Below are 44,324 nucleotides of genomic sequence, written 5' to 3' on the forward strand. Positions count from 1 at the left end.
AACTGTACTTGTTGTGCCATCTCAGTTCCATATGCTGCAGTTGCGATTAAGCATCCACCGCCTTTGGTTGTCTTTGTATCTAATGTTACCTTACAAACACCGTCTACTAGTTTAGTTCCGGTACCACATAAACCGGATTGGGGTTCAGGTAATCCGACAGCTTCGTAGATAGTCATATCTGGGTAATTAGTTTCAAACCAAGCTTTATAGCTTGGCTCGTTGTTGTATCTATCCACATAGTATTGTGGATCTTTTTTTGGATCAACAAATTTTGCTAATTCTTTTTCAGGTGGAGGATTTGGTAATCCGACAGCTTCGTAGATTGTCATATCTGGGTAATTAGTTTCAAACCAAGCTTTATAGCTTGGCTCGTTGTTGTATCTATCCACATAGTATTGTGGATCTTTTTTTGGATCAACAAATTTTGCTATTCCATCATATTTGGTAGGTGAAGGTTCTGATTTTGGTTCGGATTTGGGCTCTGGTTCTGGCTCCGGTGGCATGGGAATAGATTTTGGTTCGGGAATTCCCGTTGCTTCGTATATTGTAATTCCAGGAAAATATTGGTTAAACCATTCTCTGTAACTAGGACTTGTGTTATACTGTTCTAAGTGATATTGTGCATTTTGAGTAGAAGTAATGTATTGTTGAAAATCTGCAATTGGATCAGGCTCGGGCTCTGGTGGAGGTGGAGGCGGGGGAGTTTGCTGCTCAGTTACTTCCCTGACTTCAATTGTTACAGTGGTTTTATCCTGTTGTAATCCATCAGAGACCACAATGTCAAATGTATATGTTCCAGGACCTTGTGATTCTGTAGGAGTCCAAGAAAATTTTCCGGTTGTGGATTCAATTGTTGCTCCAGTTGGCGGATTGTTTGCTAATTCAAAAGTTACATTACTTATTGGTTTTACAAGTGTGGCAGTAAAGGAGACTAGAGTTTTTTCATCTACAGTTTTTTTACTAATAGAATTTAGTTTTAGTGCTTCCTCAAGAACCGTGATATTTGGATCTTCTCTGTTTAATTTAATGACAAGCGCGTTCTCTTTTCCTTGTGAGTTTAGTTCATAGACGTAAACAGTGTAAATTCCCTCGCCATTTGGATGAATAAGAATGTCAGTAGCTCTAACAGAAAGATCAAAGGAGCCAGAATCATTTGCAGTATTAGTTTTTACAATTATTTTATTATCAACAGGACTGTAGATTTCAAGTACTATAAGATCCCCTCCACTTGCTGTTCCTGAAAAAATTATATCGTTTCCTGCCTGATAGGAGTCATCATCAGTTTCAACCGAAGATACGTCTGCATATGCATTCTGAAATAGAATAATACTAAACGAGAGCATAAAAAGCAAGAGTATTCTGTTGTTCATGATTAGATGAAGGGTATTTTCTAATTAAAAACCGCGTATAATTTCTACTAAGCCATGAGTTAAGATAGTGTGCCCATCAGGTAGGCGATTAAAACTGATCCCAGAGTTAAAAATTTCAGACATTCTTGGTAAAAGACAAATGTAATGATTTGTGGATGAAAAATGCCATATGAAGAAGACAAATTACAAGGATTTGAAGAAGAGGAAAATCTAAACAAATCAAAAAAAAGTTAATTTTTTCCAAAGCAATATTAGATTGAACAAAGATGAATCCTAGATGAAATGGTTATTGTGGACGGGAATAGCCTTTGTTGTTGGTGGTTTTACAAGTTTAGCAATTACATTAGGGGCTACTGGTCAGCTTCACTTTCTTGAGGATCTTACATCATACAGTACTGGATGGATGATTATCGGAGTTGTACTGATAATCTTTGGTTACTTACAAAAATCAAAAAAATCTTTTCAGAGCTGATTTAATCGTTTAAAGTCCAGAAAATCTGATTTTGCCTGTAGATATGCAGAGTATGCTGCGTCTTCAGCGGCATCTGCTGCATCAAGTGCAGCCTTGTTTGTATCAGTTGGATTCTGTTTGTATGTGTCTCTTGCTGAATCCTTTGTATCTTTAGCTGCATCCCAAGCAGATCTAGCTGAAGCTAAAGTTGCCTTTGCTTTATCATATTCTTCTTGAATTTTTTCTGTCTGTTCTTCTGCCTGCTCTCTAGCAGTACTGCCAGCTGCATATGCAAATGGAATCATTTGTGTGAAAAGAATAACACTTGCAAAGATGGCAATTGAATACAGATGAAATTTTCTTCCCAACCTAATGCTATTTTAAAGTGTGAATAGTATAGAAATTTCCAATTTTTGTTTGTATATTATAAACAGAGGAATTCACCCTACGGGTCTAAGGCTTGCTTATCTCTTTTTGAAAATAGACAAACGTTTCATCATCAAAAACACACATTTCAAAAAGATTCAATGGTGAATCATTATTTCCTTTAATGAAATTTTTAATTGCTTCAACAATGATATAGGCACATCTGTCTTTTGGAAAACCGAATATTCCTGAGCTTATGGCAGGAATGGAAATGCTTGAAAAATTCTTTTCAGAAGCTAGTTTTAGTGCACTATGAACAGCCATTCTTAATTTAGAATCTTCATCACCCTCTCCCATCTTTGGGCCCACAGTGTGAATGACTGCATAACATGGAAGATCTCCAGATGTAGTAATGGCAGATGTGCCCACAGGGACAAAACCAATCTTGTTGCTCTCCTCTTGAATTATTTTTCCACCTTTGGCGACAATTGCTTTTGCAACACCTCCACCATGCTTTAGTAAAGAATTTGCAGGGTTTACAATCACGTCAACATTTCTAGTTGTAATATCGTCGTTTATCAAACGAAGGGTTTTTTGAGAAATTATTCGCTCAATCAAGGCTTGTAATTTTATATTTGCATAATTTTACAGTTTTTTTATGGGAAAATGGGCTGACTATCTAATTTCTGCTGTAAAGTATGACACAAAAAATAGAATCATTCAGGTAAGGCAGCATCAGGATTTTGGAGAAAAGATTGATGAGGGGGAGATTATTGATAGAGACACCCTAACTTCAAATCTAAAACATGGAAAAACCTACATGACTGTTTTTAGCTCAAATAACAACTGGAAGCCTGGAGATTATGTTAGAATTGTAAAAATGTCTGGGAGTTATTCGATTAGAACAGATAGCAACAAAGTAGAGCATGATAACCTAAAATTTGTCTTGGAGTTAGAATGAACTTAAAGTGCAAAAAATGCAATGTTGACCTTAGCAAGCAAATCATATGTGCTGGGATGCTTTGTGTAAAATGCTACGATGAAAGCAGTTCAAATTAGACATTACATAATTTTTTGATAATTGGAACTTAAGACCAGCAACGGCAGTAAGCTGGTGAGAGCTCCAATTGTCTTTACTTTGTGATTTTAGTATATAGGGCGTACTGATAATTTCTACGAAAGTACTTTAATTGAATTTTACAATGAAACCTTTACAGATAATCTTTGAGGGAGATTTTATCTGCTTTAGGAATTTTTGCTAACTCAAATCCTTCTGGTCTTTTTGATAATGGTCGTGTAGCATCGATTCCCATCTTTGCAGTCTTCAAATTCTTTTGATCACTAGAGGGGTCAAGGCTAGAGCCTCGTACTTTTTTTATTATAACTAGATCTTTATCGGCTTGAAATCGAGTAGCCATTGCATACTCAACGGCATCTGATGAATTTGGATCAATATCAGAATCAACTATTGTCACCTGTTTTAGAGATCGATGAGCCTCAAAGGTCTTGTGGATAATTTTTTTGGGATTAGATTCTTTTTTCTTTTTGATTTGAACTACTGCGTGAAGCCAATTGCATCCTCCATTTGTCATGGAAACTTTTTGAGTTTCAGGGAATGTTTTCTTAAGAACCCCGTTAAGTTTTGATTCAATTGGCATTCCCATGAGTAGGCGGTGTTCTGCAAATCCTGAAAGAATATCATGGAAAATTGGGTTATCCCTATAATACATTGATTCTAGTTCAAAGACAGGTTGGTTTCTTTTGTGATCATATGTTTGAAGCATCTCAACCATCCATTCAGGATGGGTTTTATCCCTGAGTATTTTGCCTTCCAAAACAATTTCTGCTCCAGATGGAACATTTAGACCAGAGAAAGGACACGTAGCTAAAACAAGCTTTCCTCCAAGGATGGAATTTGCTATGTTCAGTTCATCTTTTCCCCATTCTTCCTGATATGCCCCTGCAATTGAGATTGCTGGATGAACGCCTATAGTTATGGCTACCTTGAGGTCTTCTCCATGTTCTTTTGCATCAGTAAAACATCTGTGAAGGTGTCTTCCTTCAACCATCCTTACAGAAAGATGATTTTTGTCAATTGGCATAAGCCTATGAAATGATGAATTTTGTTTTCCAGTCTCAGGATTTTTGACGTAAATTATTGATGATGTGATAAAAGGTCCGGACTCTTTTTCAAAATGAGTTACAATTGGAAGTGAAGAAATAGTGTTTGATTTGTTTTCCATAAATATACCAAGTTTCGTGATTTTGGGTTTTTTGGAATGGGAAATCGCATGAATGATTTTTTTATGTATGTCGTCCTCTTTTGATCCTACGGATTGTGCAAATCGCTTTCGTGTCCCCACTAAATTCGAGACGAGTCTAAATGGGCTTTCCTTGATATTCTCAAATAACAGGGCATCATTACCGTCTGCTTTTGCAGTAAGTGCCGCAATTTCATATTTTGTAGAAACCTTCTTTTTTATGGTTCTTAGCTCATGATTTTTTTTGATTTGAGAAATATAGGTTCGTAAATCAGACATTTCTTATCATCTCTGTTATCTCACTCATTAGGGTTTTTGCAGAATTGGGATCTAGTTCGCTTTGTAAAAATGCAGAAACTATGGCAATTCCTCTCATTGTGGTACTAATTCTTTCAGCAGTTAATTTAAGAAAAAGAGATTCAGTTTTTGATGGAATAACCGTTGTAGTAACTGGAGTTGGGCCGGTTGCTAATGAAACGACCATTGAACCGAGTTTTTCGGCACCTTCGGTGACGGAAACGAAATTACCATTTTCGAATTTTAGTACTTGCACTAAAAACTGACGCCCATCAACATCAAGGGTTTTTTTACAAAAACCGGATGAGGTTGTCAATAAGGTTGGATCTAATCTTATGCTTTTATTGCTATTGCTTCAGCTTCTTTGGAGTCGGCTTCTACTCTTGCTCGTAGTTTTGCCTTGTACTTCAAATTGCGTGGTTTTGTTCTCAGTCTGTATCCACAGCATGGACACCAGAGTCCCTCCCACTTGATGAAGATTTCACAAATTTGACATCTTCTTTGTCCAGACGCATATCTGCCAGTTCCGACAGGCTTTTGTGCCTTGTATCTTACGCAAATTCCTTTACATGTCATTGTTGCTCACTTTGTATAGATTTCGTTTGTATATAAGGATGGATCGAGAATTTTTACAAAAATATCACAATTTTTTTGAAAATATTTAGTTGATCGATTAGAAAGAAATTATTTGTTTCATGAAAAAGCAATAAAAGATGTATAAATATCTATAGCTCTTTTAAAATTCGTTTTTCTTGAATTTCTAACATTGGGTATTTACTTTGTTTTAAAGATTTTTCATCTTTTCTCAAAGAAAACAAGAAACATTTCGATTTCCATTAACCAGTAATTGAGAGAGGTAAAACAAAATGTCTGTAGCCTTCTCTTTGTGTGATGTATTTTGCTGAAAGCCTATCACGCTTTCCTCTTTGATTGTAATTTTTTATCTTCAAGCTGGTTCTCTGTTCATCAACGAACTCTAGCTCAAAGGAAGAACAAAATTTTAGATTGAGAATTTTGCTAATTTTTTTTGCAATCTCCATGTTTCCATTTCCAATCTTTACAACCTTACGCTTGGCACGTAATCCTGCTAAAATCGAAATAATATGATCAACTAGATTTTCAACTGAAGAGTGTAAAGAGCTCTCAATCTCTTTTCCAAAATAGTACACGGACAGGCCTATTCTACTTCCGGGATCAACTCCAATAATTAATTCCTCGTTTTCAAATCCCGAATCCATAACGCGTAAGATCATTCCACGCATTACAGTAGGAGGTTTGTCTAAGATCTCCTCATGAAAAATTGGTTTTTTAGTAATTTTTGGAGATTCATTTCTTGTAGTCATAATGAGATTACCCTCGTAAGAGTCAATTTCATCTGGCAGGATGGAATCAAATTTCAGATTAAGATTTTGTAATGATTGTACGAATTTGTAATAAGGTCTTCCATACGTTGTAGCAATACCAATTCTAGTATGTTCTAACGGGTCGATAACAATCATGAGAATTTCTTTGATTTAGGTCTATGCCTTCAAAACTGTTGACACGATGTGTTTGACGGCTTGGTCAAAATTTGCATCGATTTGAGCCTGAATTTCTCCAATTTTCTTCTCGCTGTTTTGGGAGATTTTTGCAGATTCTGCATTGGCCTTTTCTTTTGCTTTGTTAATAATAGATTCTGCATCTGTTGTAGCCATTTCTCTAACGCTTATCAATAATTTGTCAATTTCAGTTTGAGATTTTAGATTAAGGTTCTTTTTCATATCGGCTACTTTGGCATTAAGGGAATCAAGGTCATTTTCCAATGAGGATAGTGCTTTAACAATTCCAGTAACTTTGGATTCTGCTACGTTACTCATTTAAGAAAAATCTCCATAATCCATACTTAAATCATTCAATTTGTGGTCAAGAGCAGGATTGCCCTTGCTAGATCGCCATTTGCCTCTGCCAACGCGTTTTTAGCCTTTTCCTCATCAACTCCTGCCTGGGCACAGACTAGCTCAATATCCTCCTCAGAGAAGATTGGGACTTCAAGCTCCTTTTCCTCATAGCCATCTGCAGTAATTGTAAAGATAGAGTTGTCCTTTGCTTTCATTTCTGTAACTTGGGGTTTTGATAAGATAATCTCTTTTTTGTCAGTCTTTATGATAACTTCCTGGACATTTGGGATCTCTTGCATGTCAAGACCCATCTTGTCCATCATTCTTCGCATTTGGCGATTGCCTCCGCGCATCATGGTGTTTTAACTCCAGTTTCATTGTTTTTTAAACTATCTCTAACTTTAACTGCGACTCCCCTTTTCATAAACGGAATAACATCAGAAGATAAAACCGCTTTGCCAACTGCAATGACCTTATTTTTGTAAACAATAGCAGTATCTGACGATATATGCACATTTTTCCCACATCTTGTTACATGTTTACAAAAGACTGATTTTCCATCCTCAATGAAGGGTCTTGATTCTTCATCTACTTCTATACAGTTTTCTGCGAATTTTTTACTCTTCAAAAGAATTTGAGCAAAATACGTAGTTATTGCAAGCCCCCCATCAATTCGTAATGTACACAGTAATTTTTCTTCATGAAATACACTCTTGATTCTTCCATTTTTTTTAGAATAAGTTATCTCAAGTTTCTTTGGTAGTTGTCTAGAGACACCAGTGCCAAATAATGCATCAATGGTACATTTGAGCTTGTAAACGGAATCCATCTGAGAATATTGAAAATTACTCTTAATATTAGTTCAATGGCAGACTATATTCTTTGAATAAAACTATATAGATAGTTGATTTAACCATATTTTGTGGAAGAAAAAGAAGAGACGAGGAAGATACAGTTTACGGGAAAATCATCATACATAGTTTCTTTACCAAAAGAATGGATAGTAGATCTTGGATTAAAACAAGGAGACCAGGTAAGAGTTTCGAGAAATGGCTTATCGACATTGCAAATCTATCCGGTAAACTACAAAGCTCAAAACATCCAAACAGAAGAAGCTACAATCATGATTGATGTAGATGAGGACATATCATCTACCGTCAGAAAATTGATTTCGCTATATTTTTTGGGATTTAAAACAATTAATGTCAAACCAAAAAATGGAAGACTCAAACCAGCTCAGAGAACTGCTGTAAAGACTGCAGGCAAAAGAATGCTAATGGGTTCTGAAATAATTTCAGATTCTAGTGATGGGATTACCATTCAAGTTCTGGTTAATTTATTGGAGTTATCAGTTGATGGTGCCTTTAAGAGAATGATTCATCTTGCAAAATCAATGCTGTTAGATTCTATCTTAGCTGTAAAAGAGGTCAATCTAGATTTGGCCCAAGAAGTTATCAACACCGATGATGAAGTTGACAGATTTGGTTTCTATATTATTAGACAATTAAAGATAGCAATACAAAATGAGCACATGTTAAAGGAAATGGGTTTTAAAAATGCAAGAAATTGTCTTGGATATAGGTTAGTTGTAAAAAATATCGAGCGAACGGGAGATCATGCAGCATTTGTGGCAGAAGATTTGTTAGAATTCAAAAAAGGAATCAAGAAAGAAATTTTGGCAAAAATTCAAGAAATGAGCAATTTTGCAATAAATGTTCTTGATGAAGCATGTCTTTCATTATTCAAAGAAGATTATCTTCAAGCAGAGCAAACAATTCAGAAAACAGCAGAGATTGTAAAATATGAGAAAAAGGTTCTTGATTCCTCTAAATCATTACGTGATGATGAGGAGTTATTTAGAATAAGAAGAATGGTAGAAAACATCAAAAGAATTGCAGAATATGCTAGTGATATTGCAGAAGTGGTTCTAAACAGTAACATCGAAAAAGCACTCAAAAAATAAAATTTAGGCATACCGCAATAGGATTGGTATTCTCATATAATATTCCAATGTACACTATTTCATGAGCCAAACCGTTCTCACATCTGAAGCATTGGAAACCAACAGAGAGAAATCATTAGAGCCAAACGTCCTTTCTAATAGTTCAAAGTCTGTTGTTCTTTCATTTTCAAAGCCCCAAGTTTTCAGACTCTCTGGTTCCAAATGCCCAGATGTGAGACTGTCCTTTTCTAATGGAGAAAAAGTCAATGTGAGCATCTACATTGACGATTCTGGTGAGGTAGACACCAGAATTCAAAAACTAGACGCATCAAGTCCAGATTTTGAAATCCCTACAAAAACAGCACCACTCGGAACAAGAAGACGAGGAAGACCAAAAGGTTCTAAGAATAAACCTAAAGCAATACGAGATGACAATCACAGCATAGTCAAAGAAATGTTTGAAACAAACGAAGAGTTCAAAAGAAGACAAGCAGAAGAACTGAGACTTTTAAAATAGATACAAAGGAATTGTCTTGATTGTCACATTAGTTAATTGGAGTGGTGCAAATAAAAAATAACCACTTGTTTTTTTAATGATAATTTTTCATAGGGGAAATAATTATGTCATGGAAAGATAAGAAGAAATTTAATGCAGTAATCGTACCTATCCTAATTCTAGTTCCAATCATAATAATTGGATTTTTAATCTATGATTATACTGAAGAAAATATACGGAACTCTTTGATTGAAGAGCAGATAAAAATTCAAGAGATCATTGGGAAAGGGCTTGGAAATAATATCAGTTCAGATTTAAAACTAGTAAAGCTTGAAATGAGTTTACTTTCTGAAACTGAGGAATTCGAACAGGGATTGACGAATCCAAATGCCATACAAAAAATTAAGGAAACTTATGAAAAAATTAATTCAATTACTCCAATCACTGACGTAATATTACTAAATAATGAATTTCAAATTATTGGAAATGCCAGGGACGACATATTCAAAATTGCAGGGTATGAATTAGGAGAAAATTCGGTTATTAGGAAAACTATCTCAGATAAAAAATCTGGAATTACTGCAGGGGTTGTAGGAAACGACTCAATCTTGAGAATTACTGTATTGCATTCAATTAATGATGAAACAAGTAATGAATTCAAAGGAATAGTGGCGACAGTACTAGAACCAAGACAGTTATTTGCCAAACATGGAAATGTATACGATGTTGATTCCAGTTTTATCGTAGCTTTAGACAAGGATGAGATGTATATCTCAAATCCTATTCATGACTTGATAGGAAAAAAATACTCAGAATATTTTGCTCAAACGTATTTTGGAAGGAACCAGGTTCAAAATGAACACTATGAAAACGTGTTTTCTGGTGAAATTAACTCAGCCATCTTATTGGATAATAGACTGGGCGAAATCATCAGCACAGGACTTCCGATTTACGTGGATGGTGAATTAGAATATTTTGTATTTGTGATAACGCCTACTGACATTATTCTGTCCAAAACACAGGAGAGCTTGCTGGTAGAAGAAATAAAAAATAATTTGTTACTAATTGCGTTTGCTCTTTTATTCATAGTATTTTTCATAAAACGATCAAAGAAACTGGAAAAAGAAAAGCTAGCTGTAATTGGACAGCTATCATCAAATATTGCACATGATATGAGAAACCCATTAGGAGCTATTAGGAGCTCATCAAGAAGAATAGAGAAACAAAATACACAACAAAATGAAATAATTTCTCAAGAGATTGCTCGTATAAACAGATCTATTAAAAGAATGTCACATCAGGTTGAAGGAGTTCTAAATTATGTAAGAACAACCCCGATTATTGCAAATTCTGCTTCTATACTAAACATGATAAAGTATAGTTTAGAATCTATGGAAATTCCACAAAATGTCAAAGTGGTTTTACCAGAAAATGATGTAGAAATTGAGTGCGACCCAGAGAAATTGGAAATTACATTTGTAAATCTATTACTAAATGCAGTTCAAGCTATAGGAAATGATGAGGGCAAAATTCAAATTTGCATTAAAGAAAAGAAAAATACGGTAGTTGTTGAATTTGAAAATTCAGGGCCCGCGATTTCAGAAATAGACTTGCCAAAAATTTTCGAGCCATTATTTACATCAAAGCTTAAAGGAACAGGTTTAGGATTATCAAGTTGTAAAAACATTATTGAGCAACATGGTGGAAGCATTTCTGTAAATCCAAATCCAGTAGTATTCAAAATTACTTTGCCCAAAAAGCAAAACTATGAAAGTCAGTAATGGATTTAATAATCAACTTGGATGAGAGAATATGAGTAAGGATAAGACTATTTTACTTGCAGATGATGATTCTGATTTTCTTGAAGCAACTCAATTAATGCTGATGGATGAGGGTTACAATGTTATTCCTGCGGTTGATGGGGAAGATGCAGTTGAGAAATATCGTCAAATAAAGCCTGATATCGTATTTTTAGACATTAAAATGCCGGGAATTGATGGATTTGAGACTTTTTTCAGAATTATTAAATCAGATTCTGATGCAAGGGTAGTATTTACTTCCAGTTACGCAATTAATGATGATAAGTTCAAAAAAGCAAAGAGCATGTCATTAAGAGATTTAATTAACAAGCCTATTGAGTTTGAACAGCTTGAAAAAATGATTAAAAAGCATGCAAAATGATTAGGCTATGCCAGAACTAGAAAGAGCGTTTGCTCTTTGAGAATAGTATTTTTGTGCTTCATTGAAGAATTCTAAAAACCATTTCTGAATTTCTTCGTCTCTTTCAAATACCCTATGTAATTTTTGAACTCCTGGATGGATTTTTGTCTTTTTTTGTTTTCGAGTGTATAAAAGATATGTGTAAAACCAATACGAGATTTGATTTGCCAAATCGTCTTCAGAAATAGATTCAAAGTTTCTTCTATATTTTATGTGAATAAATGACATTAGTTCATAGAGGGGAATTTTTGAATCTTGAATCAGATTTGGATTATCAAGTAGCAAGCCCTTTGATAAGATTTGAAGCTTGTATACATCGTCGCCTATTATTGATTTAAGATATTCCCACTTGCCAAATATTTTGGGCAAAACCGCTGAATATTGGATTGCCATTTTATCAATATCCGTATTACTTAGATTGAGAACATCTAGGCAGAATAAAATTCCGTGTAAAGATAGTCTGTACTGATCTGACGGAGTTTTTTTGTAGCTCTTTCCATCTTTTACTACTAGACCTAGCTCTAAAATTCCAGCCGAATGTTTTCCCCTATCAGTGCGACCTATCAGTAATCGCCGAAACTCTTTTTCTTTTGTTCTAATTGTTGAAATATCATTATGAAATCGAATTTTTGCCATGTCCCATGTGGTACATGTTCCATTTATGAATAAAATTTGTAATAATTTTTGTACATTCTCATGATGTTTTATTTTTGAAGTATACGATGAACCATACAGACGGTGAGCAGTTGGTCGAATATAATATTTGTATGATAGTAAATTTCCATATCGCGTACCTTGATCCTGAGGCATACCGCATTTGGGTTGGTATTCTGATATAAAACGATATCTTATTTTTATTAGGACATTTTTCCCCTGCTAATGTTGGGCTTCTTAATTTTTTTAGAAGCCCAACGTCCTACTTGTTATTGAGATAATATTCATGTAGACAATTTTAGGTATGCCATACCGCAAAAGGATTGGTAATTTGATATATTCTGGAAATATTGGTATTTCATGAAGCAAACAATAGTTTACAAAAACAAAGGGGAAGAAATATCCGAGACATTGGAGGACCAAAAGATAGCAAAGTACCTTGACATCTTGAAGAGATATCAGAGTTTGATTCCGTCAGTTAATAAGCAAAAATAGTGAAACGAACCTTTAACATACAATAAAGGACATGAACTCTATCCACACATGCAATCAGCTATCCTAATTACGTATGATAAAGATGATATCAAAAATGAAGCGGTAGCCTTGTGTGATTCTGCAGGATATCAGATCTTGCATATTATACAGCAGAAATTTCTCCAACGCCAAAAATATGGAATAAGTGAAGAAATTGTCGAAAGACTAGACTCTATCGCTCAGAAATTAAATCCCGATGTCATAGTTTTTGATGAAGTTCTAAAACCGAGTCAGAACTATAACCTTGCATCAAAATTACGAAGAAACATCCTAGACAGGGAAACCCTAATTTTGGAAATTTTTGAGCGTCGTGCTTCCAGTTCAGAGTCACATTTGCAAGTAAAATTAGCACAAATGAGATACGAAATGTCCAGAGCCAAAGAAAAAGTAAGACTTGCAAAAATTGGTGAACAGCCAGGATTTATGGGAATTGGTCAATATGAAGTTGAAACATATCATAATGATATTAAACATAGAATGCAAACTGTAAAATCAAAATTAGAAAAAGCTGGAAAACAAAGGGAGCTTCACAGAGTTTCAAGAAAAAGGCAGGGATTCAAAACAATTTCTCTTGCAGGATATACGTCTGCGGGAAAAACTACATTGTTTAATGCCTTGACGGGAGAGACAAAAGAACAAAGCAGTGAGTTATTTACCACATTATCAACAACCATAAGAAGAGTTACAATTGATCAAGTGCCATTTTTAATTTCAGATACAGTAGGTTTTATCAGTAAACTTCCGGCATATATGATTGAAGCATTTAGATCAACACTAGAAGAACTACTTTTTACAGATGTTGTAGTGGTGGTGATTGACATTAGTGATTCTGACGTTAACTTGAGAAAAAAATTTGCCAGTTGCCATAAAACTTTGAGTGAGCTAGGCGTACAACCTGATAGAATAATTTTTGCAATGAACAAAGCAGATTTGGTAGATATGAGTGAGATTAATGAAAAAATCAAAAGCCTAGGATTGGAAGAAAGTAAAAAATGGATTCCAGTTTCAGCAAAGTCTGGTGAAAATATTCAAAAATTAAAAGAGTTGATCAAGGAAGTTTTAGACGGTCAGCAAAATCCAACAATTATAAAAAATCCATACAAAGAAGAGTTGGAAAAATTTTATGACAATCGAAGTTCTTAGAATAGGTCAAAGAGTAGTCAGAGACGACAGAGTGACTACTCATGTTGCTTTAGTCTCCAGAGCATTTGGAGCATCAAAAATCTTCATGAACGAAGTGAATCCAGAGATTAAAGAGACATTAGAGAAAATTAACAAAACTTGGGGAGGGGATTTTGTAGTTGAGTTTATTGAAAATTGGAAAAGTGTACTAAAAGAAAAAAAGAAGAATTCTGTGAAAATTATCCATTTAACTATGTATGGGACTGAGATAAACCAAATTGACGATAAGATTCAAAATGAATCAGACATACTAATTGTAGTTGGTGCTGAAAAAGTACCCAGGGAAATTTATGAATTATCTGATTACAACGTTTCAATTGGCAACCAACCACATTCAGAAATTAGTGCGCTGGCAGTATTACTAGACAGAATACAAAAAGGAAAACAATTTGATGTAAAATTTTCCAATGCCAAAAGAGAGATCATTCCAACAAATGAAGGCAAAAGGGTGGTCGTGAATAAAACAAGGGATTAATAATAGATGGAGAAGAAAATAATCGTTGATTGACAAGTACGAAGATCCATTTGTAAGAATTGCCCAAATGATTGGAGGAGATGAATATCTCAAAGTTGCAAGGTCTCTGCTAAAAGCAGAAGATGCTACAGATGAAGAGATTGCAAGCTCAACAGGCCTAAGAATCAACATGGTAAGAAAAGTACTGTATGATTTGTTTGGAAAATCTTTGATTACGGGAATTAGGGTCAAGGATGAAAGAAAGGGATGGTTTGTGTACAGGTGGCGATCAAGAAGAGAAGAAGTTGAAAATTTTATCGAAAATCAAAAGAAAAAGATCACAGAGAGACTACAACAAAGATTAGATTACGAAAACTCTTCAGAATTTTATCATTGTGGTAATGAAGATTGTCCGAGAGTAACATTTGAAGATGCACTTGAAGGAATGTTCAAATGCCCATCATGTGGCAAAGTTCTTAATTTAAAGAAGAATGACAAGGCAAAGAAAGCATTTGCAAAGAAAATTGATGAAATTAAAAAAGACATGCAACAAACTTTCTAAATCAGACAAAAAACATTCAATATTGTAGCAAAAACTAATTAGAAAAAACCCGTAGATAGGTTATTGAATAAAGTTATTACAGTTCCAAGCTTTTTGCTTTTTGTCCTAACTTTTTGTTTAGTTCAAAACGTTTACGCCTCAGAAATTCAATTTGATCAGAATGTTTATCCGATTCCAAGTGATGGCTCAGAGTTAAAAATTTCCATCAGAGTTATTGATCAGGATTACAACATCTCACCAAATGGAATTGATACCATTGCACAAGATGTTGCAGGAGAGCCGGGAGTAGGACCAATCAAGATATCAATTCTGAGAGGAGAATCAGTTGTTTTAGGATACGCAGGGGGAGAAAAAAGCAATAATGGAAAAATAGACTCTCACCCTCTTGCAAGTACTCCGGAAGAGAAAGCAAAGGTCAGGCAGTTTGGACCAATTCAAGAGATTTCACCACAATCGGGAATTTTTGAGTTTGAAATTAGATTGAGAAATACTGATGGTCCTCAGAGTTCTAAATGTCCAACAATTATCACATTTTCAGGAATTAAAGAAGGTGATGGTCCCTCAGAAGTTAGATTCGATGACACAGTAGGTTCATCACAGCACTGCATATTACAGGGGGATGTCATTAAGGTAGAATATCCTGATCCTGTTGATTATTCTGGAAATTCAAGAAGGGTCACGGATTCAGCAACATTTGGCCTTGCAAACCCATCCATAGAATCTAGTTCAACTTCCTTTAGAATAGGCCATCCGTTTACACTTGTTTTATCAGATAATGACTTGAATCTTGACAGTGAAAAGGCTGAGAGTTATTCATTAGGATTGATTTCTTTTAGATCAGATAAAATTCGAATCAGTCTAGGCGACAGAAAAGCAATTGATGCGTTTGAGCCAAGACCTTCTGTATTAAGGGAAACTGGTGAGAATACTGGCTTGTTCTATACAGTACTCAAAATACCTAGAACTATTGATGGGAAAACCATACACATAGGAGAGGAGATTGAATTTGAATATAGAGATGGCAGTACTTTAGCGTCTGGGTATGTGGGACAAAATATTGAAAAATTTACTCTGGAAGGAAGAACTGGAATCAAAGATAATTACAGTACAGAATCAATTCAAGATAGTTTCAAATCAGAAAGTAATCAACCACCATTAGAGCAACACCGTAAAGGAGTATTAATACAAAATATTCAGTGTCCTCTAGATTATGAATTGGTGTTAAAGAAAAGCAACAATACCCCTGCTTGCATTAAATTGGAAAATATAGAATCATTGGTGCAGCGAGGATGGGCTAAAAGAATTTAGTTTATTGCTCAGAAATCTGTTTAGCAATGTCTTCTGCAATTTTTTCATAATCGGCTCTGGTCTTACCAGTTTCTTTGAGTTTCTTTGCTTCTATCTCATGTAATTCGGTATCAATTTGTTTTGCAACATATTGCAATCTTGCTTCTGCCATCATGAAAAGACGATTATTTTCTTTCCAGAGGTGTTCGGTAATATGTTCAACATATTCTTTCATATCTGAGATTAACTTTGTTGCATCTCCAGTTGAAAGATAAGTTTTGGTTGATTGTTCCATATTTGAAGCAATTTTTCGTGACTTTTCGTGTTCCATAAGCATAACAGCAATAGGACCCATGTTAGTTGGCATACCTGCCTTACCTAATGCGGGGAAAAATGAATTTTCTTCTTTGCTATGATGGCATACATCAGTAAAATTTTTTGAAAAATCTATTACTGGTAAAAGAATTGATTCAGGAATAGATTTACCGCTTTCTAAGAGTTGAACTGTAGTATCCATTGATTTAATGACTTTCTCAATAAGATCGTGATCTTTTCGTAACGAAGTGGTCGACATACACACATGTAATTATGGAGTTTAATAATTGTTAATTAGAAAATGAAAAAGAAGGTAATAGCTACTTGTTTGAAAGTTTCTTTGATTTAACAAATGCCCAAATTTTCTTTGTCATTTCACTTGGTGCAATTGGTTTTTTACCAAAGACTTGCTCAACCGTTTCTTTTCGTCCACCAAAGTTAATTGCATAACCGCCAAAGGCTTTTTTCTTAGACTTTGATTTGCTCTTGGATTTTGATTTTGTAGCTTTTGATTTTCTACTAGTTGATTTTGATTTTCTACTAGTTGATTTTGATTTCTTTTTTGTTGCCAAGATCTAAAATTTTACTGTACTATTAGTATAATAACTTACAGTTTACTGTAATGAACTACAAACTCATTTTTGAATTTACTTATATTTTTTAATTTAAATTTCTTGGATTTTTGCATATTCAAAAAACCTTCTCCCCCAACCAAAGATGTACTGGTTTGACCGCCAACTACAATTGGTGCGATGGTGATAACAATCTCATCAACGAATCCTTTACTGATAAATTCCCAATTAGTTTTACTTCCACCTTCTAATAATATGGTCTGAATCTTTTGTTTGAAAAGAATTTTTAATAATTTTTGGATGTTGATTCTCTTGGTACCTGCAAAGATGATTTGTAGAGGTAATTTCTTTAACCGATTCAAATTTTTTTTAGATATATTTTGTGATGCAACAATAATGGTGGGAATTTTGTTGCAAGTCTTGATAATTTTTGAATTGGGCGGAATTTCACCTTTTGAGTCCAGAATTATTCTAATTGGGTTTTTCCCTTTATGATATCTAACGGTTAATAACGGATCGTCACGCAATAAAGTATTTTTTCCAATTAGTATTGCATCAGTTTTTGAACGAAGTTTGTGTAGACGGATTTTATCTTTTTTTGAAGAAAGTTTGGAATCTCCACTTTTAGATGCAATCTTACCATCAATTGTCATAGCTGCGCTAAGAATTATTTTTGGTCTAGATCTTACCATGTACTACATTTCCTCCTATCAGAACTGTGCGAATTGTTGATTCAGATGCACGGTGAACAAGCGATGCGTAAGGATTATGCATTGGTTCTAAATCAATTGCATGTTTATCAATCAAAACAAGATCTGCTAACCTTCCACGTTCTATAATTCCAATATTCTTATGTAAAATTGATGAAGCGTTGGTTGTTGCCATTTTAAGAATTAATCTTGGATCAATTCTTTTTTTGTTTAATCCCATTGTTGCTTTCCAAAGATAATCCATCTCTCTAAACATATTAGGGGAATTGATCATTACGTTATCAGTTCCTATTGCAATTGTACATTGTGATCTAAGCATTGGAAAAATATTTGGAATGCCTTCTGCTAGTGCAGCGTTTGCTCTTGGGCAAATTACAATACCCCGAGTTTTTTTTGCTACCAAGTTAAGATCGCTATTTGATGCATAAGTCATATGAACTAGAAAATGGGGTTTTAATTTCAGTGCACGTAACACTTCGGATTTTTTTGTAATCTTTTTTGAAGTATCGACACTCTGCTTTGTTTCGGCAGCATGGATTGCCCTTAGCTTACTCGTTTTAGAGTAGTACCCTAGTACAGAATCACTATTTTCATTAGCACCGCTTATACCCAAACCATCACATTTTGCAAGAATTTTTGTCAACTCTGAAGATTTCTCTCTTGGAAAAAGGGCGTTTTTTCTTATTTGTGTTGGCGAGCTGTAATGCTCAACTCTTCCTAGAATAATTGCTCGAATTGGAATTTTTGATGTAGCCTTACGAATTAATTCTATCCCATCAAGACCACCTTCCCTAAAATCAACAAATGTTGTAATTCCATTTTTTATCATACTTTTGCAAGTATTTTCTATAAATGCCGAAAGATGGGCAGAGCTCGATTTTTTTAGAATTTTTGGTTTTGCGCCAAACACTGGATGGATTTTTTCATCGACTGTTTTGTTGAGAGTAAAATCCTTTGCAATTGAATCACCAATGTGCGTATGTGAATTGATAAATCCGGGGATTGCAATTAATCCCTGGCAATCGATCACACTTTCGTTTGAGCTTGGTTTGATATTTTCTTGGATTCTGTGAAATTTTTGTTTTGAAATTTGAATACTATAGGATGATTTGTAATGTAATTCTTTACCCAACAAAACACTGAGATTTTTTAAAATCATGACAATTCATAAATTTCAGGTTTTTCTTTTCCAGAATCTCTTATCTCTCTAATAGTATCAAGTGATTTTGTTGCAAGCTTGACTGCTTCACGAGATGTTTTAGCAGTTCCGATTCCACAGTTTAAGGTTATTCCGTCTTTTTTTATCATATCCAGGAAATTTCTTGCTGCAGATTTTGCATCATTTGAGCTTACAACCATAAAATTATCACCACCCATAAAGAATGTCAGAGATTTGTAATTTATGAAAAATTCAGACATGGTAGAATAAAGTTTGAAGATCTTAGATGAGATTTCATACGGAGACATTGTTTTTCTTTGCGAAGTCAAGTCTTCAACATCAAGATGCATTATTGTAACTTTTGAGTCAGACGAACCGTTTAGAATTCCATAGATGTTGTGCTCCTGATTTAGAATTTTTTTTGTTTTCTTCCCCTCGTAAGCCTTTAGATTGGCATCAAATGGATTCTCGGCATGCCCAATGGACATTGAAAGACGGATATCAAATTTTGACTCCAAGTTTTTTTGAATTTCTATATGGTCCTCTAGTGTCAGCCCATTTGATACAACAAAGAACTCATCAGAACGATTTAGAAATGTAATACAGTTTTTTTTAGAAAATTGAGACTGAATTTCTTTATACAGTGAGGCTTGAAGCATCTGTAATTCATGCTCTCTATCACTGCCTAAAGTTAGGGTCCAAGGGCCATATCCAGTAATTTTGAGAATGGTGAGCTGAATCATTTCTGGATTTTATTTAATTCATTAGAAAGTTTAGAAACTGCCTCAACTGCCCTTTCGGCCACAGGACGAATTCTTGCAAGAGCATGTCTTTCCTGCATTCCAGGACCCGTGATACCCAGAGATACAGGTTTTTTGTATTTGATAGATAATTCAGTTAAAGACTTAGTAGTTGAATTTGCAATTACTTCATCATGTTTAGTCTGACCTTTTATTATTGCTCCAAGTGTCACCACTGCATCGACATCCTTTTTTTGCAATAATGCATCTACGACAATTGGCATATCATACGCCCCAGGAACAGTAGAGATATACTTTATGTTTAGTTTTAATATCTCTGCTTTTTCTTTTGCAACTTGAAACATTCTTGATGTAATTTTTTCATTAAACTCCGCAACGACAATGGCAATGTTCAAAATTAATGCACCTTAGCGTATTCTACTAGTTCCTTTCCATCAAGTAAAGGAATACCATTTTGTTTGGCATATTTGGATGCTTTTTCAACAGATAGCGCTGAGTAGGTATCTGCATCCATCATTTCACAAATTGCAGTAACAGGTTTAAGACCTGCTAGCTGTGTTAGATAAATTGACATCTCAGTGTGTCCCTGCCTTTTGAGTAAAAGATCATTTGATGCAATCAATAATGGAACATGGCCAGGAGTCTTAAAAGAAGAAACGAATTTGTTTTTAGGACTTTCAATATCATGTAATTTTGAGAGTTCTTTTATCGTCAAGGCTCTGTCATTATCGGTAATTCCAGTATAGGTTTGATAATGGTTAATAGATATAGAAAATGTAGGATGATCTCCGTATGGAGCAAGTCCCATTATCATATCTTTAGAGCTTTCTTCAAATGTATCTGATAGAATGTCATGCATGTATCTTAATCCAAGTGATTTTCCAAATCCATTATCAATGGCAAGGCATAGTAGGCCACCTGCATGTTGTCGCATTCTTGCAACATGTTCAGGAGTGATTAGCTCAGCAGCAACTACCATGTCAATTTCATTTTCTCTACCTGCAGAATCATGTAAGAGAACAAACTCGCCTTGTTTTAGTGAATGGATGGCTGCATCTAGTGACATATGAAAAATCCTTTGGTTTCAGATTATAAAGTTTACTAAAAAATTGGTAATTACCACTAAATTTGTAATAAATTAGCCTTATTTTAGAATGTATTTTCCAAGAATATCAGTTTCAATATTAACCTTGTCGCCTATCTTTTTTGTATGAAAGTTTGTAACATCAATGGTATGAGGTATCAGACAGACTGACGCTAGATTCTTTTTTACATCAACTACCGTCAAACTAATTCCATCTATAGCAATTGATCCCTTTTTTACAACATATTTTGATAATTTTTTTGGGATTTCAAACCAGACTTGAACTTCCTTTGGTTTTTTGAGAATTTTTTTAATTATGCCAACTCCATCTACATGACCCAAGACAAAATGTCCTTCTAGTCGATCATTTGCCTTGAGGCTTCGCTCTATGTTTATGATGCTACCTGGTTTTAGATTTCCTAAATCAGTTTTTTTTGTTGTCTCATCAATCATCTCAAAATTTGCCTTATTTTTTACAATTTTAGTAACAGTCAAGCACACTCCGTTTAATGCAACGCTTTGACCAATCTTTAGACCTCTGGATTTTGTTCCAAGATCAACCGTCATTTTTACTGCGCTTCTATTCTTACTCTTTTCAATTTTCTCAACTTTACCTATTCCTTCAATAATTCCAGTAAACATTGTTCAGATTCTATTGAAATCTATGAAATTATTAAGATTGTGATCGGAGTTTTTTTTCTTCCATATCATTGAATTCGTTCAAACAAAACTGATGAAAGACTGTACACTTGTTGTTTTTAGCATCCTGAAGAATTTTTTTCATATCTTTAACCAAGACTCCTTGTGCTGCTAAAAATGATTCATCTTCTTTTCCCAATTTTACATAAAGAGCTGATTTTGCTTTTTTTGCTTGCTTTATTGTAGGATCAATTTGTTGTACTTTGTCATAGCATTCAATTGATTGCTCAAATTTATTGAGATAGCTAAGTGATACTGCCTTATTCATTAAGGCCGTGACATTATTTGGTTCAAGCTGAAGAGTCTTTTCGTAAAATTCTATAGCTTTTGCATGTTGATCAAGTTCATTTAATGATAATCCCATGCTATTAAGAGTCCAAGTGTCATTTTTATCAATATCAAGCATTTGTTGACAGGATTTTAGGACATCATCAAATTTACGTAGGCGTTCTAAGGCAAAAATTTTATTTTTTAAGGCATATGTATCGGTTGGATTCATCTCCAATACTTTACTTGAATAGTCTAATGCATCCTGATATTGTCCTAAATGAAGAAACGCGGTAGTAATGTTTTGTAAACCAGTCATATCTTTTGGGTTTTTATCTAAAATTTTTTTGCAGTAAATGACTACATCATCAAATTTCTCTGCCTCAAACATTCGGGTAATAGCATTAATTGGATCTAGAAGATCAACCATCTATAATTTGTGAGAATTATCTGCTTTATTAGTATCTTTAAAATCTGTGAGTTCAAATGGACACCGTCAAGTCTTTAAATTATTTTTACGTATTATTATCGATACACTATGCTATACAGTGTAATTTCATGTCCAAGATGTATGAAGAGTGTTAGATTATGGATGACAGATGGCGGAGATAGAATAAAGGCTCAAAAATGTAATCATTGCATGGAGCAATTGTCATAACTAAAATGTAAATCCATCCTTTAACATTACTGCAAGATCCTTTCTGGAATTATCCTTATCAATTGTAAATCGTAAATTCACCATGAGTGTTTCTACCAAAATACATTGATTTTTTGTAAACTGATAATATCTTTCTAAAGCATCCTCAATTGAATTTGCCTTTTTGTATGAAGACCAGAAATTTTCATTCATCAATTCATAGTTTGCCAAAAATTGTCTTATGGGTTCTTGCGCATTAGGAGACGAATTATGCTCTAATAGTTTTAGTAAAATTTCTTCTAATCTATTATCCAAATGTGCATCATGAATTGCCTGGTAGATTGATGTTGAGCTCACACTATCAATACTCTATAATAAAATAAAACAATTGAGATAGGACGACGAGGAATTGTTCTCTATCCCAGGAGGAACCGCGGATAGAGTTAGTGCTTTGCTTTTTCTAGGCCTTCCTAGACAATTACCTTGACACAGCACTGAACATTGATAGAAGAACTATCATTGTTGTCCTCGTCAGTATAATTACGTCAAAATGATATTTAAGGTGAATTGATTAAAAAGTGAAAATTTGTTTAATTTAATAATGCTTTTTCAAATGAATTTATTGAGAATATCAATTACCCTTCAAATATAATGATCGCCTATTTGATGTATGGCATTAGTATTTACAAGATTTTCAACAAATGACATCATAGAACTCGCACAGAATCCAAAATACTCTAGAGAACTAGAGAGGGTTTCATATGGCGAATTGGAATTAATCAATGAGAAGATTGGTAAAATAATTTCTGAATCTCACTATGACCCAAAACTCTTTGAAAAATTGCTTAGACTGCGAAGCTATATCGTATCAAAGTTGTGGTCAACATGAAGAGTGAAAAAACTGTTAGTGCATATGTGCTAATTACTTGTGACAAGGGTACAGAGGAATCAGTAATTGAAGAGATAAGACATGTTGATTATGTGAAAGAAGTTCAAGAGACATTTGGTGCATACAACATTATTGCAAAACTTGTTTCAAGAAAGGGAGAACTAATCAAAAAGGCAATTTCTTGGCAAATGAGAAAAATCTCAAATGTAAAATCTACATTATTGCTAATGGAAGTATAGAGTTATTGCTTTTTAATTAATTCAAGTAAAGCTTTAGCTTGCTTATAGTGAACCTCATCTATCATTTTTCCCTCAACTGTGGTCGCTCCTTTTCCTTTCTTGGTTGATTCAAGATACACCTGGCAGACTTTTTCTGCCCAATCAATTTCTGGTTTTGTTGGGTAGAATATTTCATGTGTAATTTCAATTTGATCTGGATGGATTAAGCTTTTTCCAGAATATCCCAAACTTTTTCCAATTTTACAGTCCTCAACTAATCCTTCTTTGTCTTTAAGATCCTGCCATATGCCATCAATTGATGCTATGCCAGCAGCTTTTGCATCAAGTGAAACTTTTGATCTGGCATATTTTACTCCCTCAGGTTGTTTTGTGTATTCTATTCCCATATCATTTAGCAGATCAAACACTCCAAAGACAATGGCACAGACACGTTTTGAGACAGAAGATATTTCATAACAATTCACCACGCCTTGTGTACTTTCAATAGAAGGTATAATTTGGATAGGCTTTATCTTACGTTTTTTTTCTATTTTCAAAAGAGTTTTTTCAATTTTTTTGAGTTCTTTTGTGTTGTTTACCTTTGGGATAACGATTCCATCTATTCCTTTTTGGATAATAGAATCAAGATCTTTTGGAATTTTTCCAGATAAAGGAGAATTTGTTCTGACATATACTGCAGGTTTGTATTCAGACCTTGATTTTAGGGCATTTTTGATCAAATTTCGGGCATTATTCTTTTCATTTTCAGGAACAGAGTCCTCAAGATCAAAGCAGACAATATCAGCAGTCATTGATTTTGCTTTTTCCAAAAAACGTTCGTTGTTTCCTGGAACAAAGATAAGACTGCGAAAGAGCCTAGACATAATGTAACTCTAATCACTTGGCCACATTAAGATTTTGGTGATTGTAGTTACTTATTTTGTAATTACTTGGTATGCTGCCTTGTTTAATCTATTCATTATAGCAAAACCCAAGTCGTTATCAGCAATCTCTTGTATTAGGAGGATGTCAATTTTTTGGCTATCAAACTTTCGAAATACAGAAAACAAATTTTTGGCAATTTTTTTGGGATCTTTGCCAAGAAAAAGAGTTAGATTTGATTTGTATTTCTTGTTTTTCTGTGTGGTAACTATGCCGACTCTTTTTTTCTTATTTTGGTATATTTGGACAAGCTCTGAAATTCTTTGATCAACATTTTTGATAGAATTTTTTAATAGAATTACTCGTGCGTTAGGAGTGTAATGTTTGTATTTCATTCCAGGAGATCTTGGCTTTGAAATCTTTGTACGTTTTCCAGTAAGGCTTTGATCTAGTTTTATTTTTATTATTCCTCGAAGATTCTCTTTAGTAATTTTTCCAGGCCTTAACAAGATTGGAACTTTTTTTGTAATGTCTAGAACCGTAGACTCTAGACCAATGTCGGTAGTACCTCCATCGACAATGGCATCGACTCTTCCATAAAGATCATCTATTACGTGTTTAGCAGAAGTTGGGCTAGGTTTTCCAAATAAATTGGCAGATGGGGCTGCAACGGGAACACCAGATTCCTTTATCAGTAATCGTGCAATTTTGTTTGAGGGCATACGTACTGCTACTGTTTTTTGGCCACCAGTGGTAGGATCAGGTACATTTTTTGATTTTTTTACAAGAATTGTTAGAGGCCCTGGCCAATATTTGCGCGTAATTTTTTTGGTTAGTGGCGGGATTTTGTCAGTTAGGATTCGTAGATCATCATACTTGTTTATGTGAACAATTAACGGATTATCGGCGGGTCTTTTTTTTGCCTTGAAAATTTTTTTTACTGCCTTTGCATTTAGTGCATTTGCGCCAAGACCGTAAACAGTTTCAGTTGGAAAAGCAACCGTCCCACCGTTTTTGATAATTAATGCAGCTTGACGAATTTTGTTTATCTGAGGATTCTTTGGATTTATTTTAATTATTTTTGTTTTTGACAAGAATTAGTTTTTATTTTTACTACTCTGGTTTCATTAAGATTTTGCCAAAGAATTTACCTTGAAGCATTTTGGTATGTGCCTCTGCGGCTTGCTCAAATGTGTATACTGAATCGATTTCAGCTTTGATTTTGCCCTTGCCCATCCAGTATAATCCTTGCTCCATCTCTGCTTTTGTTCCTTGAGTTGAACCTAAGACATTGATTCCTTTGAAGAATATGTGTCTAAGATCAATTTGTGCATCATAACCGGTTGTTGCTCCACAAGAAACTAGAGTACCACCATAGTTTAGCAGAGTCAATTGTTTGTTAAAGTGAGTCTGACCAATGTGATCAAAGGTAAGATCAATTCCGGGTCTTACACCAGTTTTTGATGCAATCTCTTTAGTAATTTTATAGACTTCTTTGTTCCAGTCATCTTTTCTGTGATCTACTGCATAATCTGCTCCTAATTCTCTACACTTGTCTAGTTTATCTGGACTTGCAGTTGCAATTACAGTACAGTTGTAAAGTTTAGCAATTTGAATACCGAAACTTCCTACTCCAGAACCACCACCCATGATAAGAACAGTTTGCCCTGGTGTGATTTTTGCTCTGCCTACTAACATGTGCCATGATGTTAGAATTGTCATGGAAGCTGCTGCTGCATCTTCATATGACACACCTTCAGGAATTTTTGAAACGTTTGTCTCTGGTAAATGAACTAGTTCACTGTATGCTCCCCATAATGGACCTGTCTGGAATCCCCAGACTTGTCTTTTGGTGCAGTCATACTCTCTACCAGAGGTACATAATTCACATACTCTACATGCAAGATTTGAGTGAGAAACTACTCTATCTCCGACCTTGAAATTTGTAACATCTTCTCCAACAGCAACTACGTCACCTGCTGCATCGGAACCGGAAATATGTGGTAATGGAATTGCAATAGGTACGCCTCTCATTCCCCAAATATCGTTATAATTGAGAGCTGCTGCTTTTAATTTTAAAACTACTTCGTTTGATTTTGGTTTTGGATCATCAATATCTTTTACTTTAAGGATTTTAGCATAATTATCATCAGGAGCATATTCTTCATAGACTACTGCTTTCATGAGGTTACTCTGATTTTCCCCTAATTATATTTTCTTAGCGACGATTTATCTTGAAATCTCGTTTTGGTTGCTGGGTGGATAAAAGTATCTGTTTTAGCTGATCGTCTGTGATGGGGGATCTAATCTTTCCCTGTGATGCCATGCCAATGATATAGTTTTCAATCATTCCTGCCAGATCTGGTTTAACCATCCTAACATTGTTTAAGCGAAGTCTTGCTTCTGAATCAAGAATTTGTTTTAGAATTATTTCCTTTTGGGCTGAAATCTCTGCCTCGCTTGGATTGTCTTGATTTTCAGATTCATCCGAATTTGGATAACTCATTTAATCACTATGAATAAACTTTCAATTCTGGTTTTTCAGCAGATAATTCTTTTAGGATTTCAGTTGCTAGCTTGTCTAGTTTTTGCATTCCTTGTTTTGATGCAACTCTTCCTTTCTTCTCTACTTTATCAAGATAACCTAATTTTTCTAATCCGTGAATTGCATTTCTAATAATTGCACCACTTGCATCTTTGTGGTGTCTTGCTCCATAGCCCAATGGCTTTCCTCCGCCGTATTCCTTGCATAACTCATTTACACCAACAGGTCCGTGCAAGTAGATTTTTCTTAAAATCGATGCACATCTAGTATGCCACCAATCTTTGTCTTGAGGAGGTTTGTCAGCATGTGCTCCGGTCTTTACAAATGAGGCCCATTCTGGTGCTGGAATATCTTCATTTTTTAGAATATCTGCTAATCTGCTAATCAACATATCAGCTGGTACGTCATAGACCTTTGCCATAGAGTGAAAAACTCTCGTATGGTCTTATAAATCATTGAGGGATTGTGCCTAGTTGGTTATAATAAAGACTCAAGATCGAGGAGGAATAATTTTTCTGTAAGTATGGCCACAAAAGTTGCAAGTTATTCTTACTGATTTAATTGAAGATCTTCCTACCCGAATCTTTGAATTTATTCCCGGTGCGATAAAGTTTTTACATTTTTTGCAAAAGGCCATTCTAAGCTCATATGGCATCCGGATTTTATGCCTCATGCTTATTTTTCTAGCAAGTAATGCTTGTCTTTGAGAGAGCTCTGGGTCAGTCTTTGCGTTATCAATTGCAATTTGAACTAACGTCCTCATACGGTTTAATGCGATTTCTCTAAGATCTAACTTCACACAAAATCAATATTCTATAATTTAAAAAATTGATCTATTCAAAATTTAGTATGCAGTCAGCGGGATTCGAACCCGCGTCACAGGGTTGGAAACCCCGAATACTAACCAGGCTATACTATGACTGCATAAGGAAGCAAACTCTACAGCCTACATAAAAATTGTTTTTTCATACTCGTATAGGATCCTACTAATCACAACATGAGCTTCAAATGATTGCTCCCCTATCGAGTAGGTCCTATCAATGTGTTGAGTTATTTCATCTGAAAATGCTCCTTTTTGGAAACCACCCACTATAAGACAGGAGTCATCTAGTTCTTTGCCTACTGATTGGTAATTGCTTGGCACTCCATCTGGTGATAATGCAATTACACTTTTTGGCTCTATCATTTCGATTAATTCATCAAATGTCATTTTTTTTAGCTCCATCAGTACAGAATCATCTGTCTTGATTACTTTGTCTTTGAACAATTTTTCTACAATTCCTGCAAATCTGTGATAAGATTTTGGTAGTCTTACGTTATCTCCAAGAATGATAACTTTGTTATCAATTGTATGCACGTAAATTTCAATTTCATTTTCATGGTACAATGGAATGCTTGTTGCAGCTAGCAAACACAGATGAACTATATCTGGTCTGCCGCGTTTAATTTCATTTTCTAATCCTTTCATTGCAGCAAAATGCCATGAATTATCCAACAATATCTCTGAAGGGTATTTTCCTAATTTTTTTGCATGAGATTTTATTGAGATGTGTGATTGTAATTCTCGCGGGACTAGCTCAAGTGATGATTCTGCAATAATTAATGACAGCATGTTTAAGACAACGATGAGATCTCTTTTTTAAATTCATTCCATGATGGTTTTTCGTTTCCATCTTCACTTATCAGACCTGCACTACAGATGTAATTTCCTAGTCGTTGTGCAACAAATTCACTACTACCAAAACCTGAACCTCCACCTACTGAAACTGCACCCTCTAGTTCTTCTGCATTAATTATGCAGCTACCATCTGGTCTATCATACATCCTATACCATGTTACAAACTCGATTTGATTTTCATTTTCGTTGAAAAATTCGTACACTTGATTTACAAATTGTGTTTGATCAAATTCGTTTCCTTCTACGTGACTAGATGTGCTCCAGCTTATCTCAAAGAGGGCAACCTGCTTGTTTTGTGCAAGCTCAAATGCCTTGTCTAGGTCTGTTCGTGCTTGATATGGAGTTTTTACTATCTCGTTTAATGCATCTACTGGGAAATAGCTAAATGCAACAAAATCACCTATTGATAGTTCCTTTACTACATTCTCGATGTTTTTGTTAAGAACATTATGCAAGGCAAAAGAGTTTCCAATTTTTACATCTGGGTGTTTTTCCTTGATTCTATCATAGACATTGTTAAAGAGGTCTCGATAGATTGGAATTTCTCCTTCTTTGTATCTAAAGTGCTCATCAGTGTCACCAGATATAATCAGGGTATCAATGATGTCATATCTTGATAGTACTGCATCAAGAACATTTACCACATTGTCTTCTGATATTGTGATTAAGCTTGGTTTTCCTATCCAGTCTGGAAACGGTCCAAGTGTTTTTCCGTTTACAATTGAAAAGTATAGCGTAACCTTGAGATTATTTTTTTTATTAAAGCTCATGATAATGTCTGACTGCTTCCAATCAAACTGACCCTTTTCAGGTTCTATTATATCCCAAAACATGTAGACATTACTTCTTCCAATGCCTGTTGAAGCTGCTTGTGAATAGATTTCATCTAATTCTGGGAGGGTTGTAGTTGTTAATGGTGTATTGATGACCAATCCTAATTTTTCATTAGTTGATTGATTGGAATTTGGTTGGGATGGCATCAATGCAAATGCTGCAGCAATTCCAATAATTACAGCAGCAGAGATGCCGCCAATAATGATCTTATTCACAGTTCTTGGCTGTGAAAAAAGAGAGGTAAAAAAGTTGTGATGCTTTTAACCGGATGTACAGCCGCTGAATCCACATTCTATGCAGATACTGCAACCCTCAACGAACACCAAATTGTTCTTACACGTTGGGCAAAGGTTTTCCTCAGATGTCTCCTCAGCGAGATTCTGCTCAACAGGTGTCTCTTCTGGCGTTTTTAGTTTCAAGGCGTCTTGTACTTGGGTTTTTACGTATTGGTTTGCTAGTGCTGTTGACACATAGTCAGTGACATAGTTGCTTGGAGTTACTGTGAATATTTTTTCAGCCTTTTCACTAGTCATGTGAAGAACTTGTTTGTGTCTGGAACCATCACGATAAACCGTGATGCCTTTCAAGCCAAGCTCATGTGCTAGTAGATATGCTGCTTTGACGTCTTCTGCAGTAACATCATATGGCATGTTAATTGTTTTAGCGATTGCATTTCCAATCCATTCTTGCCATACTCCTTGTGCCATAAGATGATCAGCCCAGTGAATATCCATTGCAGTGACAAAGATGTTTTGCATCCATTCTGGAATTTCTGGAATTCCTTTGAGTGAACCATAGTTGTCAGCAATTTTTTCAAGTATCTCTTCACTGTACAATCCGTTGTCTTTGAGTGCTTGCTCAATGATTTTGTTTGTGTAAAAGAAGCGACCAACAGTTACTCTCTTTTCAAACACTAGTGCAAACATTGGTTCCATTCCATTAGAACAGTCTGCAATCATTGATAGTGTTCCAGTTGGAGCGACAGTTGTTGTCAATACATTTCTAATTCCATGCTTTTGGATCTTTTGGATTAATGCATCCCATTCAAAGCTGTGTTGCTCTTTTGGACGTTCATAGTATCCAGCAATTGGAATTTTTCCTTCTGGATATTCTGTCTTTGAGCAAAGTGGGAATTCTCCACGTGACTTTGCTAATGCAACACTCTCTTCCATTGAATAGTATGAGAGAGCTTCTGCTAGTTTTGATTGAATTTCATATCCTTCTTTAGAGTTGTATGGGATTCGTAGTTTGTAGAGTAGATCTGCAACTCCCATTACACCCAATCCGATTCTTCTTGATTCTTTTGATGCAGTATCGATGTCTTTTACTGGATACAGATTGACATCAATGACGCTGTCAAGGAATCTAGTTGTCTTTCGAATTGTTTCTTCATATCTTTGCCAATCAAATTCGTATTCGCCATCTGCCTTGCGTTTTACAAGATTTGACAGATTGATTGAACCCAAGTTGCATGATTCGTATGGATACAAGCTTTGTTCTCCACAAGGATTTGTTGCACGGATTGGTCCGCCTCTTGCTTTTGCAAATACATTGTATTTGTTGATTTGATCAAAGAAGATCAAACCAGGTTCGGCACTCTTCCATGCAGACAGTGCAATTAGATCAATTAGTTGATGTGCATTAATTTCTCTAACTGGTGCTTTGTTGCGTGAGCTTCTTAGCATGTATTTTCCGTCTGTGGTATTTACAAGTGAATGCCAGAAATCTTCCCAGATTCCAACACTTACATTGAAATTCTCAAGCACGCCTGGCTGAGTCTTGTTTGTGATGAATTTTTCAACATCAGGATGCCATGCTTCGATAATTCCCATGTTGGCACCACGGCGTTTTCCACCTTGTTTTACCACTTCTGTGACTGTATTGATAATATTCATGAAGGATACAGGACCTGAAGCAACACCAGATGTTGATGCTACAATGTCACCTTCTTGTCTAAGATCAGAGTAGTTGATTCCAACTCCTCCTCCAGATTTGAAGATTAATGCTGCATCAGATGTTGATTTCATGATTCTTTCCATATCATCTGGCATGTCTAAGACAAAGCATGCAGATAGTTGTCCCAAACGTCCACCAGCGTTCATCATTGTTGGTGAATTTGGCAGAAAGTCTTGTGAAACCATCAGATCATAGTATTCTTTGATTCTGTCTGCATATCTGTCTAGTTTCTTTGCAGCTAACATTGTCAGAAGATCTTTGAAGCTTAGCTTCATCTGACCTTTGTTTGCCAAAGTAATGTAGTGGTTAATCATGGCTCTAAAGTGCCATTTGTTAAGATAGTATTCGCCTATCTTGAATTTGTAATCAAAGCTGTCTAGTTTATCTAGATACGCTTCTGCCTCTTCTAGGTTTTGTCTTTTGTTACCATCTTTTGCAAAGAGTTCTGCATCATACATTAAATCTCCAATGCCAATTAAGATGGCCACACGCTCAAACATTTGACTGGGACTTTCGGTAATCTCATTTTTGTTATTTCGTAGGAGATATCTTGAAGCCAAAACTCTCAGGCAGTTTAGATCAAATTTCTTTGCTACTTGATCTAATGTCTTTGTGTTAAGAACCTTGAATTTCTCATCTCTAACTTTTCTACGTTCATGTCTATACAAAATGTAGGCCTTGGCGATTTCACTGTGACCGTTCTCGATCAAAGTTGACTCTACCATATCCTGAATATCTTCAACGCTTGGAGGTCGTGAAGCAGAAAATCCTTGCTCAAATAATTTTCTTAGTACTCCCTCTGCGAGTTGATCTGCTAGACCACGGTCGGCTTCAGACGTGGCTGCTAATGCCTTGTAAATGGCATTTGAAATTTTATCTTTATTGAAAGCCACAACCGATCCATTTCGCTTGCGGATCTCTCCGATAGAACTTTCTATTTGTGAATTATCCAATCTATAATCTCCCCTCCAGTGGTATGATTTACTGTGGTTATAACTTGTGTGGCCTAAAAAAATTCATCAGGATCGATTTTTGATTTAAAATTATTCACACCGGTACTATGAACTTCATAACGGTACGATTTTCGACTTTGAAAAATTTTTGATAGGATCTAAAATTTGATCGTAAAATGACGAAAAGAATTATGAAGTTACGAATTTCAGATAATGTAAGGTGATTTGCAGTTAGGACATTTGTCGCCTAGTTTCTCATCTTTAAAGCCACATTCGCCACAAATTGATACGTGTTTTACTGGTTTGAAGGAGGATGTTAATTCTCCAGTCTTTTCTATTGCCTTTTTGATATCATCGATCTTTGCATCATCGTCGATCTTAAGACTGACTAGTAATCCACCGTTGAGCATTTTTGCAAGCTTGTTGCATTCAGAGATTTGCTCACTCTTTGCTGTTAGCCCATCTACCTCGGATGCATTAAGTGTGAATCCTTCAGAGTAAGAATCAGAATCAAGATCTTTTAGTACAGAGTTCTTTCCATATTTTTCTCCATCAAGTGTTGAAAATCTGACAGAGCCATCACTTTCTGTCATACATATTCTAACATCATCACCAAGTTCTTTTCCTTTTTTCTTTGCAACTTCAACTGCAGTTTCAATTACTTTGTGTAAGATGTCACGACCTTCTTTGTTGTCTTGGTAGCCAAGAATGTTAAAGACTGCTTCATTTAGTCCAACCAAATTCAACACAATGGAAGCAGAGCCACGTTGCATGTACTGTGTATTCTTTGCAAGAATTGGATTAAGACCACGTCGAGTTAGATCAGATATGTCTTTCTTTCTTAATGCCATAGATGACAAAGCTGGTTTCATGAGAAGAGCTAATCTTGCTCTAAAGTAAGTTTCATCTTTGTTTGACTCAAATGCAAGTCGTGGTAAGTTAATTGAAATTGAATGAAGGTTAATTGAAAGAGGAGTAGAGTTCTTTGTTTGTATGTTGGTAATTCCCTTGTTAGATACTAATCCTTGAGAGAAGATTACTTTGCCGCCAAGTGTTACAATCTCTGCAAGATCAGCAGAGACATCAGATAGTTTTCCTTTTTCATAGTCAATTATCAAACCGATCTTTGGAATTGGTGTAATTCTTGCATAGTTTTTGTATGCGGTGATAATTGCAGAGTTTATCTTAGCATCAGAGCCGAGCTGAACTCTAAAGGATACAATTGTTGGATTTTTGTTATACTTTGAAACAGTTGAAGCAGTTGCAAATGCATCTGTGAGTTTTTGCTCAATGTCTCCAGGATTCTTTGCATGTTTTGTCAGCAATTGTGCTAATCCATCCATTACAACCTCTTGTGAGGCTTCTTTTGAGATGAGTGAAATCAACATGGAAAGTGTTGATGTTAGATCATCAAGGTTTTTGGCAGATGGTATTCGTGAGACATCTAGGAATTTTCCTCCAAGGTTAAGGCCATCATCAATTAATTCCTTAATATTTACAAAAATTGCATCAGGTAAGAGTGACCATATTCCAGGATTCGTAATGTGTAGGTCGCCAGATAGGTGTGAATCTGCCACGTCCTTAGGCAGGGTATTTGTGAGTAAATGCTCAGCAAAGACTACTTGGCCTGTCTTGTAGAGTAGGCCTTCTGCGCCATTATCGACATTATCAATATTTGAGAGCATTTCCTGTACATCAAATACCGGTAGCCCAAGTCTGGCCAGTTTATTGCGATATTCCTCATGACCATGTTCTAATAAAACAGAGTTAACCATTTCGCGGATAAGAGAGCCGGTAAGGTATGTTGTTTGATATTTGTAAATTCTGTTTTCAACTTCCTCTGTAATTTTTTGTGCTAACTCTAATGGTAAGCTTCCCTCACGGACAAGGGATTGTATAATTTTATGAGAATTAAATTCCTCAATTGATTCATGTGATGTTCTAACATACATTTTGCCGCTTTCAATAATAGATCGTTCTTCAATCTGTCTTGCAAGACTTAGAACTAATTTGCCCAAGTTTGTAATGGTGTATCTTCTCTCAGATTTGTTTAATGCAACAAGGGATTGTCTCAATAATTTTCTAAGATGGTATGCAAATTTACCACTCTCTTTTTTTGATTTGAATCCAGCAAGGGACTTTAATTCTGAATAAGTCAAAGGGCCCTTGGAATTTAAAATTCTTAAAATGTCTATACGGTTTGGACTGGCCATAACGGAAAAGATCATCCGTACACGCTTTGATGTGGATTGCAGTATGCCGCCCCTCTTTGGCTCCGCTACCCCCTCGCTCAGTTCCATATCCATGTCTACCAGATTAGGAGTAATTAAGATTTATGACTACATCGTTTTTGGATCCAATTAGATCATTTTTGGATCCAACTTGATCATTTTTGGAAAACGGGATCAGTTTTTGGATCAAAATTGATAATTTTTGTAAAACTAGATCAGTTTTCTTGTACATCTAATGAAAATTCAGATGTTGAAAGTGCTTGTCCACAAGAAGGACATTTTCCACTGTAAGGATTCATGACATCTTTTAGAGGTTTGAGCATTTTCATACTTGTGATCTTTTCACCACATTTTCCACATGTTACATCTACTGACATAGATCAAAATCGTTTAGTTGTGATAATTAGAAAACTGCTCTGATTTTTTTAATAATCGCAATAAATTATTTTATTGCTTTTCTATGAGGATTCCCCTCTCATCAAATCCAGTGATTTTAGCTTTGGTACCGACTGGGAGATCTGCAGGGGTTTTGATGTTTGCCATAAAGCCAGAAACTCGCAATTCTGAGGCGTCTAATTTGAGAACAACCCAGGCATATGGGGTGTATTTTTCAAAGCCAGCAGGAGGCACTGTAATTATGGTGTATGTTGCAACAGTTCCTTGCCCTGAAAGAATTGCATTTTCAAACTCCTTTGCCCCACAGTTTTGGCAATAATATACGGTGGATAAATGGAGATGACTGCATTTTGCGCATTTCCTAGCAAGAATCTTGCCTGCTTTTGCTTGCTCTACAAATTCTTGTTTTGCTGACATTTCTTACACACTTTGGAAAATATGAACGGCACAGCTGGCGCCTGTAGCACCAAAGTTTTGAGTTAATCCAATTTTAGCATCTTTGACTGTTCTTTCTCCAGCCTTTCCTGTTAATTGTTCATAGACCTCAACGACTTGGCCAACGCCAGTTGCTCCAATTGGATGTCCTTTTGATTTTAATCCGCCTGATGGATTTATCGGAATGTCACCGTTACGAGAAGTTCGTCCCTCTCTAACTGCATCAACTCCTTTACCTTTTTCAAAAAATCCTAAATCTTCACTATCAACAATCTCTGCAATTGTAAAGCAATCATGAACCTCTGCAAAGTCAACATCTTTTGCTGTGATTCCAGCCATCTTGTATGCTGCTTGTGCTGCAAGTTTTGTACTTGGAATTGTCGTCATATGTTCACGACCTTGCAGTGCTGCAGGGGATCCACCCCTACCTGAACCAATTACTCTAACATAATCACCACCATGCTCCTTTGCAAACTTTTCACTACATAGAATTACAGAGCTTGCACCATCAGAGAACGGGCAGCAGTCATATAGCTTTAATGGGCTTGCAACAACTGCAGAGCTCATTACATCATCAATTGTAATCTTTTTTCGCAAGTGGGCTTTAGGATTCAAAAGGCCATTTTCGTGATTTTTTACTGCAACTCTTGCAAAGTCTTCCTCTGTTGCTTTAAACTCTGTAAGATAAGCTCTTGCCATAGATGCAAAGAGTCCTGGAAATGATGCTCCAGCTTGTCCTTCATAAAAGAAATCAGAACAATATGAAAAATATGTTGTAGTCCACTCTGTTCCTGTATGAGTTACTTTTTCAACACCAGTAACTAAAACTGCATCATAAAATCCTGCTGCTACATTTGCAAATGCTTCTCGAAATGAAACCGAACCGCTTCCACATGCAGATTCTATTGATAGTGATGGTTTTTCAGGTATGCCAAGATTACTCATGACTACTGGGCCAAGATGAACCTGCTTATCTGCAACTCCAAAAACGTTTGAAATGTAACCTGCATCAATTTCTTTTGGCTCAATGCCTGCACTTTCAATAGCTCCTACTGAAGCCTGTACTGTGATATCAGAAATGCTATCTTCTAATTTTCCATATTTGGTACTTCCTGCACCAAGAACACAAACCTTTTCCACAAATCTGGCTGACCTCATTCCCTATAAAAATCGTTCAAGCATTTACATTGTATAGAATTGAAACAAAAGATGATGTTACAGAGTCAAAACCAGATTAGAAAGAGCTCCAAGTCTCGCCATTCCATTAGGATAACAAAGAAAAAGACTTTGACATTAAAAGAAGAAATTAGTCAATACTTTGATGAAAACGGATACCTATCCTATTCCACAAAGAAGAAGAAATATGTCATTTTAGGTACAAACTCTCCAAAGGATGGTTTGCTAGAATGCCCAGAATGCCATGTGGGGCAATTAATGGTAATAAGATCCTATAAAACAAAAAAAAGATTCATGGGTTGCTCAAACTATTACAATGGTTGCAAAGCGTCATCACCTCTTTTGCAAAAGGCCATGCTAAAGGCAACAAAGATTCCATGCAAGTTTTGCAGTTGGCCCACTATCATCTTTAGGTATTCACGAAAAGAAAAATGGGTAAAACGTTGTGCAAATTTTAATTGCTCTGGAAAGAAGAAAACCTAGAGTATCAATAGACATCTTTTCGTCGATTTTTTAACAATGGTAAAACGGTACGGGTTTTTTTGATCTCTTTTAGTGAGATATCTGCATATGCTATGCCTTGTCGTTTCTTCATATCAACAAGAATTTTTCCAAATGGATTAACAACTAGGCTTCTGCCGCAGTAAATGTTGCCTACTTGATCAGGCGCAATTACATAACATCCGTTTTCAATTGCTCGTGTTTTGTTTATAGTAATCCAGTGATCCTCTTTCATCTCACCCTTTACCCATGCAGATGGTGCAACTAGAATTTCAGAGCCTGCAAGCGTCAGCTTTCTAGCCATCTCTGGAAAACGCAGGTCATAGCAAATCAGCATCCCAATCTTTCCAATGCTGGAAGAAGTTGGCTTTGAAATCTTGGAGCCTGAGGTCATTTTAGCAGACTCTCTAAAACCTAGTGCATCATAAAGATGGATTTTTCTATATTTTGATACAACTTTTCCGTTTTTGTCAATTACAAAGGAGGTATCAAAAACCCTGTCCTTTTTGTTGCTCTTTTCATACATTGTTCCTATAACTTGAATTGAGTTTGACTTGGCAGCCCTTGCAATTGATTTTACAAAGTTTCCAGAAATCGTTTCTGCCTCGTTTGCAAGATCTTTTGGCGTTTGTGATGAAGAGGTATAGAACATCATAAATTCAGGAAATGCAACAAGTTTTGCTTTTTGATTTGCAGCCTTTTCAATATAGTTTAAAATTTTTTTTAAATTTTCTTCCTTTTTTGTTGATGCCTTGAATTGAACAAGTGCAATCTTTGTCATAATTCTGGTAAAAATAAATGAGATAAAAACTGTCTTGATCAGTTTATTCAATTCTGATGTATCATTTCAGACAAAAATTATGTAAAAAACTATGCCAAACTATGCCAAAAAATTTTTTGAAGTAGTTTTGTGTAAACCCAAGGTCAATAATGCACTAGTTGTTCTTAGAGATATCAAAAACATACATACAGAAGCATCGGTAAATTAAAAAAATTAAAGCTGGTTTCCAGCCAAAAACCAATTCTCTTTAGGATTTTCATCAAAGACGACAATGACATGACTCTCTTTAGTTTTGAGAATATCTACAGCTGCCTTTGTTATTGCCTTTGCATAGTCATCTTTTTGTTGTTGTGTTCGTCCTGGATACATTGACACTGTAATTAGTGGCATGGATAATGTAGAATTGTTTAGGGATTTATTCGTTAAAGAATTTAGTTTCCTCGATAACCATACCTTGTCCCATAGGTAAATTCAGAGTTGTGTGTTTTTTTGTAGAGGTAGCCTGTAGCATATCCAATTGCAAAACCACCAATGTGAGCCATGTATGCAACTCCACCTCCAGCTACACCAAATCCTCCAATAAAGAACGGTAACAAGTTTTGAAATATCAACCAGAATGGCAAAAACCATCTTGCTTCGATATGTAACATTCTCCAAAAGAATCCCAGCATTAGAAAAGTCGAAATTCTAACTCGTGGATAGATTGCAAGGTATGCACCCAATACTCCAGAGATTGCACCGGATGCTCCAACTGCTGGAATGGGACTTAATGGATCAATTGCAATGTGAGCCAGTCCTGCACCAATTCCCCACATCAAGTATACTCCAAGAAACTTTGCCCTGCCAAACTTGTACTCCATGTTGTCACCAAATATCCAAAGAAACAACATGTTACCACCCAAGTGCATCAACCCACCATGCATGAAGATTGAGCTAAGTAGAGAAATCTCGGGCATGTCAGGACAGGGAATCTGCATTCCGGGTTGTACAATATAGCTGGCCCCTGTTACACATGATGGTACAGCTCCCCATTCAAAGAACATCATTGCAGCATTTTGATTTGAAAACTCCCAAATTTGGCCTGTAATTGCTACTTCTACAAAAAATACTGCAACATTGAGTATCATTAGTAGAATGGTTAGTTTTGGCTTGAATGATTTTGGATGAGGGTTTTCATCTCTTATTGGAAGCATTCTAAATTTTCTTCAGAAATTGTGTAATAAGAATATTCCAGTAAAACTATAGAACCAATTCAGGGATTATTTTTTATCTCATATAATACGAGAGAGAATCCATCATTAGTGGCTGTGCACAATGTCAAATATCTTCTTTTTAGAACTAAGAGAGGATGCAACTGGGATCATTTTATCAGCTAATTTTCTTACTTTATTCTCATGCATTTTAGGAAATTTTATGTGGAGACATTCGTGATAAATTGTGTTAACTGTCTCAACTTTTGGTTCTGTAGATAAATGTGGATTTAGCCAAATAGTACCACATTCCTTTATACACTCAGCCCATACTCCTCCAGGTTTTGTAGCACCCTTGTATAGATAGTTTGCAAAATGTTTTCTGTCATAAACTAGTACAGGCTTAATTTTCATTTTTAAGATATTTTCAAACGCATTAAGAATAGTTTGATGCCATTCTTTGTCTGATTCAGAAAACTTCCATTTCAATTCTAATCATTTTTATTTTTAGTATAAGAATATGAGAATTAATTTTCATAGTTGATAATTTGCACCCAATTTAGATTTAATATTATGACGTTGAGTGTAGCGTATGTCAGAATTAAACCGAAACATGAGTTTGTTTCATCTAATAATGTATGGTGTCGGATTAATTCTCGGTGCCGGCATCTATGTTCTAATTGGAGAAGCTGCTGGTCTTGCTGGAAATGCCGTATGGATTTCATTTCTAATTGGTTCAATTGTTGCAGTTTTTGCAGGCTTGAGCTATGCTGAATTAGCTGCACTATTTCCAAAAGCAGCAGCAGAATATGTTTTTGTGAAAAATGCATTTAGGAGTAATTTTATTGCATTCACAGTTGGTTGGCTAACTTCAATTACCTCAATGATTACAGCCGCTACAGTAGGATTAGGATTTGGGGGCTATCTGGTAGGATTTATCGATATTCCAATTGTTATTGGAGCAATTGTAATACTTGGAGTCTTATCCATCATTAGCTTTGTAGGAATTAGAGAATCATCTTGGATGAATACCATTTTTGCCATCATAACAATCGCAGGATTAGTAATGGTAATTGTTCTTGGTTTCAGCTATGAAGTCAAAGAGCCCGTTGATTATTTGCAGACAACTGGAATTTCAGGAATTGTTCTTGCATTTGTTTTGATCTTTTTTGCATTTATTGGATTTGAAGATATGGCAAATATCGCTGAAGAAGTTAAAAGACCTGCCAAGAATCTGCCGAGAGGAATACTCTTGGCAGTTCTCATTACAGGAGTAATCTACATTCTTGTATCAATTTCTGTGTTAAGAGTAATGACATGGGAGGAGCTTGGGCAATCTTCTGCTCCACTCGCAGATGTTGCCAATAGAGCGTTTGGGGAGAATGGAAGTTTTACATTGTCTGCAATAGCGTTATTTGCCACAGCAAGTACGATTCTAATCACGCTGATTGCAGGGGCTAGAATGCTTTACGGAATGGCACGTGACGGTTCACTTCCAAAAGTTTTTGGTAGAATTCATTCTAAAACCAGGACTCCATGGATGGCAGTTATTGCCATCTTTGTAATTAGCACTGGTTTTACATTAATTGGGGATATTGTTATTGTTGCAAACATTGTTGTTTTTGCAATAGTCATTACATTTGCAATGATAAATTTGGCAGTTATCATACTGCGCTATACGAAACCAAATGAACCAAGACCGTTTCGTGTACCGATCAACATTGGAAAGTTTCCAGTTCTTCCATTATTTGGTCTAGCAGCAACGTTGTATATGATCACTCAATTTGATTTGCAGGTAATTTTATCAGGAGTAGGAATTGTTGTGTTAGGTGCAATAGTGTATTTTACATATATTAAAAGACTGGAAAAAATTCATTCTGAGAGTAATAAATAAAATTGCAATGAAAAGCTGTTTTAAGTATTATTTTTGCCAAATGCGTGTTCCTTTTATTTGATAACCACGTAATAGATACAGTAGTGTTAGAATATTTTACTAGTGATTACGATGCAAAGTGTAGACTAGACACTTGCAAAACCTACCCGGCAATTACAGACCAAGAAAGAGGCGAAATTGTCTGCGGGGAATGCGGTACAGTGCTATTGCAAAATATACCCGATGTGGAGCATGAGGCATATTCATCACAAGATGATTTCATGAGTCAAACTAGAACCGGTCCTGGAATGTCATTAGCAATGCACGATAAGGGATTATCAACTGTGATTGGAAACAACAGAGATTCAGCAGGAAATAATCTATCAAGAGATACAAGAAATCAATTTTCAAGATTAAGAATTTGGGATCAAAGGAGCAAATCAAAGACAGTTGTGAGGCTAAGCAAGGCATTTACAATTCTTAATGCATTAAAAACAAAACTTGCGATTCCAGACACTGTAGTTGAAGATACTGCACAGATTTACAGGAAAGCAGTTGCTGCAAAATTAACTAGAGGTAGAACAATGAGATCTCTCGTAGCTGCTTCACTTTACGCAGCATGTAGACAATCAAGTACGCTTCGTTCTTTAGATGATATAGTAAAAGCTGCAAATATCGAAAAGAGGATTCTTTCAAGAGACTTTAGAACCCTAGTGAGCAGACTAGAATTGAATGTAGATCAGTATGATACTGCTGTATTTATCACAAAAATTTGCAATAATTTGGATATGAAAGAGACTACAAAGCGTCAGGCAGTTGATTTCCTAAAGAAATGTGAAGAAAGAGGAATCACTGAAGGTAAAAATCCAATTGTGCAGGCTGCATCTTGTGTGTATATTGCATGTGTACTAAATGGAGAGAAGATTAGTCAGAATCAAATTTCTAGAGTAGCTGCGGTGAGCTCAGTGGCAATAAGAAATCGAACATTATTGATCAAGGAAGAACTGGGAATCTAGAAGTATCAAAATTGAAAATTGTGTATCCACATAATATATTAAAAAACCCCTTTTTCCAGTATGAAGATTCCAGAAGAGGTCAAGAAAATGATCGAATCTCAAGGAATTGTAGCAATCGGTACATCTGGTGGGGCAAAATTTGTCAATATTACGCCGAGAACATTTTTCACTGTAGAAGATGATGCGATATTTTGGCTTGATTTTTTCAAGCATAAATCATTTAGAAACTATACTGTAAATCCCAATGCAACTGTAGCTGTCTACGATAAAGAAGAGTATGCAGGGTATCAGATTCATGGAAGAGTATCCATTTTGACAGATGAGTCAAAATGTTCAGAAATTAAAAAAAATATCTTTGATGTATCGCTAAATAGAATTAAATCCGAAAAAGCTAAAAAAATGAAAGGTCATTCGTCTAGCTTGATAATGTTTGAACCAAAGGTAATTTACTCATTAATTCCAGAAGAATTTTCAAATTTGTCAATATCATCAGATATAGAACCGTCCAGAATATTTTTTGATTCAGAGAAAAATAATTAATCGAAAAAAAATCTAATTGCTTCCCTTATTACGACTTTTTCTACTTCCGGTGCCACGGCCTGTTACTCTGGTCATGCCTTCAGTTGATGGTCTTGGTTTTGGATCAGGTAGGTCTTTTAGTTTTCTAGTTCCAACACCGCGTCCACTGCTTAATGTAATATTTTTGCCAGTTTTTTTTATTTTCTCAGACTGTTCCTTTCTGTAAGCATCCCCGGCCCAATTTTGTTCTTTAATTTCTTCTTCTCTAGTGCCTGTTCCTCGTCCGGAGGTCTTTTTCACTTTCATACTAAATAATAGTTGTTCTTCCTATTTATGCATAAAACAAATTTTCAATGATGAGAATATTTAGCTGTACGGACTGTATCGACTAAATACTTCAGATATTGAATGATAGTACATCTTTCTCATATCTTCTTCAGTACATGTTGCAAATTGTTTTATCAAGTCAGTAGCAGTAACAATTCCAACCACCTTATCATCATCTACAACAGGAATTTTTCGAATATTTCGAGAATTCATCAGTCCTGAAATAGACCAAACTGATTCTTCAGGACCAATCGTGATTAGGGGCGTTGACATTATCTGTTTTACTGGAGTCGTGATTGGATATGCATGGGCAACGATTTTGATTGCAAAATCCCTATCTGTTATAATACCAACAGGGGAGTTATTATCCATGACAATGATTGCACCAACTTTAGTATCTTCCATCATTTTTGCTGCCTCGTTTACATTTAATTCAGCATCAACAGATATGACAGATTTTGTCATTATATCCTTGACAGTAATCTTGTTGGGATCAGAATTCAATAATTTGTGATCAATTTTCTGTTATTTGAGAAGTAAAGTGCAATATCAGAACTGAAAATCAATACCGATAATCTGTAGAGCCTTTTAAAATCAAAATACCGTATGGTCAATATGAAAAGAATTGAAACTCTGATTACGCCAGCAATGCTAGATAATGTGGTAAAGGCTATCAAAAAAGAAGGTGTGGGAGGAATAACTGTATCTCATGCTCAAGGACAAGGTAGTGCTGATCCACCATTGGTCGGGCAGTATTTTGCTCGAGAAAGAATAGTGGTAGTAGTTGATGACTCCAAAGTTGAACCAATTTTAGAATCAATTTCAAAAGTTGCGTGTACTGGAACTAAGGGAGATGGTAAAGTTTTTGTCACAAATGTTGAAGATGCTCTAGATATTTGTACAAAACAAAGAGGAGTTAAAGCAATTTAGCTCCAAAAAAATTTCTTTATTATTAGAAGTAAACTAATTTTGATAATCTAAATTTGAATCGTCAGGATTAAAATTATTTTGCTGACTCTTTTGGTTCCAAGCAGGCATGAAAAATTATTTCTGTATTTATTACACAAGATAAATTCCAAAAGTGGAATTCAAAACTGATAATTTTCTCTAATTATATAATTTACATTTGACAAAATGTATTATGGGATCAAAACTATCCAGACCTGTATTAATGGCTATGTTGATAGTAGGAGTATCTGTCGCTGTAATTTTCACAATTACTCCATGGAACTGGACTCCAATTCAAGTAACTGAGGATGTAACCGTTTTAGCAGTTACTGAATATGGATGTGTCGCAGAATCTCAATATGGTACTAGTGTAGTTGTATCGGAATGTAATGCAAAAGTAGGCGATGTAGTATCTGCCACATTCTATATTCCTTCTAGTGAAGTTAATGAGTTCTACGATAAACAACAACAAAAAGTTGAATTAGTTCAACCAGAGCCCTAATTTTTTTTTAATTCAAATATTTTTACATTGATTTGACAACCCACATTCTTTAAAATTAGAAATAAGTTTGAGACTCTGTAAATCTGATAAGATAATGAGGATTGTAGGACTTCTGGTACCAAACACTGTTTAATTTTTATCAAAACAATTTCTTATTACTATTTTTGATAATCTTGTTCTGTTCTTAAATTCAAAAAAGTCTCATGATGTGTGTTTAGTATGTCAGTTAATAAGATCCTAGTTCCTCTTGACGGTTCAAAAAATTCTCTTCGTGGATTAGATCATGCCATTTACTTGGCTAGACAATGCCAAGCAAC

At 35.4% G+C, this 44,324-nt stretch carries 60 protein-coding genes and 1 tRNA gene; 20 read left to right on the forward strand and 41 right to left on the reverse strand.

Annotated features, from left to right (window positions below):
- The coding region (locus C6988_RS10010) for a putative Ig domain-containing protein (protein ID WP_182135174.1) at positions 1-1,370 on the reverse strand (1,370 nt) is incomplete at its 3' end.
- A gap of 277 nt (positions 1,371-1,647) precedes the next feature.
- Here C6988_RS10010 and C6988_RS10015 point away from each other — a divergent pair.
- Positions 1,648-1,842, forward strand: a complete 195-nt coding sequence (locus C6988_RS10015) for a hypothetical protein (protein WP_182135176.1) — start codon at positions 1,648-1,650, stop codon at positions 1,840-1,842.
- On the opposite strand, the gene C6988_RS10020 is transcribed toward C6988_RS10015, so the two are convergent.
- Complete coding sequence (locus C6988_RS10020; protein WP_182135178.1) at positions 1,833-2,189, reverse strand: hypothetical protein; 357 nt, start codon at positions 2,187-2,189, stop codon at positions 1,833-1,835. The two genes, C6988_RS10015 and C6988_RS10020, sit on opposite strands and share 10 nt — an antisense overlap.
- Positions 2,190-2,274: 85 nt before the next feature.
- Complete coding sequence (locus tag C6988_RS10025; protein WP_220463436.1) at positions 2,275-2,805, reverse strand: macro domain-containing protein; 531 nt, start codon at positions 2,803-2,805, stop codon at positions 2,275-2,277.
- Between the two features lie 40 nt (positions 2,806-2,845).
- Between C6988_RS10025 and C6988_RS10030 the strand changes: the two genes are divergently transcribed.
- Positions 2,846-3,148 (forward strand): DUF3892 domain-containing protein, encoded by a 303-nt coding sequence (locus C6988_RS10030; RefSeq protein WP_182135180.1) that lies wholly within the window; start codon positions 2,846-2,848, stop codon positions 3,146-3,148.
- Positions 3,149-3,398: 250 nt separating this feature from the next.
- Here C6988_RS10030 and C6988_RS10035 read toward each other — a convergent pair whose 3' ends face one another.
- The 7 genes from C6988_RS10035 to C6988_RS10065 all read right to left on the reverse strand — a co-directional run bounded on the left by C6988_RS10035 (position 3,399) and on the right by C6988_RS10065 (position 7,451).
- A complete protein-coding gene (locus tag C6988_RS10035; RefSeq protein WP_182135182.1) occupies positions 3,399-4,727 on the reverse strand; it encodes a UbiD family decarboxylase in 1,329 nt (442 codons plus the stop codon).
- Positions 4,720-5,061, reverse strand: a complete 342-nt coding sequence (locus C6988_RS10040) for a hypothetical protein (RefSeq protein WP_182135184.1) — start codon at positions 5,059-5,061, stop codon at positions 4,720-4,722. The genes C6988_RS10035 and C6988_RS10040 overlap by 8 nt, the downstream gene beginning before the upstream one ends.
- 17 nt (positions 5,062-5,078) lie before the next feature.
- Positions 5,079-5,321 (reverse strand): hypothetical protein, encoded by a 243-nt coding sequence (locus C6988_RS10045; protein WP_182135186.1) that lies wholly within the window; start codon positions 5,319-5,321, stop codon positions 5,079-5,081.
- Between the two features lie 260 nt (positions 5,322-5,581).
- Positions 5,582-6,244 carry a hypothetical protein gene (locus C6988_RS10050; protein ID WP_255464471.1) on the reverse strand — a complete coding sequence of 221 codons (663 nt, stop codon included), beginning with the start codon at positions 6,242-6,244 and terminating at the stop codon, positions 5,582-5,584.
- Positions 6,245-6,265: 21 nt separating this feature from the next.
- Positions 6,266-6,601 carry a hypothetical protein gene (locus C6988_RS10055; RefSeq protein WP_182135188.1) on the reverse strand — a complete coding sequence of 112 codons (336 nt, stop codon included), beginning with the start codon at positions 6,599-6,601 and terminating at the stop codon, positions 6,266-6,268.
- A 35-nt stretch (positions 6,602-6,636) separates the two neighbouring features.
- Positions 6,637-6,978, reverse strand: a complete 342-nt coding sequence (locus C6988_RS10060) for a nascent polypeptide-associated complex protein (RefSeq protein ID WP_182135190.1) — start codon at positions 6,976-6,978, stop codon at positions 6,637-6,639.
- On the reverse strand, positions 6,975-7,451 hold the full coding sequence (locus tag C6988_RS10065) for a PUA domain-containing protein (RefSeq protein WP_182135192.1): 477 nt from the start codon (positions 7,449-7,451) through the stop codon (positions 6,975-6,977). The genes C6988_RS10060 and C6988_RS10065 overlap by 4 nt, the downstream gene beginning before the upstream one ends.
- Positions 7,452-7,544: 93 nt before the next feature.
- Here C6988_RS10065 and C6988_RS10070 point away from each other — a divergent pair, with 93 nt between their 5' ends.
- From C6988_RS10070 to C6988_RS10085, 4 genes are all read left to right on the forward strand, one after another.
- A complete protein-coding gene (locus C6988_RS10070; protein ID WP_182135194.1) occupies positions 7,545-8,585 on the forward strand; it encodes a phosphate uptake regulator PhoU in 1,041 nt (346 codons plus the stop codon).
- Between the two features lie 61 nt (positions 8,586-8,646).
- A complete protein-coding gene (locus tag C6988_RS10075; protein WP_182135196.1) occupies positions 8,647-9,081 on the forward strand; it encodes a hypothetical protein in 435 nt (144 codons plus the stop codon).
- A gap of 104 nt (positions 9,082-9,185) precedes the next feature.
- Complete coding sequence (locus C6988_RS10080) at positions 9,186-10,841, forward strand: sensor histidine kinase (RefSeq protein WP_182135198.1); 1,656 nt, start codon at positions 9,186-9,188, stop codon at positions 10,839-10,841.
- 31 nt (positions 10,842-10,872) lie between these two features.
- Positions 10,873-11,241, forward strand: a complete 369-nt coding sequence (locus C6988_RS10085; RefSeq protein WP_182135200.1) for a response regulator — start codon at positions 10,873-10,875, stop codon at positions 11,239-11,241.
- Here the strand turns inward: C6988_RS10085 and C6988_RS10090 are convergent, their stop codons facing one another.
- Positions 11,242-12,090: a hypothetical protein gene (locus tag C6988_RS10090; protein WP_182135202.1), complete on the reverse strand. Its 849-nt coding sequence runs from the start codon at positions 12,088-12,090 to the stop codon at positions 11,242-11,244.
- Between the two features lie 204 nt (positions 12,091-12,294).
- On the opposite strand from C6988_RS10090, the gene C6988_RS11210 reads away from it, so the two are divergent.
- From C6988_RS11210 to C6988_RS10110, 5 genes are all read left to right on the forward strand, one after another.
- Positions 12,295-12,429 carry a hypothetical protein gene (locus C6988_RS11210; protein WP_255464472.1) on the forward strand — a complete coding sequence of 45 codons (135 nt, stop codon included), beginning with the start codon at positions 12,295-12,297 and terminating at the stop codon, positions 12,427-12,429.
- Between the two features lie 48 nt (positions 12,430-12,477).
- Entirely contained in the window at positions 12,478-13,611 is a 1,134-nt protein-coding gene (gene hflX, locus C6988_RS10095) for a GTPase HflX (protein ID WP_182135204.1), read from the forward strand.
- Entirely contained in the window at positions 13,592-14,125 is a 534-nt protein-coding gene (locus tag C6988_RS10100) for a tRNA (cytidine(56)-2'-O)-methyltransferase (RefSeq protein WP_182135206.1), read from the forward strand. Before hflX ends, C6988_RS10100 begins: the two co-directional genes overlap by 20 nt.
- 25 nt (positions 14,126-14,150) lie before the next feature.
- Positions 14,151-14,666 (forward strand): transcription factor, encoded by a 516-nt coding sequence (locus C6988_RS10105; protein ID WP_182135209.1) that lies wholly within the window; start codon positions 14,151-14,153, stop codon positions 14,664-14,666.
- Positions 14,667-14,729: 63 nt separating this feature from the next.
- Complete coding sequence (locus tag C6988_RS10110; protein ID WP_182135211.1) at positions 14,730-15,974, forward strand: hypothetical protein; 1,245 nt, start codon at positions 14,730-14,732, stop codon at positions 15,972-15,974.
- A 1-nt stretch (position 15,975) separates the two neighbouring features.
- Here the strand turns inward: C6988_RS10110 and C6988_RS10115 are convergent, their stop codons facing one another.
- The 10 genes from C6988_RS10115 to C6988_RS10160 form a co-directional block, all read right to left on the reverse strand.
- Complete coding sequence (locus C6988_RS10115) at positions 15,976-16,527, reverse strand: hemerythrin domain-containing protein (RefSeq protein ID WP_182135213.1); 552 nt, start codon at positions 16,525-16,527, stop codon at positions 15,976-15,978.
- Between the two features lie 61 nt (positions 16,528-16,588).
- Positions 16,589-16,840 carry an SWIB-MDM2 domain-containing protein gene (locus C6988_RS10120; protein ID WP_182135215.1) on the reverse strand — a complete coding sequence of 84 codons (252 nt, stop codon included), beginning with the start codon at positions 16,838-16,840 and terminating at the stop codon, positions 16,589-16,591.
- A gap of 35 nt (positions 16,841-16,875) precedes the next feature.
- Complete coding sequence (locus C6988_RS10125; RefSeq protein WP_182135217.1) at positions 16,876-17,532, reverse strand: dihydrofolate reductase family protein; 657 nt, start codon at positions 17,530-17,532, stop codon at positions 16,876-16,878.
- Positions 17,519-18,709 carry an amidohydrolase family protein gene (locus C6988_RS10130; protein WP_182135219.1) on the reverse strand — a complete coding sequence of 397 codons (1,191 nt, stop codon included), beginning with the start codon at positions 18,707-18,709 and terminating at the stop codon, positions 17,519-17,521. The genes C6988_RS10125 and C6988_RS10130 overlap by 14 nt, the downstream gene beginning before the upstream one ends.
- Positions 18,706-19,452, reverse strand: coding sequence for a GTP cyclohydrolase IIa (locus C6988_RS10135; RefSeq protein WP_182135221.1), 747 nt, complete (start codon positions 19,450-19,452; stop codon positions 18,706-18,708). The genes C6988_RS10130 and C6988_RS10135 overlap by 4 nt, the downstream gene beginning before the upstream one ends.
- Positions 19,449-19,865, reverse strand: coding sequence for a 6,7-dimethyl-8-ribityllumazine synthase (ribH, locus tag C6988_RS10140; protein ID WP_182135224.1), 417 nt, complete (start codon positions 19,863-19,865; stop codon positions 19,449-19,451). The genes C6988_RS10135 and ribH overlap by 4 nt, the downstream gene beginning before the upstream one ends.
- A gap of 2 nt (positions 19,866-19,867) precedes the next feature.
- The gene (ribB, locus tag C6988_RS10145) at positions 19,868-20,536 is read right to left on the reverse strand and encodes a 3,4-dihydroxy-2-butanone-4-phosphate synthase (RefSeq protein ID WP_182135226.1); all 669 of its coding nucleotides are present in this window, start codon (positions 20,534-20,536) and stop codon (positions 19,868-19,870) included.
- A 78-nt stretch (positions 20,537-20,614) separates the two neighbouring features.
- On the reverse strand, positions 20,615-21,196 hold the full coding sequence (locus C6988_RS10150) for a riboflavin synthase (RefSeq protein ID WP_182135228.1): 582 nt from the start codon (positions 21,194-21,196) through the stop codon (positions 20,615-20,617).
- A gap of 31 nt (positions 21,197-21,227) precedes the next feature.
- Positions 21,228-21,950, reverse strand: a complete 723-nt coding sequence (locus C6988_RS10155; protein ID WP_182135230.1) for a tetratricopeptide repeat protein — start codon at positions 21,948-21,950, stop codon at positions 21,228-21,230.
- 228 nt (positions 21,951-22,178) lie between these two features.
- The gene (locus C6988_RS10160) at positions 22,179-22,514 is read right to left on the reverse strand and encodes a hypothetical protein (RefSeq protein WP_182135232.1); all 336 of its coding nucleotides are present in this window, start codon (positions 22,512-22,514) and stop codon (positions 22,179-22,181) included.
- A gap of 313 nt (positions 22,515-22,827) precedes the next feature.
- Here C6988_RS10160 and C6988_RS10165 point away from each other — a divergent pair, with 313 nt between their 5' ends.
- Positions 22,828-23,046 carry a hypothetical protein gene (locus C6988_RS10165; RefSeq protein WP_182135235.1) on the forward strand — a complete coding sequence of 73 codons (219 nt, stop codon included), beginning with the start codon at positions 22,828-22,830 and terminating at the stop codon, positions 23,044-23,046.
- Entirely contained in the window at positions 23,043-23,285 is a 243-nt protein-coding gene (locus tag C6988_RS10170; RefSeq protein WP_182135237.1) for an Lrp/AsnC ligand binding domain-containing protein, read from the forward strand. The genes C6988_RS10165 and C6988_RS10170 overlap by 4 nt, the downstream gene beginning before the upstream one ends.
- Positions 23,286-23,287: 2 nt before the next feature.
- Here the strand turns inward: C6988_RS10170 and C6988_RS10175 are convergent, their stop codons facing one another.
- The 14 genes from C6988_RS10175 to C6988_RS10240 all read right to left on the reverse strand — a co-directional run bounded on the left by C6988_RS10175 (position 23,288) and on the right by C6988_RS10240 (position 36,314).
- Complete coding sequence (locus tag C6988_RS10175) at positions 23,288-24,148, reverse strand: HpcH/HpaI aldolase/citrate lyase family protein (protein ID WP_182135238.1); 861 nt, start codon at positions 24,146-24,148, stop codon at positions 23,288-23,290.
- A gap of 51 nt (positions 24,149-24,199) precedes the next feature.
- Complete coding sequence (locus C6988_RS10180) at positions 24,200-25,240, reverse strand: L-threonylcarbamoyladenylate synthase (protein ID WP_182135240.1); 1,041 nt, start codon at positions 25,238-25,240, stop codon at positions 24,200-24,202.
- A 19-nt stretch (positions 25,241-25,259) separates the two neighbouring features.
- Complete coding sequence (locus C6988_RS10185) at positions 25,260-26,330, reverse strand: zinc-binding dehydrogenase (RefSeq protein ID WP_182135242.1); 1,071 nt, start codon at positions 26,328-26,330, stop codon at positions 25,260-25,262.
- A 34-nt stretch (positions 26,331-26,364) separates the two neighbouring features.
- Entirely contained in the window at positions 26,365-26,652 is a 288-nt protein-coding gene (locus C6988_RS10190) for a DNA-binding protein (protein WP_182135245.1), read from the reverse strand.
- Positions 26,653-26,659: 7 nt separating this feature from the next.
- Positions 26,660-27,112 (reverse strand): 30S ribosomal protein S19e, encoded by a 453-nt coding sequence (locus tag C6988_RS10195; protein ID WP_182135247.1) that lies wholly within the window; start codon positions 27,110-27,112, stop codon positions 26,660-26,662.
- A 69-nt stretch (positions 27,113-27,181) separates the two neighbouring features.
- Positions 27,182-27,490 (reverse strand): ribonuclease P protein component 4, encoded by a 309-nt coding sequence (locus C6988_RS10200; protein WP_255464473.1) that lies wholly within the window; start codon positions 27,488-27,490, stop codon positions 27,182-27,184.
- Positions 27,491-27,541: 51 nt separating this feature from the next.
- Positions 27,542-27,615 (reverse strand) — tRNA-Gly (locus tag C6988_RS10205).
- 22 nt (positions 27,616-27,637) lie between these two features.
- A complete protein-coding gene (locus C6988_RS10210) occupies positions 27,638-28,303 on the reverse strand; it encodes a ribosome biogenesis protein (RefSeq protein WP_182135249.1) in 666 nt (221 codons plus the stop codon).
- 2 nt (positions 28,304-28,305) lie between these two features.
- On the reverse strand, positions 28,306-29,418 hold the full coding sequence (locus C6988_RS10215; protein ID WP_182135251.1) for a hypothetical protein: 1,113 nt from the start codon (positions 29,416-29,418) through the stop codon (positions 28,306-28,308).
- A 45-nt stretch (positions 29,419-29,463) separates the two neighbouring features.
- Positions 29,464-32,112, reverse strand: coding sequence for an adenosylcobalamin-dependent ribonucleoside-diphosphate reductase (locus C6988_RS10220; protein ID WP_182135253.1), 2,649 nt, complete (start codon positions 32,110-32,112; stop codon positions 29,464-29,466).
- 206 nt (positions 32,113-32,318) lie between these two features.
- Complete coding sequence (gene nrdD / locus C6988_RS10225) at positions 32,319-34,412, reverse strand: anaerobic ribonucleoside-triphosphate reductase (RefSeq protein ID WP_182135255.1); 2,094 nt, start codon at positions 34,410-34,412, stop codon at positions 32,319-32,321.
- 146 nt (positions 34,413-34,558) lie between these two features.
- Positions 34,559-34,720, reverse strand: a complete 162-nt coding sequence (locus tag C6988_RS10230; RefSeq protein ID WP_182135258.1) for a hypothetical protein — start codon at positions 34,718-34,720, stop codon at positions 34,559-34,561.
- A gap of 70 nt (positions 34,721-34,790) precedes the next feature.
- On the reverse strand, positions 34,791-35,156 hold the full coding sequence (locus C6988_RS10235; protein WP_182135260.1) for a Zn-ribbon domain-containing OB-fold protein: 366 nt from the start codon (positions 35,154-35,156) through the stop codon (positions 34,791-34,793).
- 3 nt (positions 35,157-35,159) lie between these two features.
- Entirely contained in the window at positions 35,160-36,314 is a 1,155-nt protein-coding gene (locus C6988_RS10240) for a thiolase domain-containing protein (protein ID WP_255464474.1), read from the reverse strand.
- 69 nt (positions 36,315-36,383) lie between these two features.
- Here C6988_RS10240 and C6988_RS10245 point away from each other — a divergent pair, with 69 nt between their 5' ends.
- Positions 36,384-36,833 carry a DNA topoisomerase gene (locus C6988_RS10245; RefSeq protein ID WP_182135264.1) on the forward strand — a complete coding sequence of 150 codons (450 nt, stop codon included), beginning with the start codon at positions 36,384-36,386 and terminating at the stop codon, positions 36,831-36,833.
- A gap of 4 nt (positions 36,834-36,837) precedes the next feature.
- Here the strand turns inward: C6988_RS10245 and C6988_RS10250 are convergent, their stop codons facing one another.
- The 4 genes from C6988_RS10250 to C6988_RS10265 all read right to left on the reverse strand — a co-directional run bounded on the left by C6988_RS10250 (position 36,838) and on the right by C6988_RS10265 (position 39,311).
- On the reverse strand, positions 36,838-37,632 hold the full coding sequence (locus C6988_RS10250) for a carbon-nitrogen hydrolase family protein (RefSeq protein WP_182135266.1): 795 nt from the start codon (positions 37,630-37,632) through the stop codon (positions 36,838-36,840).
- Between the two features lie 213 nt (positions 37,633-37,845).
- Positions 37,846-38,022, reverse strand: coding sequence for a tautomerase family protein (locus tag C6988_RS10255; RefSeq protein WP_182135268.1), 177 nt, complete (start codon positions 38,020-38,022; stop codon positions 37,846-37,848).
- A gap of 41 nt (positions 38,023-38,063) precedes the next feature.
- Positions 38,064-38,825 (reverse strand): rhomboid family intramembrane serine protease, encoded by a 762-nt coding sequence (locus C6988_RS10260; protein ID WP_182135270.1) that lies wholly within the window; start codon positions 38,823-38,825, stop codon positions 38,064-38,066.
- A 105-nt stretch (positions 38,826-38,930) separates the two neighbouring features.
- Positions 38,931-39,311, reverse strand: coding sequence for a hypothetical protein (locus C6988_RS10265; protein WP_182135272.1), 381 nt, complete (start codon positions 39,309-39,311; stop codon positions 38,931-38,933).
- A 103-nt stretch (positions 39,312-39,414) separates the two neighbouring features.
- Between C6988_RS10265 and C6988_RS10270 the strand changes: the two genes are divergently transcribed.
- Genes C6988_RS10270 through C6988_RS10280 form a run of 3 tightly spaced genes read left to right on the forward strand, consistent with a single transcriptional unit; the run spans position 39,415 to position 42,251 of the window.
- Entirely contained in the window at positions 39,415-40,716 is a 1,302-nt protein-coding gene (locus C6988_RS10270; RefSeq protein ID WP_182135274.1) for an APC family permease, read from the forward strand.
- Between the two features lie 44 nt (positions 40,717-40,760).
- Positions 40,761-41,711, forward strand: coding sequence for a transcription initiation factor IIB (locus C6988_RS10275; protein WP_255464475.1), 951 nt, complete (start codon positions 40,761-40,763; stop codon positions 41,709-41,711).
- A 60-nt stretch (positions 41,712-41,771) separates the two neighbouring features.
- Positions 41,772-42,251, forward strand: coding sequence for a pyridoxamine 5'-phosphate oxidase family protein (locus C6988_RS10280; RefSeq protein WP_182135276.1), 480 nt, complete (start codon positions 41,772-41,774; stop codon positions 42,249-42,251).
- 12 nt (positions 42,252-42,263) lie between these two features.
- Here the strand turns inward: C6988_RS10280 and C6988_RS10285 are convergent, their stop codons facing one another.
- Both C6988_RS10285 and C6988_RS10290 read right to left on the reverse strand, forming a co-directional pair.
- Positions 42,264-42,536: a hypothetical protein gene (locus C6988_RS10285; RefSeq protein WP_182135278.1), complete on the reverse strand. Its 273-nt coding sequence runs from the start codon at positions 42,534-42,536 to the stop codon at positions 42,264-42,266.
- A 60-nt stretch (positions 42,537-42,596) separates the two neighbouring features.
- Positions 42,597-43,061 (reverse strand): CBS domain-containing protein, encoded by a 465-nt coding sequence (locus C6988_RS10290; RefSeq protein ID WP_342752389.1) that lies wholly within the window; start codon positions 43,059-43,061, stop codon positions 42,597-42,599.
- 111 nt (positions 43,062-43,172) lie between these two features.
- Here C6988_RS10290 and C6988_RS10295 point away from each other — a divergent pair, with 111 nt between their 5' ends.
- The 3 genes from C6988_RS10295 to C6988_RS11215 all read left to right on the forward strand — a co-directional run.
- Positions 43,173-43,487 carry a P-II family nitrogen regulator gene (locus C6988_RS10295; protein WP_182135280.1) on the forward strand — a complete coding sequence of 105 codons (315 nt, stop codon included), beginning with the start codon at positions 43,173-43,175 and terminating at the stop codon, positions 43,485-43,487.
- Positions 43,488-43,698: 211 nt separating this feature from the next.
- Positions 43,699-44,007 (forward strand): hypothetical protein, encoded by a 309-nt coding sequence (locus C6988_RS10300; RefSeq protein WP_182135282.1) that lies wholly within the window; start codon positions 43,699-43,701, stop codon positions 44,005-44,007.
- Positions 44,008-44,226: 219 nt separating this feature from the next.
- Positions 44,227-44,324, forward strand: a 98-nt coding sequence (locus C6988_RS11215) for a universal stress protein (protein WP_255464476.1), incomplete at its 3' end; no start/stop codon positions are given.

The sequence above is a fragment of the Nitrosopumilus sp. b1 genome, from assembly GCF_014078545.1.
GTDB lineage: Archaea > Thermoproteota > Nitrososphaeria > Nitrososphaerales > Nitrosopumilaceae > PXYB01.

Excerpts from the sequence above, each read along its gene's own strand:
- C6988_RS10015 (WP_182135176.1), top strand. The coding sequence starts at position 1,648 with ATGAAATGGTTATTGTGGACGGGAATAGCCTTTGTTGTTGGTGGTTTT.
- C6988_RS10030 (WP_182135180.1), top strand. The coding sequence starts at position 2,846 with ATGGGAAAATGGGCTGACTATCTAATTTCTGCTGTAAAGTATGACACA.
- C6988_RS10035 (WP_182135182.1), bottom strand. The coding sequence starts at position 4,727 with ATGTCTGATTTACGAACCTATATTTCTCAAATCAAAAAAAATCATGAG.
- C6988_RS10045 (WP_182135186.1), bottom strand. The coding sequence starts at position 5,321 with ATGACATGTAAAGGAATTTGCGTAAGATACAAGGCACAAAAGCCTGTC.
- C6988_RS10050 (WP_255464471.1), bottom strand. The coding sequence starts at position 6,244 with ATGATTGTTATCGACCCGTTAGAACATACTAGAATTGGTATTGCTACA.
- C6988_RS10055 (WP_182135188.1), bottom strand. The coding sequence starts at position 6,601 with ATGAGTAACGTAGCAGAATCCAAAGTTACTGGAATTGTTAAAGCACTA.
- C6988_RS10060 (WP_182135190.1), bottom strand. The coding sequence starts at position 6,978 with ATGATGCGCGGAGGCAATCGCCAAATGCGAAGAATGATGGACAAGATG.
- C6988_RS10065 (WP_182135192.1), bottom strand. The coding sequence starts at position 7,451 with ATGGATTCCGTTTACAAGCTCAAATGTACCATTGATGCATTATTTGGC.
- C6988_RS10075 (WP_182135196.1), top strand. The coding sequence starts at position 8,647 with ATGAGCCAAACCGTTCTCACATCTGAAGCATTGGAAACCAACAGAGAG.
- C6988_RS10080 (WP_182135198.1), top strand. The coding sequence starts at position 9,186 with ATGTCATGGAAAGATAAGAAGAAATTTAATGCAGTAATCGTACCTATC.
- C6988_RS10085 (WP_182135200.1), top strand. The coding sequence starts at position 10,873 with ATGAGTAAGGATAAGACTATTTTACTTGCAGATGATGATTCTGATTTT.
- C6988_RS10090 (WP_182135202.1), bottom strand. The coding sequence starts at position 12,090 with ATGCCTCAGGATCAAGGTACGCGATATGGAAATTTACTATCATACAAA.
- C6988_RS11210 (WP_255464472.1), top strand. The coding sequence starts at position 12,295 with ATGAAGCAAACAATAGTTTACAAAAACAAAGGGGAAGAAATATCCGAG.
- hflX (WP_182135204.1), top strand. The coding sequence starts at position 12,478 with ATGCAATCAGCTATCCTAATTACGTATGATAAAGATGATATCAAAAAT.
- C6988_RS10100 (WP_182135206.1), top strand. The coding sequence starts at position 13,592 with ATGACAATCGAAGTTCTTAGAATAGGTCAAAGAGTAGTCAGAGACGAC.
- C6988_RS10115 (WP_182135213.1), bottom strand. The coding sequence starts at position 16,527 with ATGTCGACCACTTCGTTACGAAAAGATCACGATCTTATTGAGAAAGTC.
- C6988_RS10125 (WP_182135217.1), bottom strand. The coding sequence starts at position 17,532 with ATGGTAAGATCTAGACCAAAAATAATTCTTAGCGCAGCTATGACAATT.
- C6988_RS10130 (WP_182135219.1), bottom strand. The coding sequence starts at position 18,709 with ATGATTTTAAAAAATCTCAGTGTTTTGTTGGGTAAAGAATTACATTAC.
- C6988_RS10135 (WP_182135221.1), bottom strand. The coding sequence starts at position 19,452 with ATGATTCAGCTCACCATTCTCAAAATTACTGGATATGGCCCTTGGACC.
- ribB (WP_182135226.1), bottom strand. The coding sequence starts at position 20,536 with ATGTCACTAGATGCAGCCATCCATTCACTAAAACAAGGCGAGTTTGTT.
- C6988_RS10150 (WP_182135228.1), bottom strand. The coding sequence starts at position 21,196 with ATGTTTACTGGAATTATTGAAGGAATAGGTAAAGTTGAGAAAATTGAA.
- C6988_RS10155 (WP_182135230.1), bottom strand. The coding sequence starts at position 21,950 with ATGGTTGATCTTCTAGATCCAATTAATGCTATTACCCGAATGTTTGAG.
- C6988_RS10165 (WP_182135235.1), top strand. The coding sequence starts at position 22,828 with ATGGCATTAGTATTTACAAGATTTTCAACAAATGACATCATAGAACTC.
- C6988_RS10170 (WP_182135237.1), top strand. The coding sequence starts at position 23,043 with ATGAAGAGTGAAAAAACTGTTAGTGCATATGTGCTAATTACTTGTGAC.
- C6988_RS10175 (WP_182135238.1), bottom strand. The coding sequence starts at position 24,148 with ATGTCTAGGCTCTTTCGCAGTCTTATCTTTGTTCCAGGAAACAACGAA.
- C6988_RS10185 (WP_182135242.1), bottom strand. The coding sequence starts at position 26,330 with ATGAAAGCAGTAGTCTATGAAGAATATGCTCCTGATGATAATTATGCT.
- C6988_RS10190 (WP_182135245.1), bottom strand. The coding sequence starts at position 26,652 with ATGAGTTATCCAAATTCGGATGAATCTGAAAATCAAGACAATCCAAGC.
- C6988_RS10195 (WP_182135247.1), bottom strand. The coding sequence starts at position 27,112 with ATGGCAAAGGTCTATGACGTACCAGCTGATATGTTGATTAGCAGATTA.
- C6988_RS10210 (WP_182135249.1), bottom strand. The coding sequence starts at position 28,303 with ATGCTGTCATTAATTATTGCAGAATCATCACTTGAGCTAGTCCCGCGA.
- nrdD (WP_182135255.1), bottom strand. The coding sequence starts at position 34,412 with ATGGAACTGAGCGAGGGGGTAGCGGAGCCAAAGAGGGGCGGCATACTG.
- C6988_RS10230 (WP_182135258.1), bottom strand. The coding sequence starts at position 34,720 with ATGTCAGTAGATGTAACATGTGGAAAATGTGGTGAAAAGATCACAAGT.
- C6988_RS10235 (WP_182135260.1), bottom strand. The coding sequence starts at position 35,156 with ATGTCAGCAAAACAAGAATTTGTAGAGCAAGCAAAAGCAGGCAAGATT.
- C6988_RS10245 (WP_182135264.1), top strand. The coding sequence starts at position 36,384 with ATGATGTTACAGAGTCAAAACCAGATTAGAAAGAGCTCCAAGTCTCGC.
- C6988_RS10250 (WP_182135266.1), bottom strand. The coding sequence starts at position 37,632 with ATGACAAAGATTGCACTTGTTCAATTCAAGGCATCAACAAAAAAGGAA.
- C6988_RS10255 (WP_182135268.1), bottom strand. The coding sequence starts at position 38,022 with ATGCCACTAATTACAGTGTCAATGTATCCAGGACGAACACAACAACAA.
- C6988_RS10260 (WP_182135270.1), bottom strand. The coding sequence starts at position 38,825 with ATGCTTCCAATAAGAGATGAAAACCCTCATCCAAAATCATTCAAGCCA.
- C6988_RS10270 (WP_182135274.1), top strand. The coding sequence starts at position 39,415 with ATGTCAGAATTAAACCGAAACATGAGTTTGTTTCATCTAATAATGTAT.
- C6988_RS10280 (WP_182135276.1), top strand. The coding sequence starts at position 41,772 with ATGAAGATTCCAGAAGAGGTCAAGAAAATGATCGAATCTCAAGGAATT.
- C6988_RS10285 (WP_182135278.1), bottom strand. The coding sequence starts at position 42,536 with ATGAAAGTGAAAAAGACCTCCGGACGAGGAACAGGCACTAGAGAAGAA.
- C6988_RS10295 (WP_182135280.1), top strand. The coding sequence starts at position 43,173 with ATGAAAAGAATTGAAACTCTGATTACGCCAGCAATGCTAGATAATGTG.
- C6988_RS10300 (WP_182135282.1), top strand. The coding sequence starts at position 43,699 with ATGGGATCAAAACTATCCAGACCTGTATTAATGGCTATGTTGATAGTA.